General features: G+C 46.1%; 48 protein-coding genes and 6 tRNA genes (2 of these 54 cut by a window edge). 43 read left to right on the top strand and 11 right to left on the bottom strand.

Features of this window, described 5'->3' with window-relative positions; translation table 11 throughout:
* Positions 1-807: the 3' portion of a histidine--tRNA ligase gene (hisS, locus tag HNP82_RS07090; protein ID WP_183772871.1), read on the top strand. Its footprint begins 549 nt before the window's first position; the window shows 807 of its 1,356 coding nt (coding positions 550-1,356); the start codon falls outside the window, past its left edge; it ends in the stop codon at positions 805-807.
* A 109-nt stretch (positions 808-916) separates the two neighbouring features.
* Positions 917-1,363: a DUF6465 family protein gene (locus HNP82_RS07085; RefSeq protein WP_183772869.1), complete on the top strand. Its 447-nt coding sequence runs from the start codon at positions 917-919 to the stop codon at positions 1,361-1,363.
* Between the two features lie 112 nt (positions 1,364-1,475).
* Here the strand turns inward: HNP82_RS07085 and HNP82_RS07080 are convergent, their stop codons facing one another.
* A complete protein-coding gene (locus HNP82_RS07080; RefSeq protein WP_183772868.1) occupies positions 1,476-2,315 on the bottom strand; it encodes an AraC family transcriptional regulator in 840 nt (279 codons plus the stop codon).
* 284 nt (positions 2,316-2,599) lie between these two features.
* Here HNP82_RS07080 and galT point away from each other — a divergent pair, with 284 nt between their 5' ends.
* The 9 genes from galT (at position 2,600) to HNP82_RS07035 (ending at position 11,243) form a co-directional block, all read left to right on the top strand.
* Positions 2,600-4,120: a UDP-glucose--hexose-1-phosphate uridylyltransferase gene (gene galT / locus HNP82_RS07075; RefSeq protein WP_183772867.1), complete on the top strand. Its 1,521-nt coding sequence runs from the start codon at positions 2,600-2,602 to the stop codon at positions 4,118-4,120.
* Positions 4,121-4,145: 25 nt separating this feature from the next.
* Positions 4,146-5,309: a galactokinase gene (locus HNP82_RS07070; RefSeq protein WP_408609657.1), complete on the top strand. Its 1,164-nt coding sequence runs from the start codon at positions 4,146-4,148 to the stop codon at positions 5,307-5,309.
* Positions 5,306-5,845 carry a DUF5662 family protein gene (locus HNP82_RS07065; protein ID WP_183772865.1) on the top strand — a complete coding sequence of 180 codons (540 nt, stop codon included), beginning with the start codon at positions 5,306-5,308 and terminating at the stop codon, positions 5,843-5,845. Before HNP82_RS07070 ends, HNP82_RS07065 begins: the two co-directional genes overlap by 4 nt.
* Before the next feature lie 210 nt (positions 5,846-6,055).
* Positions 6,056-6,229 (top strand): hypothetical protein, encoded by a 174-nt coding sequence (locus tag HNP82_RS07060; protein ID WP_183772863.1) that lies wholly within the window; start codon positions 6,056-6,058, stop codon positions 6,227-6,229.
* Positions 6,230-6,481: 252 nt separating this feature from the next.
* The gene (locus HNP82_RS07055) at positions 6,482-6,784 is read left to right on the top strand and encodes a rhodanese-like domain-containing protein (RefSeq protein WP_183772862.1); all 303 of its coding nucleotides are present in this window, start codon (positions 6,482-6,484) and stop codon (positions 6,782-6,784) included.
* A 303-nt stretch (positions 6,785-7,087) separates the two neighbouring features.
* Positions 7,088-8,239 carry a THUMP domain-containing class I SAM-dependent RNA methyltransferase gene (locus tag HNP82_RS07050; protein ID WP_183772861.1) on the top strand — a complete coding sequence of 384 codons (1,152 nt, stop codon included), beginning with the start codon at positions 7,088-7,090 and terminating at the stop codon, positions 8,237-8,239.
* Between the two features lie 22 nt (positions 8,240-8,261).
* Positions 8,262-9,977: a lectin like domain-containing protein gene (locus tag HNP82_RS07045; RefSeq protein ID WP_183772860.1), complete on the top strand. Its 1,716-nt coding sequence runs from the start codon at positions 8,262-8,264 to the stop codon at positions 9,975-9,977.
* Positions 9,974-10,573 (top strand): XTP/dITP diphosphatase, encoded by a 600-nt coding sequence (locus HNP82_RS07040; RefSeq protein WP_183772859.1) that lies wholly within the window; start codon positions 9,974-9,976, stop codon positions 10,571-10,573. The genes HNP82_RS07045 and HNP82_RS07040 overlap by 4 nt, the downstream gene beginning before the upstream one ends.
* Positions 10,574-10,739: 166 nt before the next feature.
* A complete protein-coding gene (locus tag HNP82_RS07035) occupies positions 10,740-11,243 on the top strand; it encodes a metallophosphoesterase family protein (protein WP_183772857.1) in 504 nt (167 codons plus the stop codon).
* Positions 11,244-11,565: 322 nt separating this feature from the next.
* Here HNP82_RS07035 and HNP82_RS07030 read toward each other — a convergent pair whose 3' ends face one another.
* On the bottom strand, positions 11,566-12,063 hold the full coding sequence (locus HNP82_RS07030; protein WP_183772856.1) for a nitroreductase family protein: 498 nt from the start codon (positions 12,061-12,063) through the stop codon (positions 11,566-11,568).
* A 431-nt stretch (positions 12,064-12,494) separates the two neighbouring features.
* On the opposite strand from HNP82_RS07030, the gene HNP82_RS07025 reads away from it, so the two are divergent.
* Both HNP82_RS07025 and HNP82_RS07020 read left to right on the top strand, forming a co-directional pair.
* Positions 12,495-12,569: transfer RNA gene (locus HNP82_RS07025), tRNA-Pro, on the top strand.
* A 27-nt stretch (positions 12,570-12,596) separates the two neighbouring features.
* Positions 12,597-12,667: transfer RNA gene (locus HNP82_RS07020), tRNA-Gly, on the top strand.
* Positions 12,668-12,700: 33 nt separating this feature from the next.
* Here the strand turns inward: HNP82_RS07020 and HNP82_RS07015 are convergent.
* On the bottom strand, positions 12,701-12,907 hold the full coding sequence (locus tag HNP82_RS07015) for a helix-turn-helix domain-containing protein (protein ID WP_183772855.1): 207 nt from the start codon (positions 12,905-12,907) through the stop codon (positions 12,701-12,703).
* A gap of 320 nt (positions 12,908-13,227) precedes the next feature.
* Here HNP82_RS07015 and HNP82_RS07010 point away from each other — a divergent pair, with 320 nt between their 5' ends.
* The 3 genes from HNP82_RS07010 (at position 13,228) to HNP82_RS07000 (ending at position 15,959) form a co-directional block, all read left to right on the top strand.
* Positions 13,228-15,351 (top strand): DUF4214 domain-containing protein, encoded by a 2,124-nt coding sequence (locus HNP82_RS07010; protein ID WP_183772854.1) that lies wholly within the window; start codon positions 13,228-13,230, stop codon positions 15,349-15,351.
* A 437-nt stretch (positions 15,352-15,788) separates the two neighbouring features.
* Positions 15,789-15,862: transfer RNA gene (locus HNP82_RS07005), tRNA-Arg, on the top strand.
* A 23-nt stretch (positions 15,863-15,885) separates the two neighbouring features.
* A tRNA-His gene (locus HNP82_RS07000) sits at positions 15,886-15,959 on the top strand.
* 492 nt (positions 15,960-16,451) lie between these two features.
* Here the strand turns inward: HNP82_RS07000 and HNP82_RS06995 are convergent.
* A tRNA-Leu gene (locus HNP82_RS06995) sits at positions 16,452-16,531 on the bottom strand.
* A 41-nt stretch (positions 16,532-16,572) separates the two neighbouring features.
* Positions 16,573-16,645, bottom strand: a tRNA-Gln gene (locus HNP82_RS06990).
* Between the two features lie 145 nt (positions 16,646-16,790).
* Between HNP82_RS06990 and HNP82_RS06985 the strand changes: the two genes are divergently transcribed.
* The 13 genes from HNP82_RS06985 to tuf all read left to right on the top strand — a co-directional run bounded on the left by HNP82_RS06985 (position 16,791) and on the right by tuf (position 32,163).
* Complete coding sequence (locus tag HNP82_RS06985) at positions 16,791-17,111, top strand: DUF1540 domain-containing protein (RefSeq protein ID WP_183772853.1); 321 nt, start codon at positions 16,791-16,793, stop codon at positions 17,109-17,111.
* A gap of 409 nt (positions 17,112-17,520) precedes the next feature.
* Entirely contained in the window at positions 17,521-18,885 is a 1,365-nt protein-coding gene (locus HNP82_RS06980) for a citrate/2-methylcitrate synthase (protein WP_183772852.1), read from the top strand.
* Positions 18,886-18,891: 6 nt separating this feature from the next.
* Positions 18,892-19,359 (top strand): CYTH domain-containing protein, encoded by a 468-nt coding sequence (locus tag HNP82_RS06975; protein WP_183772850.1) that lies wholly within the window; start codon positions 18,892-18,894, stop codon positions 19,357-19,359.
* A gap of 104 nt (positions 19,360-19,463) precedes the next feature.
* Positions 19,464-19,697 carry an alpha/beta-type small acid-soluble spore protein gene (locus HNP82_RS06970; protein ID WP_183772849.1) on the top strand — a complete coding sequence of 78 codons (234 nt, stop codon included), beginning with the start codon at positions 19,464-19,466 and terminating at the stop codon, positions 19,695-19,697.
* 136 nt (positions 19,698-19,833) lie between these two features.
* Positions 19,834-21,759: an ABC-F family ATP-binding cassette domain-containing protein gene (locus tag HNP82_RS06965; RefSeq protein WP_183772848.1), complete on the top strand. Its 1,926-nt coding sequence runs from the start codon at positions 19,834-19,836 to the stop codon at positions 21,757-21,759.
* Positions 21,716-23,095 (top strand): CCA tRNA nucleotidyltransferase, encoded by a 1,380-nt coding sequence (locus tag HNP82_RS06960; protein ID WP_183772847.1) that lies wholly within the window; start codon positions 21,716-21,718, stop codon positions 23,093-23,095. The genes HNP82_RS06965 and HNP82_RS06960 overlap by 44 nt, the downstream gene beginning before the upstream one ends.
* Before the next feature lie 54 nt (positions 23,096-23,149).
* Positions 23,150-24,118 carry a Gfo/Idh/MocA family protein gene (locus tag HNP82_RS06955; protein WP_183772845.1) on the top strand — a complete coding sequence of 323 codons (969 nt, stop codon included), beginning with the start codon at positions 23,150-23,152 and terminating at the stop codon, positions 24,116-24,118.
* 24 nt (positions 24,119-24,142) lie between these two features.
* Entirely contained in the window at positions 24,143-25,288 is a 1,146-nt protein-coding gene (locus HNP82_RS06950; RefSeq protein ID WP_183772844.1) for a M20/M25/M40 family metallo-hydrolase, read from the top strand.
* 32 nt (positions 25,289-25,320) lie between these two features.
* The gene (locus HNP82_RS06945; RefSeq protein ID WP_183772843.1) at positions 25,321-27,369 is read left to right on the top strand and encodes a hypothetical protein; all 2,049 of its coding nucleotides are present in this window, start codon (positions 25,321-25,323) and stop codon (positions 27,367-27,369) included.
* Between the two features lie 201 nt (positions 27,370-27,570).
* On the top strand, positions 27,571-27,993 hold the full coding sequence (rpsL, locus tag HNP82_RS06940; protein ID WP_183772842.1) for a 30S ribosomal protein S12: 423 nt from the start codon (positions 27,571-27,573) through the stop codon (positions 27,991-27,993).
* Positions 27,994-28,159: 166 nt separating this feature from the next.
* Complete coding sequence (gene rpsG / locus HNP82_RS06935; protein ID WP_183772840.1) at positions 28,160-28,630, top strand: 30S ribosomal protein S7; 471 nt, start codon at positions 28,160-28,162, stop codon at positions 28,628-28,630.
* 41 nt (positions 28,631-28,671) lie between these two features.
* Positions 28,672-30,789 (top strand): elongation factor G, encoded by a 2,118-nt coding sequence (fusA, locus tag HNP82_RS06930; protein WP_183772839.1) that lies wholly within the window; start codon positions 28,672-28,674, stop codon positions 30,787-30,789.
* A 186-nt stretch (positions 30,790-30,975) separates the two neighbouring features.
* Positions 30,976-32,163 (top strand): elongation factor Tu, encoded by a 1,188-nt coding sequence (tuf, locus tag HNP82_RS06925; protein ID WP_183772837.1) that lies wholly within the window; start codon positions 30,976-30,978, stop codon positions 32,161-32,163.
* A gap of 255 nt (positions 32,164-32,418) precedes the next feature.
* On the opposite strand, the gene HNP82_RS06920 is transcribed toward tuf, so the two are convergent.
* Positions 32,419-34,794, bottom strand: coding sequence for a GH39 family glycosyl hydrolase (locus tag HNP82_RS06920; RefSeq protein WP_183772836.1), 2,376 nt, complete (start codon positions 34,792-34,794; stop codon positions 32,419-32,421).
* Positions 34,795-34,886: 92 nt separating this feature from the next.
* Positions 34,887-36,287, bottom strand: coding sequence for an aryl-sulfate sulfotransferase (locus HNP82_RS06915; RefSeq protein ID WP_183772835.1), 1,401 nt, complete (start codon positions 36,285-36,287; stop codon positions 34,887-34,889).
* Positions 36,288-36,641: 354 nt separating this feature from the next.
* On the opposite strand from HNP82_RS06915, the gene HNP82_RS06910 reads away from it, so the two are divergent.
* The gene (locus HNP82_RS06910) at positions 36,642-37,940 is read left to right on the top strand and encodes an ABC transporter substrate-binding protein (protein ID WP_183772834.1); all 1,299 of its coding nucleotides are present in this window, start codon (positions 36,642-36,644) and stop codon (positions 37,938-37,940) included.
* A 156-nt stretch (positions 37,941-38,096) separates the two neighbouring features.
* Complete coding sequence (locus HNP82_RS06905; RefSeq protein ID WP_183772832.1) at positions 38,097-39,059, top strand: flavodoxin domain-containing protein; 963 nt, start codon at positions 38,097-38,099, stop codon at positions 39,057-39,059.
* Between the two features lie 66 nt (positions 39,060-39,125).
* Here the strand turns inward: HNP82_RS06905 and HNP82_RS06900 are convergent, their stop codons facing one another.
* Complete coding sequence (locus tag HNP82_RS06900) at positions 39,126-39,332, bottom strand: hypothetical protein (RefSeq protein ID WP_183772831.1); 207 nt, start codon at positions 39,330-39,332, stop codon at positions 39,126-39,128.
* Between the two features lie 531 nt (positions 39,333-39,863).
* On the opposite strand from HNP82_RS06900, the gene HNP82_RS06895 reads away from it, so the two are divergent.
* From HNP82_RS06895 to HNP82_RS06875, 5 genes are all read left to right on the top strand, one after another.
* Positions 39,864-40,808 (top strand): 3-hydroxyacyl-CoA dehydrogenase family protein, encoded by a 945-nt coding sequence (locus tag HNP82_RS06895; RefSeq protein ID WP_183772830.1) that lies wholly within the window; start codon positions 39,864-39,866, stop codon positions 40,806-40,808.
* A gap of 86 nt (positions 40,809-40,894) precedes the next feature.
* Positions 40,895-42,073, top strand: a complete 1,179-nt coding sequence (locus tag HNP82_RS06890; RefSeq protein ID WP_183772829.1) for a thiolase family protein — start codon at positions 40,895-40,897, stop codon at positions 42,071-42,073.
* A 32-nt stretch (positions 42,074-42,105) separates the two neighbouring features.
* Positions 42,106-43,281, top strand: coding sequence for an iron-containing alcohol dehydrogenase (locus tag HNP82_RS06885; RefSeq protein ID WP_183772827.1), 1,176 nt, complete (start codon positions 42,106-42,108; stop codon positions 43,279-43,281).
* Between the two features lie 137 nt (positions 43,282-43,418).
* Entirely contained in the window at positions 43,419-44,708 is a 1,290-nt protein-coding gene (locus HNP82_RS06880; protein ID WP_183772825.1) for a DUF362 domain-containing protein, read from the top strand.
* 3 nt (positions 44,709-44,711) lie between these two features.
* Positions 44,712-44,978 carry a hypothetical protein gene (locus HNP82_RS06875; protein ID WP_183772824.1) on the top strand — a complete coding sequence of 89 codons (267 nt, stop codon included), beginning with the start codon at positions 44,712-44,714 and terminating at the stop codon, positions 44,976-44,978.
* A gap of 142 nt (positions 44,979-45,120) precedes the next feature.
* Here HNP82_RS06875 and HNP82_RS06870 read toward each other — a convergent pair whose 3' ends face one another.
* A complete protein-coding gene (locus tag HNP82_RS06870; RefSeq protein ID WP_183772822.1) occupies positions 45,121-46,653 on the bottom strand; it encodes a sigma-54 interaction domain-containing protein in 1,533 nt (510 codons plus the stop codon).
* Between the two features lie 547 nt (positions 46,654-47,200).
* On the opposite strand from HNP82_RS06870, the gene HNP82_RS06865 reads away from it, so the two are divergent.
* A complete protein-coding gene (locus HNP82_RS06865) occupies positions 47,201-48,019 on the top strand; it encodes a cyclase family protein (RefSeq protein WP_183772820.1) in 819 nt (272 codons plus the stop codon).
* Positions 48,020-48,208: 189 nt separating this feature from the next.
* Here the strand turns inward: HNP82_RS06865 and HNP82_RS06860 are convergent, their stop codons facing one another.
* The gene (locus tag HNP82_RS06860; protein ID WP_183772818.1) at positions 48,209-49,657 is read right to left on the bottom strand and encodes a 4-hydroxyphenylacetate 3-hydroxylase family protein; all 1,449 of its coding nucleotides are present in this window, start codon (positions 49,655-49,657) and stop codon (positions 48,209-48,211) included.
* A 380-nt stretch (positions 49,658-50,037) separates the two neighbouring features.
* Between HNP82_RS06860 and HNP82_RS06855 the strand changes: the two genes are divergently transcribed.
* The 6 genes from HNP82_RS06855 (at position 50,038) to HNP82_RS06830 (ending at position 56,562) form a co-directional block, all read left to right on the top strand.
* Complete coding sequence (locus tag HNP82_RS06855; RefSeq protein ID WP_183772816.1) at positions 50,038-50,340, top strand: NifU family protein; 303 nt, start codon at positions 50,038-50,040, stop codon at positions 50,338-50,340.
* Positions 50,333-51,142 carry a prolipoprotein diacylglyceryl transferase gene (locus tag HNP82_RS06850; RefSeq protein WP_183772813.1) on the top strand — a complete coding sequence of 270 codons (810 nt, stop codon included), beginning with the start codon at positions 50,333-50,335 and terminating at the stop codon, positions 51,140-51,142. The genes HNP82_RS06855 and HNP82_RS06850 overlap by 8 nt, the downstream gene beginning before the upstream one ends.
* Positions 51,143-51,491: 349 nt before the next feature.
* Positions 51,492-52,118: a PRD domain-containing protein gene (locus HNP82_RS06845; protein ID WP_183772811.1), complete on the top strand. Its 627-nt coding sequence runs from the start codon at positions 51,492-51,494 to the stop codon at positions 52,116-52,118.
* 67 nt (positions 52,119-52,185) lie between these two features.
* Positions 52,186-54,357, top strand: coding sequence for a PTS transporter subunit IIABC (locus HNP82_RS06840; RefSeq protein WP_183772804.1), 2,172 nt, complete (start codon positions 52,186-52,188; stop codon positions 54,355-54,357).
* A gap of 374 nt (positions 54,358-54,731) precedes the next feature.
* Positions 54,732-55,340 carry an NUDIX hydrolase gene (locus HNP82_RS06835; protein WP_183772802.1) on the top strand — a complete coding sequence of 203 codons (609 nt, stop codon included), beginning with the start codon at positions 54,732-54,734 and terminating at the stop codon, positions 55,338-55,340.
* Positions 55,341-55,362: 22 nt separating this feature from the next.
* Positions 55,363-56,562, top strand: a complete 1,200-nt coding sequence (locus tag HNP82_RS06830; protein WP_183772800.1) for a MalY/PatB family protein — start codon at positions 55,363-55,365, stop codon at positions 56,560-56,562.
* A 229-nt stretch (positions 56,563-56,791) separates the two neighbouring features.
* Here the strand turns inward: HNP82_RS06830 and HNP82_RS06825 are convergent, their stop codons facing one another.
* A protein-coding gene (locus tag HNP82_RS06825) for a GH39 family glycosyl hydrolase (RefSeq protein WP_183772798.1) crosses the window boundary here: on the bottom strand, positions 56,792-57,671 show its 3' end. It continues 1,511 nt past the right edge of the window; 880 of the gene's 2,391 nt are visible here — the last part of the coding sequence; its start codon lies beyond the right edge, outside the window; the stop codon is at positions 56,792-56,794.

Below are 57,671 nucleotides of genomic sequence, written 5' to 3'. Positions count from 1 at the left end.
ACAGATATTTTAAGAATTGTGGATAAGATTGAAAAGATCGGCAAAGACGCAGTGGCCGAGGAGCTTGCCCTTCTCGGTGCCACATCCCATCAGTGTGATCAGATCCTGGAATTTATCGGTATTTCGGGAAGTACCGAGGAAGTCATTGCCCGTCTTAGAAGCTATGGCGGGGCCAATACTATGTTTGATGCCGGGGTGGACGAGCTGGAAGCAGTCGTTAAAGGCATCGCCGCTTTTGGTGTTCCTGAGAAAAATTATAAAATTGACCTGTGTATTGCCAGAGGTCTGGATTATTACACAGGTACAGTTTATGAAACCACATTTAACAAACATCCGGAAATCGGTTCGATTTGTTCCGGCGGACGGTATGAGAATCTGGCGGAGTTTTACACAGATAAAAAGCTTCCGGGAGTAGGTATCTCTATCGGGCTGACACGTCTCTTTTATATTTTAAGTACCATGGATTACTTAAATGATAACAGCGTTTTCGGCGCGGATGTGCTTGTGATTCCTATGACCGGGGATTTGTCCTGTGCCATCCAGGTTTCCACTCGTTTAAGAAACAGCGGTATCCGCACCCAGATTTATTTTGAGCAGAAAAAGTTTAAACATAAAATCGGCTATGCTGATAAGCTGCGCATCCCCTATGCGGCATTTATCGGTGAGGATGAGATCGCTTCAGGAAAAGTCACTGTAAAGAACATGAAAACAGGAGAGCAGAGGACCGAGGCTTTAGACGTCTTGATTCCGGTTATTCAGGAAGAACTGAAACAAAATCAGGCACAGAAGATCATTTCAATTCTCTAAAGCAGGTCACGGCATTTGACAACTTCCGCTAAAGCTTATATAATAATAAACTTGTAACTGCGAATGGACTGAACAGTTACGAAAGCTCAGATAACAGGAGGTTGTTGGTGTGAAGAAGCGTTTGGCAAAAAAAATGAAAAAACGTCAGACTGAATGTGTGCAGACTCAACTGGACGCTGGTCAGATTGAGAAAGTATGTGTACAGAAAACAGAAAAAAGCGTGCAGGCTGTGAAAAAAAATGTACAGGTAACAAAAGAGCCGGTGATGGATGAGCAGTTGATGAATCAGGAGCCGGAAGCGGCGGCAGTGGATTCATTGCAGGATAAAGGACTGTCCACAGGTAAGTCCGGACAGAAGGTAAATATTTTCTGCCAGTTTTCCCAGCATCAGGTGGAACGCCAGGAGATTATTAACCGTATTAAAAATCAGTGGAAGTCACAGGGAAATATGCTTAAAGATTTGAAAGATCTTGTCATTTATCTCAAAGTTGAAGATAATAAAGCCTACTATGTGATCAATGAGACAGAACAGGGTTGGATAACAGCCTGGGAATAATAAAAAAGGCACTTTAATTTGCGAGCCATGAGCTGCCAAAATTAAAGTGCCTTTTATTTTTTGCAGCAGTTTCGCTAATCAGGAATGGTGCAGGTATAACTGTTGCTTTTTTCTATTCTTTTTTGGGACTTCTCCGGTACATACTCGGACTCTGACCGTAAATTTTGTGAAAGGCTTTTGAAAAGTACAGGCTGTTTTCAAAGCCTGTGGAGGCGGCAATGGTGCCAACCGGCAGGAATGTGGTTTTTAAAAGACGGCAGGCTAGGTTCATGCGGAAGTTGGTCAGGTATTCTTTTGGGGATTGACCGGTTTCCTGCAAAAACACACGGTAAAGCTGACTTCTGCTGATACCGGTGTAGTCTGCGATTTCTTCCACGGAAATTCCATAGGCATAGTGTCCGTGGATATATTCCACGGCTTTTTGAACATAGGTGCTTTCCGGATGCCCTTTAACAGGCGCGCTTTTTACAAGAAGGGCCAGTGCGGAATACAGTTTTCCTGTCATTTCCAGGGTATGGCTGAAATCGCCGCCACGGCATTCATAGATCTGTGTAAGTACAGACTGAAATTTAGGGCCGCAGGAAAGATTGTTTATGATCAGATGATCTTTGGAAAAACCGGCGGCCAGGAGGGCAGGCAGGGCGTCGCTGCCGTTAAAACCAACCCAGCAGTATTCCCAAGGATGGCGGCCATGGGCTTTGTAGGTAATGGGAACGCCGGGAAACGCCAGAAAAAGATCGCCGCTACTCAAAGAAAATGTGCTGTCATTGACTGTGTAGTAACCTCTTCCCGAAATAACATAGTGCATCAGATAGTGGTCGCGGATTCCGGGGCCCCACTGATAGTTAGGCGGACATTGCTGCCGTCCTGTGTTGTATACAGACAGGGCGGCCGAAGACCGGGACTGATTTTTATAGGAATCTTTAAATGTGACTGTTGCGTTTTTTTCCATAATTTACCTCTTTGTCGGGAATATCTCCCGGCCGTCAGAGCTGGGGCGCGATGATTTTTATGCAGCATCATTGCTCCCGACGCTCCCTGACGGATGCTCTGTCATCAATATAAAATATTTTGGGGAAATATGCAACAAAAAGACATATGAAGAATACATTTCTATATTGAATTGATACGGGAAAATGACTACACTGGATTTAATGAAAGCTTTCATAAAATAGCAGTTTGGCCGTCCATCTGCCAGGGGCGGTATGTTGTCAATGAAAGGAATGAATTTTAACAATGACTGTCAGCGAAAGAATATGTCAGCTTGTCAATTATGGTGTGGAGAAAAAGTTGATTGGTGAAAATGACCGGATATACACAACTAACCGGATCCTTGAAGTATTAAGGCTGGATGCGTATGAGTTGGAGGCAGGTTCGGGGGAGAAGCCTTTAATGGCTATAGCGCCGCTGGAAGAAGTTCTGGACGATCTTGTGGCGGATGCGGTGAGCAGAGGGGTTATCGAAGACCAGGGAATTACAGGCCATGATCTTTTTGATACAAAACTTATGGCTTGCCTTGTGCCACCCCCATCCCAGGTTATTGAAAAGTTCTGGAACTGCTATGAGCAAAGTCCTGAAAAGGCCACGGATTTTTATTATCAGTTTTCTCAGGATACAGATTATATCCGAAGGTACCGTATTAAAAAAGATTTGAAGTGGACAACGCATACACCTTATGGCGACCTGGATTTGACAATTAATCTCTCAAAACCGGAAAAAGATCCAAAGACCATCGCAGCAGCACTAAAAACATCGCCTTCCCGATATCCCAAATGTCTTTTGTGCCGTGAAAATGAAGGGTACGCCGGACGGCCAAACCATCCGGCCCGTGGAAATCACCGCCTCGTCCCTCTGAAACTCAACGGGGAGACGTGGTATATGCAGTATTCACCTTATGTCTATTATAATGAACACTGTATCGTTTTAAACGGCCGGCATACCCCTATGAAGATCAACAGGAGTACATTTGTCAAATTGTTTGATTTTATTAAAGTGTTTCCCCACTATTTTGTCGGGTCAAATGCGGATCTTCCCATCGTGGGCGGATCTATTCTCACCCATGACCATTTCCAGGGCGGACGTTACAAGTTTGCTATGGAGATGGCGCCTGTTGAGCGGCCAGTTGTTTTTGAAGGCTTTGAAGATATCCGGGCGGGCATTGTAAAATGGCCCATGTCAGTGGTTCGTCTTGCGGGCGGGGACTGTGAACGGCTCACAGATCTCGCAGATAGAATACTGAGCGCCTGGCGGGAATATACTGATGAAAGTGTCAATATTTACGCCCGAACTCATGGGCAGCCTCACAACACAATAACGCCCATCGCCCGCATGAGAGGCGGGGAGTTTGAGCTGGATCTGGTGCTTCGCAACAATATGACAACACCGGAGTATCCTGACGGCATTTATCATCCTCATCAGGAATATCATCATGTTAAAAAAGAAAATATTGGTCTCATTGAGGTGATGGGGCTGGCAGTTCTTCCCGCCCGGCTGAACGATGAGATAGCCCTTTTAAAGAAGTTCCTGCTGGAGGGCAAAGATGTAGCAGGGGAAGAAAAAATTGTCAAACATGCCCGGTGGGCGGCTCGGTTAAAAGAAAACTATCCTAAAATGGATGATGAAAATATTGACGGAATTTTGCAAAATGAAATTGGACAGATTTACGCGGCGATTTTGGAACAGTGCGGCGTATTCAAAAGAAACGACCGGGGACAACAGGCCTTTGATGCCTTTATTGAGACGGTCAATCAGGCATAGTAAGAGGGGGATTTTGATGTCAGAAATTATAGAAAAACTCAGACAGACATTTATAGAAACTATGGGTGGGGAAGGCGAATTTTATACTTTTTTTGCGCCGGGGCGTGTGAACCTTATTGGAGAACATACCGACTACAACGGCGGACATGTATTCCCCTGCGCCCTGACTGTGGGAACTTACGGAGCCGCGAGAAAAAGAACAGATAAGAAATTAAGATTTTATTCTTTGAATTTTCAGTCTATCGGGATGATTGAGAGCGATCTTTCAGAGCTGGTTTATAAAAAAGAAGATGACTGGGCAAATTATGTGAAAGGCGTGATCTGGGCTTTTAAGGAAGCGGGGATGGCTATAGACACCGGCATGGATTTTGTCTGTGTGGGAAACATTCCCAACAAGTCCGGTCTATCTTCGTCGGCGTCTCTGGAAATATTGACATGCAAAGTAATTGCTGATATATTTAAATTTGATGTTGACGGCGTACAGGCCGCGAAGCTGGGGCAGTACGGGGAAAATCATTTCGTGGGCGTAAACTGCGGTATTATGGATCAGTTTGCTATTGCCATGGGAAAAGCGGATCACGGGATTTTTCTGGATACGGCCACTTTAGAGTATAAATATGTACCTGTCCATCTTGCCGGCTACCGCATTGTTATTGGCAACACAAACAAAGTGCGCCGGCTGGAGGATTCAAAATATAATGAACGCCGCAGCCAGTGTGAGACAGCCCTTGCTGATATACGGAAAATATATCCGGTCCAGTCCTTTGGGGCACTTACAGTGGAGGCGTTTGACCGGCTTGCCCATGCTATAAAAGATCCGGTCAATGGGCGACGGGCCCGCCATGCGGTCAGCGAAAACCAGCGGACTATCCAGGCAGTAAAAGCACTGGAAAATAATGACCTGACCACCTTTGGACAGTTAATGAACGCTTCCCATGTGTCTTTGAGAGATGACTATGAAGTGACAGGCATTGAACTGGATACTCTTGTGGAGGCGGCATGGCAGCAGGAAGGCGTTGTTGGCGCCAGAATGACCGGCGCAGGATTTGGTGGATGCAGCGTGAGCATTGTCCGCCAGGACTGTGTGGACGCGTTTATTAAAAATGTAGGAGATATTTATAAAAAGCGTATTGGGTACGCCGCCCAATTTTATGTCGTAGAGATAGGAGACGGACCAAAGCAACTATGAATAAACTCATCGGGCATTTTAAAACAATTACATATCACAAATGGCTTGTCATGCAATACTGTTTCAGTGTAGGATTATACCGTCAGGGACTGCTCCATGATCTTTCCAAGTACAGCCCTTCGGAATTTTTACCGGGTGTGCGCTATTATCAGGGCGGAAAACGCAGCCCTAATGCGGCTCAGCGTGAACTTTTCGGATATTCATCCGCCTGGCTTCACCACAAAGGAAGAAATAAGCATCACTACGAATACTGGAATGATGTGGGAAAAGACAAGGTGATTGTAGGGGTAAAAATGCCACTGAATTATGTTATAGAGATGGTGATGGATCGCATTGCGGCGTCCAGAGTATATAAAGGTGAAAATTATACGGACAGCGCGCCGCTGGAATATTTTAATCTGACAAAGGATTATATATTGATCCATCCCCAGACGAAAGCACTTCTTGAAAAACTTTTGAAAATGTTGGCAAAGCGGGGACAGAGATATACTTTCAAGTATATAAGAAAAGTGTTGCTGCCTAAGGGAAAATACTGATCCGGGAAAATGAGTCCCAGTCTGACGGGCCACATTTTTCCAGAATAGATCTTTCTGACATGCTCATACTACTTCTATGAAAGTCACATCTGACTTTCAGGCTAATATGCCGCAGTATCCGGCACGGCATAAAGGCGAGAGCCGTATAGGATACATGCAAATTATGTGTCCCAGGCTTTTTATTGCCGGTTGTTAAAGGAGGAAGTTTTCATGTCAGAAAATCGTACAAAGAACAGCGCAACTAAAAACAGCGCAAAAAACACTGCTTCTAAGAACTGTGGAAAAAACAGCTCAAAGAACAATGCAAAAAACAGTGCCTATACAAATGCCCAGAATACTTTTAATGGGCAGGACACAGAAAGTTCCTATGAGGACTGCAGATAAAATGGAGTAACAGTTTGGCCATCTGGGACAGGAGAGCAAAACGGTTGCAAGATTAGAAATAAGCAGATGAAATGCCGCCCTTAAATGATATTGTGATCATTTGGGGGCGGTGTTTTTTTGTCATAGAAAACTGTCGCCGGCGGAGAATCCTAAGAAGTAAGATTCTTTTTTGATCGAAATGAATATCCTGTAATAAGAGCGATGCATAAAAATATGGTCATTTTGCTCTGAAATTTAAGTAAAGGTGGTTTTATGAGATTTGATACGATTTCCGCCAGGGATCTTTATAAATATATGGATCGGCTGCGATATACTTTAATTGATGTGCGCAGCGCTGATGAGTACAGACAGGGACACATTTCCGGAGCGGTGAATATCCCCTATGATACAATGACGATTCCTTTGTCCGGGATTGATCCGGGAAAAACCTGTGTACTGTACTGTGACAGGGGCGCTACGAGCCTTCTGGCCGCGCGAAAACTGTTTGATCATGGGTACAATGTCCTCAGTGTCATCGGAGGTCTGGCGGCCTATGACGGTCCTGTTGAAAGATAAGGCCGGCATGGACAGCTTCGATGGAATGGGGCGTTTGGCTGGCATAAGCGGATTTGCCGGACTGGGATAATTTACGGGGCAAAAGGCAATTGTGTCTTTTGCCCTGCTGCCGGATGAAGCGTTACGGAATTTTGAAATAGATCAGGAGAAAATCAGGACAATCGGCAGAATATGGCACATAATCTGTTTTTCGATGGTTGCCTGAAAATGAGAAAAAGTATATACTTATGAGTGATTAATTGTTCTGTAAAAATTTTGAAAGGAGCGGGACAGCCAGCAGTTCTGTTTTGTCCCAAAATACAAATGAATCAACAGTTTGAATTTGACGCCCCCTGCCATTTTGGCCTGGAGGCAGTGCTAAAGAGGGAAATACAGGATCTCGGCTATGATATCCTGCGGGTCAGCGATGGCCGGGTGACTTTTAAGGGGGATATAAGTGCGGTTTGCCGGGCAAATATTTTCCTGCGCACCACGGAGCGAATCATGCTGTCTGTCGGGCGGTTTAAAGCTTATAGCTTTGATCAGCTTTTTGAAAGCACAAAGGCGCTGCCGTGGGAGGAATTTCTCCCTGACGATGCCCGTTTTTGGGTGACTAAGGCCACAACAAAAAACTCAAAACTTTTCAGCAGCTCAGATATTCAGTCTATTGTGAAGAAAGCTATTGTGGAGCGCTTAAAAGAAAAATATAATATCCAGTGGTTTTCAGAAGACGGTGCCCCATATCCGATCCGGGTATTTATCCATAAAGACGAGGTGTCCATAACATTGGATACTACCGGGGAATCTCTCCATAAACGGGGATACCGCAGGCTGACCGCCAAAGCGCCGGTGTCTGAAACTCTGGCCGCTGCGCTGATCATGCTGACGCCGTGGAATAAAGACCGCATCTTAGTCGATCCATTTTGCGGCAGCGGTACATTTCCCATTGAGGCGGCTATGATCGGGGCCAATATTGCTCCGGGGATGAACCGGGAGTTTACAGCGGAAAAATGGAAAAATCTTATTCCGAAAAAAATGTGGTATGATGCTGTGACAGAGGCGTCAGATCTGATCCGGGATGATGTGGAGATGGATCTTCAGGGATATGATATTGACGGGGATGTGATCCGCATTGCCCGGACTAACGCTCAGGAGGCCGGTGTGGATCACCTGATCCATTTTCAGGCAAGACCGGTGAGCGCTCTGAGCCATCCGAAAAAATATGGCTTTGTTATTACAAATCCTCCTTATGGGGAGCGCCTGGAAGATCAGGAGACCCTTCCTGGTCTTTACAGAGAAATCGGGGAGGCGAGAAAGCGGCTGGATACATGGTCATTTTACATATTAACTTCCTATGTTGACGCACAGAAATATATGGGCCAGAAGGCTGAACGAAACCGTAAGATTTATAATGGGATGATCCAGGCGTATTTTTATCAGTTTTTGGGGCCTAAACCGCCAAAGACAAAGATTTAGAAAAGATAACAGGAGGCTTGGCGTGAAGGCTGTTAGACGGATTTTTGTTAGCGTACTTATTGTGATCGGCGGTATTGTCTTGTGTCTGTGCCGTCCGTGGGAAAGCGGCATGAAAGGGGCATCTGCCGCCCTGGAAGTCTTTTATAACGTAAAAAAAGCGGACGCGGTAAACAGCAGTGCGATCAACGTGCGCAAAGATGGGGAAGTGTTGGCAATTTCTACAAGGCAGCGCCCCTATATGACTCAGAGTATGACACTGACAGTTCCTGTGGATACTGTTCCTCTTTTATTTCATGGAACGGTGGAAGTGCAGGGGAGAGTTACTCTGCGCTTTTGCGCCAATGGCCACGAAGTGACAGCCTCCTTAGACCAATCCGGCTATGAGGTGGACGGCCAATATTATGAGGGTAAGGAACCGCTGATCCGCTACCATAACAGGCTGTATGTGTCGGCTAAGATGCTGGCGGAAGCTTTTGGTGGGACATTTTCCTGGGACAGCGACTCAAATACAGTGACTCTTGTCAGCGGCAGCACTCCGGATAATTTAATGACGCCTCTACCCGTGTCCTATGATATGAGAGTTCAGGGCCGATTGACGCCGGTACAGGATCAGGGAAATCTTGGAACCTGTTGGGCTTTTGCCGCCCTTGGGGCTTTGGAATCCTCCCTGATGCCGGCTCATCCATGGGTATTTTCCGCCGATCACATGAGCTTTATGTCCGGCTATAATATGAGCCAGCAGGACGGAGGAGATTTTAATATGGCCCTGGCCTATCTGACAGCCTGGAAAGGTCCTGTGCTGGAGGAAGATGATCCTTATGGTGATGGGTATTCGCCTGATTTTTTGGAGGCCAAAGTTCATCTTCAGGAAGCTGTCAATCTGCCCCAGAAGGATTATGAGGCCATTAAGACGGCCATTCTCAGATGGGGCGGCGTCCAAAGCTCTTTTTACTCGGATATGGAGTTTGCTACCAGCAATTCCAGCTATTATAACGCAAAAAACGCGTCTTATTACTATCCGGGAAAAAATATAGCCAACCACGATATTGTGATCGTAGGCTGGGATGATGAGTATCCACGGGAAAACTTTAACGTCTATCCGGACCAGGACGGCGCGTTTTTGTGCCGGAACAGTTGGGGAAGCCAGTTCGGCGATGGCGGATATTTTTATATTTCCTATGAGGACACCAATATAGCCATGACGAACCTTGTATATTCAAGAGTTGACAGTACGGATAACTATGATCAGATTTATCAGAGCGACCTTTTAGGATGGCTGGGGACTATGGGATATGGCGAGCCGGGGGCGTGGTTTTCCAACGTTTATACTGCATCGGGGGATGAGGCGTTGGCTGCTGCCGCTTTTTACACTACCGGGAGAGAAAATTATTATGATATTTTTGTCGTCAGGGATTTTACAGACAGCCAATCCTTTGATACAATGGAATATGTAAAAAGCGGCTATATTGAAAACAGCGGTTATTATACGGTGGATTTCCCAGTGGAGATCCCGCTGGAGGCCGGAAGCCGTTTTGCCGTTGTCGTTCATCTGACAACCAAAGACAGTCTCCGACCGGTGGCTATTGAATATGAGACCGGAGAGTGGACCAACAGTGTGGATATCAGTGACGGCGAGGGTTATTTAAGCTATGACGGGCGAACGTGGGAAAATATTGAGTCCACATATCAGTCCAACGCCTGTCTGAAAGCGTTTACCAACAGGAGAGAAAGTGAATGAAAAAGATAATTTTTGCAACTGGAAATGAGGGAAAGATGAAAGAGATCCGTATGATCCTGGAAGATCTTCCCGTACAGGTTTTGTCTTTAAAAGAAGCGGGGATTAACTCGGATATTGTGGAGGATGGAGAGACTTTCGAGGAAAACGCCCTGATCAAGGCCCGGACCATCCATGATCTTACGGGAGAGCTTGTACTGGCCGATGATTCGGGGCTTGAGGTGGATTATATGAATAAAGCTCCGGGGGTTTATTCTGCCCGATTCCTGGGAGAAGATACGTCCTACGCCGTGAAAAATCAATATATTATCGACCAGTTAAGAGAGGCAAAAGGCGGGGAGCGCAGTGCCAGGTTTGTATGTGTTATCGCAGCGGTTTTTCCTGATGGGACGGCAAAGACCTGTCAGGGCGTGATCGAGGGAGAGATCGGATATGAACCTGCAGGGGAAAACGGCTTTGGTTATGACCCTATATTCTATGTTCCGGAATACGGATGTTCTACAGCCCAGCTTCCGCCGGAAATCAAAAATAAGATCAGCCACCGGGGAAAGGCTCTTGAGGCTATGAAAAAGGTACTGGAAGAGTATCTTCAGGTTTAACGCCGCGGAAAATCCCGGCTCAATTCGTGGTGGCGGCGGGGAGAGTGTCGGATAGATCCGTTGCTGCAGACCGGTGTTTTGGTTCGCTCACATAAGTTTCTGTGTTATGTAAACAAAACAGGCCCTATTAAATGGGCGCAAAAGATAAAGAATGTCGAGGTTGATCATGAAAATATTAGTCATCAGTGATTCTCACGGAAAAAATGGCCGTATGGAGTTGGCAATTGAACAGGAGAGTCCTATGGATCTGATCATTCATCTGGGAGATCTGGAAGGCGGGGAAGATCTTCTGGAAGCAATCGCTCCCTGCCCTGTGGAAATCGTCTGCGGAAATAATGACTTTTTCGCCCCTTATCCCCGTGAGAAAGTTATTGAAGTGGGTGGTATCCGTATTTTTGTGTGCCATGGACATAATTATGGTGTTTCCTACGGAACACAGCGCTTGGCGGAAGCAGCCCGGCAGCAAAACTGCCAGGTCGCCATGTACGGCCACACCCACTGTCCGGATATTGAGGAATACGGCGATGTGACTGTTGTAAATCCAGGGAGCATTTCCTATCCGAGACAGAAAAACCGCCGTCCATCTTATATGATCATGAATATTGATGATCAGAAGAAACCGTCGTTTCTCATTTACTATATGACTGCCAATATGGGGAGTAAATATTGAATGTCCCAGAGACTATGGGGATTTATAAACCCTCCGGGGGATGCGCACGATTTTGGCAAGGAAAGATCTGTGCTTTGCGCAGCAAAAATCGGCGCAGAAAACGTCATACATAATAAAAATTATTATGACGTTTCCTATATAATGAGTTGCCCGACAAATGGGCAGGCGTCACTGGCGCCTAGCGCCCTAAAAACATTCGAAATCGCTCATTTTTCTCCGAAAAATGGCTCTTTCTCATGTTTTTGCGGGTCAAGTAGACATGCTTTTTCATACAAGTATGAAACGCATGTCTATTTGACCCTGGTATCATATAATTTGACGTCTATTCTATAAAATGAATGCGCCTTTCATCGTAACGGTTCTGTTGTGGGCGGCTTTCTGCCGGATAGCCCAGAGCGAAAACGGCAAAGGCTTCTACATCTTCCGGAAGATCCATAATTTGGTGAACAGTGTCCATGCGTTTCCGGTTTGGGGCAACGCCAAACCAGACTCCGCCCAGTCCCAGTGCATCGGTCTCCAGCCAGATATTTTCCTGGGCAATAGCCATGTCAATGGGAGCAAATTCTGGGGCTGTAAGGCCGTTTTTACGGTAAACCGATACGAGCAGAACCGGAGCGCCGGCCGCGCATGAGGAGTAGGGACTGATCTCAGACAAAGCCTGGATTTTATCCGGGTTGGTGACTACGTAAAATTCCCAGGGCTGCTGATTGCAGGCACTGGGAGCCTGCATGCCGGCCCGGAGAATCTGAAGAATTTTATTTTTTTCTACCATTTTATTTTCGTATTTGCGGACGCTGATCCTGTGAAAAATGCTGTTCATTGGTATCCTCCTTTTTGACTGCTTTTAGGTGGTCTTTTTTTTATTATATCTTTAAGGGGGGAAGAATTGCAAGGGCGTTTTATGCCTGCGGCCAGTGAGCCAAGCGGACGTGTTCGCGCGTCCATTTGGCGGGCAACTCAAATTATGTTACAGTTCAGCCTGCGCCTACGCTGCGCTGCGATGACCCGCTGACCCGTGGCTGACGTGGCTGACGCCGCTCCTTTGTTCATGATCCGGTGCCGGGCTCATCAGGAATGGGGCGGGCTGATTTTTATGCAAGCACGAATCATCCCGCCCATCCCTGATGGCTGAACTGTAACCAAGTTATAAAAAACAAATGAAAAAAATTGTAAAAAAAGTGTTGACATCCCGGTAAAGCTATGGTAAAGTATATCTTGCGTTCGGGAAAACCACTGAAACGCAGGCTTTTCCGGGGTGTGGCTCAGCTTGGCTAGAGCGCTTGATTTGGGATCAAGAGGTCGCAGGTTCAAATCCTGTCACCCCGACGTCCATAACAGAATATGGTATATTATGCGGGTGTAGTTCAATGGTAGAACACTAGCCTTCCAAGCTAGATACGTGGGTTCGATTCCCATCACCCGCTTTTTTAAAAGCTCTGATAACGTTCAGAGCTTTTTTATTTTCTGTCAGAAAGCCCCAGGATATAGTCTGACGAAACATGAAAAAAGCGGCAGATTTCAATTAGTATGTCCAGGGGAATTTGCCTTTTTCCGTTTTCATACTGAGAATAAGTGTTCTGGGCGATCTTTAAATAATTGGCCATATCTTTTTGTGTTAAATCGCTATCTTCTCTTAATGCCCTGATTCTTTCATAATATGTCATTGTCCTACTCCTGATAAACCGAGCGCCAGAAATGAGCAAAGGGGCAGCGCGTAGGCACGGCGCAGTGTTGGCGGCTGGACTGTTACAGTTGCTTTTATCCTGCTTCTGGCAGTCGGCAGTTATGTTTCTGAGATTATAGGTTCTATCATAGCAAGGTGTTTGTAGATTATTGACAAATATCTCGAATTGAGATATTATGAATGTGAAATATTGTAAAAAAGGATAACCATTCATCTATGCCTGTATTCTCGCGGGGGCTTGGACTTTTGGCTGTAGGTGAATTGTTATAAAAAAATTGATATGGGAAAGAAGGAGTGAAAATGAAAAAACTGAAAAAACTGAAGAAAATGAAGATGGGCCTGTGCCTTGTTCTGGCTTTGACTATGGTCTTTGGCGGAATGCAGGTGTGGGCGGGGGTTCCGGCTTCGGACAATGGCAATGGACAGGAGATTGAAAAGTCTTTGTCAGAGGAAAACGTAGAACTTGAGAATATGAATGTGAGCGCTGGCATGGTGGCTGTCGAATGGCATGGTTATGGGGCAGGATGGGCTTCTTCTATAGATGAAAAGCCGTATAAAATTGTGGCTATTAATGGAAAAGCTGTGGACAGACCGGAAGACCTCGTTGACAGAGAGTATCCGGTAGGAACTACGTTTACACTTAAAGCAGAAGACAGCCTGAGCAGCGACCTTGCTTTTTCAAGGTGGAGTGCCCTTGTTGCCGACCGCGATAATCCTGATTCATATGGTTCAATTTCAGTGAGGGATTGTTTGTCAAGCGAATATTCATCAGAAACAATCTTAACCATTACCGAGGAAATGGATGGAAAATATCTTATGGTTTCGCCGGAGTATCGCTATCCGGAAGCCGTGGGAAAAGTTTGTATCGCGCCTGCCTATACTACTGAAATCCTGGATCAAACCGGTGATATTTATGTTGATAATGAACATAAGGTCTTATATCCTATTGAGGGAGGGTATGCCAGTGATTATTTCTACGGGGCAGGCAGCCAGATAACATTTCAGGTAAAAGATCCTGAACCAGGAGCATCCTACGGATGGTTTCTTTATAATGGCCTGTTTTCTCCAATGGCGGCAGGACTTTATAAGTATTTTCCGGGAGAACATGACTCTACATTTACTCTGGAAGTTACACAGGAGATGATTAATACTAATACTGTAGAGCTGGCTGTTTATGCTGTGAAGCTTAGTAAAAACAGTACCTGCGGTGTTTATGTTCAGGAAAATATGAAAATCCTGTCTGCCGATGGCGCTCCGGTGGAAATAACTGAGAAAGGCAGCCTTTCATTCGGCAATTTTGCGCCGGGGACAGTGCTGGAGATTGAAAGTGAAGAAGGAACAGATTCATGGTTCCACGGTTCATTAATTTCATTTGCTCCAGAGACTGAATCTGATTTTTATAATTCTCAGTACCCTTATGGCTTGAATTTTAATGGAGATGTGTGGTATTTCCCAGACAAAGGACAGCTCACGGTTCTTTCGGACAATAAAATTCAGTATGTAGTTCCGGACCGGGAGAATGTAGTGATATCTACACAAGAATTTCCGGATAGGCTCCAATTTATAGATATAGATAAACTGGAAGCAGAAGCTGTCAAACCACCAGAAACTACAGACCCGGAACCGGAAACAACCCCACCGGAAACAACGCCGCCGGAAACAACCGTTCCCGACGCCACACCGGAGCGGGTGGAGCAGGTTCAGAACTTTGTTCAGCAGCTCTATGTGAACATTCTCCAGCGTTCTGCCGATCAGACCGGGCTGAATGAGTGGGCCGACGTTCTGCTTTCCGGCAAAGAGAGCGGCGCGAAAGTAGCTCAGGGCTTTGTGGACAGCGATGAATTTAAGGCAAGAAATTTAAGCGATGAGGAATACATAAAAGTATTGTACCGTGCCTTTTTAGGCCGTGAGGCGGATCAGGGAGGATTAAATGCATGGCTTGGCGTTCTGGACAGCGGTCTGTCCCGGATGCATGTGTTTAAAGGCTTTGCGGAATCCAATGAGTTTACGGCGATCTGCCAGAACTACGGCATTATCCGGGGAAACGCAGTGCTGACGGCGCCGATGGATCAGAATGAGGGCGTGACAAAGTTTGTGGCCCGCTGCTACAATCTCTGCCTTGGACGCAAGGCAGATACCGACGGCATTAACGCATGGTGCAATCAGATCCTTACGGGAGCAAACACAGCCAAACAGGCAGCTTACGGCTTCGTGTTCTCTGATGAGTTTAAGGGTAAAAATCTGTCCGATGAGGAATACGTGAGAACGCTGTACAGAGTGTTTATGGACAGAGAGGCTGACGGCGCGGGGCTTGATGCATGGCTGAACGTCCTTGCCGAAGGTCAGAGCAGAGAACATGTATTTAACGGCTTTGCTGATTCACCGGAATTTCGCGAGATCTGTGCGGGATATGGGATTTCATGATAAAGGTATATGACGGACAGTTCGGCGAGGATCAAGAATATCCAATACTCCGCTCTTTTGTGGCAGCATATTGGGGTAAATCAGCCTCATAGCCGAAGATCAGACGAGGGTTTGGCCATCCATCCATGGAAGGCCAAACTCTTATAAAATTTGTGATAGTTTGTCAGTGATGTACCTGATGGTCAAGATGCTGTAAAATTTCGGCAATATTATAATGAATCTGTTTGACAGCGGGGGTTTTTCAATTTATAATAAATTTATGGAAAAGTCCGGAGCAAAACGAAGTCAGATCGGGAATAACAAAAATTTTACAAACATTTAAAAAAATTCAAAAAAACCTGTATTTTTTTGTTGACAAAGGTATTTGTTCTGTGCTATGATACATCTTGTGCTGAGGCGGTATGATTTCTGCCCGGCGAAGTTGATGAAGCGTGGATGAGTCTGTAGCTCAGCTGGATAGAGCAACGGCCTTCTAAGCCGTGGGTCGGGGGTTCGAATCCCTTCAGGCTCGTTTATCAATTTAATATTGATATGGTGGGTATGGCGCAGTTGGTTAGCGCGCCAGATTGTGGCTCTGGAGGCCCAGGGTTCGAGTCCCTGTATCCACCCTGGAAGGCATCTTTGATGAGAAGATGCCTTTTTTTATATATAAAATGTTGAACAGTACACATTCCTTGTGGGTGGTATGGCCGCTCCTGTGTTGCGCACTGGGCGGTTTATAATGTGAGATTGAAAATTTCTTCATGATGGCATAGAATATACTTGACAAGAGGGCTGTTGGTCAGAGTATACTTGACCAAAGGCGAATAAGAGTTACAAAGAGCAGCGTCTTACTTTACCAGAGCGAGGGCGCTGCTTTTTGCACTTATCAATAATCAAAACAACAAGAGTTATGATTGCGCAAAGCATAATTACAAATTGGATCAGAGCCCAATATGTACCCATAAGAGCCAGTCCTATTTTACAGAGAAAAGATCTATGGAATACATATCGCCGAGAAAAAATGAAGCCTGGTATGTGGAAAAATGTAAAAGACAGTGTGAGAAATGGCAGAAAAAAGGCTGAAATCCCAGGATTTTCCTTGCTTTCAGCCTTAAAAATGCGGATGACAGGAATCGAACCTGCACACCGAAGTACCAGATCCTAAGTCTGGCGCGTCTGCCAGTTCCGCCACATCCGCATAAACACATATAAAATGCAGGGTAAAAATTACCCTGCCGACTGGGCTAGCTGGATTCGAACCAGCGTAATGCAGGAGTCAAAGTCCTGTGCCTTACCGCTTGGCGATAGCCCAATAAAATAAGTCTGTGAAACGATAATAATAATAGCAAAATGCGTGGACTTTGTCAACCGTTTTTAAAAGGCTGTTTTTTGCACGGGAGCAGTTATAAATTTCTTACGAACTGGACATCCTGTAAAGGTAAAGGAGGAATGAAATTATGGCAACTTTATCATGCGATGCAAAAAACTGTATGCACAACGACGCGCCTTACTGCTGTATTTCACATATTTGTGTAGGCGGCACAAAGGCAATGACGGAAGCGGAAACATGCTGCGACAATTTCAAGGAAAAAGGTAGTATGGCAATGAACAGCGCCTGCGGACAGAGCCGTCCCAATCCTATGGTGGATATTGAGTGCAAAGCCTGTCACTGTGTCTACAATGAAAACTATCATTGCCGGGCGGAGGCTGTAAATATCTGCGGCCCCAGCGCCAGTGTATGTGATGAGACACGCTGCGCCACATTTCAGGCAAAATAATTGGAAAAATAAAGGAGTTCCGGGAAAGCGGCCCGGAACTTCTTTATTTTCGCGGTCGGTGAAGGGACAAAGTCTTCGCAAGTAAACTTGCTCCGCTTTTTCTTCCTCAGCCGCATGGCTGAATAGTTACAAAAAATATAGTTAAGTAGTTGACAATTTTACAAAACTTAATTTATAATGAGAAAATAGAAAGTTTAACAGATCTATAAAAGACTTTGGATTTTTCATCATTTCAATAAGAATCTTTTTTCAAACAGAAGATTTTACCCGAAAAGATGTGTCAGAAGAAACTGTTTCGGGGTAGAATAATAATTAATATCCCGAATCTATACCTATAAACAAATGTTGAAGTTTGTCTATGATGTCATAGATGGAAACTTTAACGCTATTTTCAGAAAGGCGGTGGCTTATGGCAAACGTAGACATCAATGAGATTACCCCGGAAATTATAGAATATGCCGGAATGTGTAGCAAGAGCGGAGCGATCAACCCGGAACTTTATGGGAAGTATGATGTAAAACGGGGGTTAAGAGACATTAACGGTAAAGGTGTTGTCGCTGGCTTGACTCATATTTCGGATATTATTTCTTCAAAAGAGGTTGATGGCAAGTCTGTACCCTGCGATGGTGAATTGTATTTCAGAGGCATTAATATCAATGATATTGTTCACGGATTTATCAGTGAGAAACGGTTCGGTTTTGAAGAAGTGGCGTATCTGCTTTTGTTTGGCGATCTTCCAAATAGTCAGGAATTGAAAGATTTCAGAGATTTACTGGCTTCTTACCGGACATTGCCCACAAACTTTGTTCGTGATGTCATTATGAAAGCGCCCAGCAATGACATGATGAATACTCTGGCCCGAAGCGTTCTGACGCTGTACGCCTATGACGAACAGCCGGACGATACGTCTATTCCCAATGTACTTCGTCAGTGTTTAATGCTCATCAGCGTATTTCCTATGCTTTCCGTATATGGATATCAGGCGTATAATCATTACATCTGTGGGGACAGTTTTTATATACATAATCCGGATCCGGAACTGTCTACTGCTGAAAATATCCTGCGTATGCTTCGCCCTAATATGAGTTATACTCAGATGGAGGCCATGGTTCTTGACCTTGCCCTGGTTCTCCATATGGATCACGGCGGTGGTAATAACTCTACATTTACGACCCATGTGGTGTCCTCATCGGGAACCGATACTTACTCCACCATCGCGGCGGCGCTGGGATCTTTAAAAGGACCCAAACATGGCGGTGCCAATATTAAAGTGGTTGAGATGTTCCAGGATATGAAGGCACATTTAAACGATCCTAAAGATGAGGATGAAGTGCGCACTTATCTGAAAAAGCTCCTTCACAAAGAGGCTTTTGATAAGAAGGGTCTGATTTATGGTATGGGACATGCGGTCTACTCCATTTCTGACCCACGTGCTACTATTTTTAAAGCATTCGTGCAGAAGCTGGCATTTGAGAAGCACAGAGAAGCTGATTTTGAATTGTACTCCATGATCGAACGCCTGGCTCCGGAAGTGATTGCCGAGGAACGGCGGATTTACAAAGGCGTCAGTGCCAATGTGGATTTTTACAGCGGTTTTGTGTACAGTATGCTTGATCTCCCCACAAAATTGTTTACACCGATGTTTGCCACGGCCCGTATTGTGGGTTGGAGCGCTCACCGTCTGGAAGAGCTGATCAATTCCGATAAGATCATCCGTCCCGCATACAAGGCTGTACAGGAACATCTGCCTTATGTGCCTTTAAAAGACAGGTAAATCTTTATGGAAATTGAGAGAAAGTTTTTAGTGAACCGGCTGCCGGAAAATCTGGAAAGCTATCCATGTCTCCACATTGAACAGGGATATTTATGTACAGAGCCTGTGGTGCGTATTCGCCGTCAGGATGACAGCTATTATCTCACTTATAAATCCGGCGGGCTTATGGCCAGGGAGGAATATAATCTTTTTCTGACAGCAAAGGCCTATGAACATCTCCGAAAAAAAACTGACGGAAATCTGATTACAAAGAAAAGATACTGCATCCCCTGGGAAAAGTGGACAGTGGAGCTGGACATTTTTGAGGGATGTTTTCAGGGGCTTGTAATCGCTGAGGTGGAATTTTCCTCTGTGGAGGAGGCCAATAGTTTTGTTCCGCTGCCCTGGTTTGGCGAGGATGTGACATGGTCTTCCAAATATCACAACAGCGTCATGAGCCAGGCAGACCCTGACGTTTACAGACGGGAATCCTGACCTGGCCGATTTTTCCAACATATATTTATGAAGATTGCAGATAATACCATTACAGACATGAACATGTCTGATAAATTTCATAATATATATGGAGGAAAAAGACGATGTCTAACACAAGTGGAACAGGTTCCAACGGAAGTCGTATGGAAGTACCTGAAGCGAAAGAAGCAATGAACAGATTTAAAATGGAGATTGCCAATGAACTTGGTGTGAATTTAAAACAGGGTTACAATGGCGATCTGACAAGCGCTCAGACTGGATCTATCGGCGGCGAAATGGTGCGCCGGATGATCAAAAAACAGGAAGAGCAGATGTCTGGTCAGAATCCGGGAATGTAACGGATTAGAAAATTTTAAGAGCAGGCGGCGTTGTGCCGCCTGCTTTTTCTGTATAAAGAAAAACTTTCAATTGAGGGTGGGAAGTGGTATACTGATTAAAATAATACCTGGATAGAAGAGAAAAAGAGGAGATCCTATGCTATATCAGATCAATGACGTCACTGTGATGGTGGGCGGCGCAAAGATTTTGGATCATATTCATTTTGAGATCCACGGCACAGAAAAAATCGCTGTTGTCGGCCGCAACGGCGCGGGAAAGACCACGCTTCTAAAGCTGATCTGCGGGGATTTGACACCGGACCGGGATGACCGGCGGCAGCATCCGGGGATCATAGCGGCCAGAGCGCTGACAACAGGGATACTGCGGCAGGATGTATTTAAAGACAAGAGCTTGGTGTTAGAGGAGTATCTCCACAGCCTATTTGGCAGGGAGAATAGTTTTTTGCCGGAAATGTATGCCTTTGAGCGTGATTTTGACCGGATGTTTACCCGCCTTGGATTTTCCACTGAGGATAAGAATAAAAAGCTGGAAGAGTTTTCCGGAGGGGAGCAGACGAAGATCGGACTGATCTTTTTATTCCTGCAAAAGCCCGATATTCTCCTTTTAGACGAACCGACCAACCATCTGGATATGGGGTCTCTCAGATGGCTGGAGGAACAGATCAGAAATTACGAAAAAGCGGTGGTGATGGTGAGCCATGACCGTTTTTTTCTGGATCAGACCGCTCAGGTAACTTACGAATTAACCAGGGGACAATTTGTCCGGTATGTGGGAAATTACACAGAATACAGGAAGCAGAAACGAAAAAATATTGAGATACAAAACAAAGCCTATGAGCGCTGGCAGACAGAAGTGAACCGGCAAAATGAGCTGATCCGGCGTTTTAAAAATAAACCTAAAAAGGCGGCCTTCGCCCGGTCCAGAAAGAAAATGGTGGAGCGCATGGAGAAAGTGTCCAGGCCGGAGCCGGAGGAGAGCCACATATTTACGGGAGAAATCCTGCCCTTAAACCGGGGAAGCAAATGGGTTTTTCAATGTGAACATTTGAAAATAGGCTATGACCGCCCTCTGCTGGAACTGACCTGGAGACTGCGCAGGGGACAGAAAGTGGGAATCGTCGGGCCTAACGGGGCGGGAAAGACCACATTTTTAAAAACGGTTGTGGGAAAGATTTTGCCCATGGAAGGAAAATGTGATATCGGCAATGAGATTTCTATAGGATATTTTGATCAGCACAGCGCCAATATTTCCTCGGAAAAAACGGTGGCCGGTCATTTTCATGATCTTTTTCCGGCGCTGACTCAAAAAGAAGTTTATCAGACTTTAGGCGCCTTTTTGCTGGGCGGGGAGCGGGCGTCAGCGCGGGTGAAGGATCTTTCCGGCGGGGAGCGGGCCCGGCTGGTTCTGTGTGAGATCCTTCAGAGCCGCCCTAATTTCCTTGTCCTTGACGAACCTACAAATCACATGGATATCCCGGCAAAAGAGACATTGGAGTCGGCATTTTCGGCCTATAAAGGAACGATCCTGTTTGTGTCCCACGATCGGTATTTTATCAGCCAGGTAGCCGATGCCCTCCTTATTTTTGAGGATGGGGAGGCCTCCTTTTATCCCTTTAGCTATGAGCATTATGCCCGGCGAAAGTATGAGGATTCCGGGGACGGACAGACGTTAAGGGCCCGTATGGATGCTCAGGAGGCGGCCATGATCCAGGAGTTTCGTGATGTGCCAAAGGCAGAGCGCCACATGGAAACGGTAAATACTGAGGAGGCTTATATGGATTGGCAGCTTAGGCTGGCCAGAGAACAGATGGAGCAGTGCCGGGCAAAAACGCAGCAGCTTTGGAGACAGCTTGAGATACAATCTGTGGAACAGTGGAAAATATTTGGCTCTGGTGGAAGCTGGGAGCAGGCGGGGGATGAAAAAGAAGCCTATGAGGAGGCTTTGCTAAAATGGCAGGAAGCCTGTGAACAGTGGTATGAGATTTACTGTCAATATGAGGATTGCCGGGAGGAACTGTATGGAAAAGATTCAGATACCACAGAAAGTGGAATATATTATTAAAGAGCTGGAAGATCATGGGTATGAGGCATACGCTGTGGGCGGCTGTGTCAGGGACAGTATTCTTGGACGGGTTCCCGGCGACTGGGACATCACTACATCTGCCACGCCCCAGCAGGTCAAGGCAGTGTTTGAGCGAACGATAGATACAGGGATCGCCCACGGAACAGTGACGGTTATGCTGGATAAAGAAGGCTTTGAGGTGACGACCTACCGGGTGGACGGAGAGTATGAGGACAGCCGCCATCCAAAACAGGTGTCTTTTACGTCAAGTCTTGAGGAAGATCTTGCCCGGCGGGATTTTACTATAAACGCTATGGCCTATAATCCCAGAAAAGGGGTTGTTGACCTGTACAATGGAGAGGCGGATCTGAGAAAGAAATGTATCCGCTGCGTGGGTGATCCCAGGCAGCGCTTTGATGAGGACGCTCTGAGGATGATGCGTGCGGTGCGCTTTGCCGCCCAGTTAGGCTTTCATATTGACGAACTCACAGCACAGGCTGTCCGGGAGCAGGCCGGACAACTGAAAAATATCAGTGCTGAGCGGATCGCGGCGGAACTTGTGAAACTTCTCGTTTCCCCCTGGCCGGAAAAGATCCATCTGGCCTGGAGTCTTGGCATTACCGGGGTGATCCTTCCGGAATATGACCAGATTGTTGGCGTGGAACAAAATACCCCCAATCATATTTATACTGTGGATGTCCACACCTGTAAAGCACTGAAAAATATCGAACCGGATCCGGGGCTTCGTCTGACTATGCTTTTTCACGATTTTGGCAAGCCCTTGGTGAAAAAAACGGTGGATGGGAGAGATATTTTTTACCGGCATCCGGAAGTTAGCGCGTCGATGGCTAAGACTATTATGAAGCGGCTGAAAATGGATAATAAGACGACAGACCGAGTGGTCCGCCTGGTCAAATGGCACGGATTAAAATACGACGCCACGCCAGTTCATGTGCGCAGGGCGCTAAACCGTGTGGGGGCAGATCTTTATGATGATTTTATCAAAGTACAGCGGGCAGATATTATGGCCAAAAATCCTGCTGTGATCGGGGAAAAACTGGCTCTTTTGGAGAAAAAGGAAAAAATATATCATCAGGTCATCGAGAGCGGCCAATGCTACTGCGTAAAAATGCTGGCTGTGGGAGGACAGGATCTTATCGCGGCGGGAGTACCTAAAGGTCCGCTGCTGGGAGCGGTCCTTGACCGGCTTACGGAGCGGGTGATCGACTGCCCGGAGAAAAATACAAAAGATCAACTGATCCCTTTGGCTTTAAAAGAAAAAGACAGCCCGGATATTTTTGAAAAGAAGAAAGACTTTTTCTGGGATGGAAAATGAGCGGCGATCCGGCTCCATGGCTGAAACGTTGAGAAAATGATAAGGAGGCTTACTATGACTATTGGCACCATTGGCACAGGACAGATTGTGGAGAAAATTTTGACGAGTATTGGAAAGACCAGACATCTTAAATGCTCGGCAGTCTATTCCCGCGCAAAAGAGAAAGGCCAGGCGCTGGCCAAACGTTTTGGGATTCCCGCAGTTTACACAGATATGGAGGCATTTTTAAATGCTCCGGATATTGACATTATTTATATCGCTTCACCCAATAGTCTCCATTACAGCCAGGCAAAGATGGCTCTGGAACATGGGAAGCACGTGATTGTGGAAAAACCCATGACCCCATATTATGGCCAGACAAAAGAATTATTTGATCTGGCTCTTGAAAAAGGATTGCTTTGTTTTGAAGCGTCCACTATCGGCCATGCCCCCAACTTTGCCATTATGAAGGAACACTTAGAAGAGATTGGGCGTACGCGCCTTGTGCTGTGCAGCTACAGTCAGTATTCTTCCAGGTATGATCTTCTTAGAAAAGATGAAGTGACTAATATGTTTGATCCGGCGTTTTGCGGCGGAGCCCTCATGGATATTAATTATTACAATATATATACCGTTACCGCCCTTTTTGGCCGTCCGGGCCAGGTTGTTTATTATCCCAACCGGTATAAAAACGGCATTGATACTTCGGGGATCCTTATGATGATTTATCCGGATTTTGTCTGCCAGTGTACAGGCGCCAAAGATACATGGGGCGCCAACGGCGTGCAGATCCAGGGGGAAGATGGTTATATTTTCGTGGCTGGGAGTACCAATGAGAGCGGTCCTGTAAAAGTGGTTACAAAGGTTTCGGAAAAGATATACGACGTCCAGCCCGATGGAAATCAATGGTATTACGAATTTCAGAGCCTGGACCGGCTCTTTTATGATGGCGATATGGAGCGGTGCAAAGCACTGATGCAGGCAACGCTGGATACCGCCTGGGTGCTGGAGGAGGGACGCAAAAGCGCCGCCATGGATTTTTGATAATGGAGAAGGGGGATGTTTTTTATGGACAACATTTTGTCAGAGCAAGCTTTGGATTATATTCACAGCCACGTAGAAAAAAATATTAATCTTTTATCAGAGCTTGGCCGGATTCCGGCGCCGTCCCACCAGGAGGACAAAAGGGCGGCATTTGTAAAATCCTGGCTGGAGGCTCAGGGGGCCAAAGGCGTTTATATTGATGAGGCAAAAAATGTGATCTATCCTGTAGGCTGTGATGATCATGAGGATATTGTGGTGATCATGGCTCACATGGATATTGTTTTTCCTGATCTTGAGCCTCTTTGTCTGGAGATTCGGGATGGAAAAATGTACGCTCCCGGCATCGGCGATGATACCGCAAATCTTGTACAGCTTTTAATGACTGTAAAATACATTATTGAAAATAAAAAGAAACCGGAGACGGGAATTTTATTTGTGGCCAATGCCTGTGAGGAAGGTCTTGGAAATCTTAAAGGCAGCAAAGCGATTATAGATACCTGGGGCAGCCGGGTGAAGGAGTTTATATCTTTTGACGGCTATACCGGCGGAGTGACCAACGACGCAGTTGGCTCCCACAGGTACCAGGTGACTGTTAAAACCGAGGGCGGACATTCTTTCGGAAATTTTGGAAACAGCAATGCCATTGTGTCTCTCGCCTCCATTATCGGAACATTGTATGAGAAAAAAGTGCCCACAGCGGCAAAGACAACTTATAATGTAGGGACTATTTCCGGCGGGACTACTGTGAACTCTATTGCCCAGGAGGCATCCATGCTCTATGAGTTTCGGTCAGAGTCCAGAGACTGTCTGAAAGAGATGGAACAATTTTTTGATTCTGTCATTGAGATGTACCGCCATATGGGGATGGATCTTGATGTAAAAGTGATGGGAATCCGTCCCTGCGCGGGAGATGTGAATAGGGAAAAGCTGGAAGCGCTGACTCAAAGAAGCTGCTACATTACAGAACTGATCACAGGTCAGCCTTGTGATGTGGGGGCAAATTCCACAGATTCCAACATTCCTCTGTCTATGGGGATACCGGCCAATACTCTTGGAACAATCCGGGGAGGGCGCGCCCACACAAGAGAAGAATGGGTGGATCTGTCCAGTGTCGAGGAAGGATTTAAAATTGCCATGGCTGTGGTTCTTCATTATTTTAAAGAAGCGTGATACAGCCGGTACCATGGGGTGGTGGATGTTGATTGAAATGTGGTAAAAGTTTTTGGCTGCCATGGTTTTTGTGTTTTCTTACAGTCTCTGTTTTGTGCGTTGGTTGTCGTGCCCAAAGCGCTCCGGGAGTGGGGGAAATTTCGGATGGGATTTCTTTTGAGGAAACTTTCGGCGGGCCGGCAGAATCGGAGACTATGACAGTGCTTCCGGCGCCGGGAGGAACCATTATGGGCGTGTATGCCTGGAATGAAGATCTTCTTATTTATTATTATGCGGACGGGTACTATATGCTTTGCCGGGTGGACAGCGCCACTGGGGAGACGTTGGGCCAGACCGAACCGTCTTTTGTCCGGGAGCTTCAGATTGAATTTTGCCAGGACAATGTAACCCTTCTTTCCGAATTTGCCGGACATGAAGGACAAAATGAAATTAAGATACAGGACGGAATTTTTAACAGTGAGCCGGAAGCGGAGACCCGGCCGTCCCTTCTTCGGATTTTTGATTTGGAATCCGGAAAGTTTTTGTGGATGGATGAAAATTTTAACATCGTCTCGGAATATTTTGTAGACGGGGATTATGTCTCAGCGCCCAGAATGGATTTGAATAATAAATATCTGTATTATGTAAACTATAGCGGGCAGATTCTGCAAAAAGACCGGGAAACTGGCGAAGAAAAAAGAATTGATCCTGGAGCTGATTTCTATGAACCGCCTTATATTGAAGGAATTTATAATAATGGGACATTGCTGGCGGTGACCGGAACGATTCTTGAAAAAACAGACAACGGACTGGATAATTTCCGCAGCGTGAAAAATTATGTGGATCTGTCCGGGGGCAATATTTATGAGAGCAGTTCGTTTTCTCCGGTGACTGGAAGCGGGAGTATGTACTATACAACACTGTATGGGATGCTGGATCAGGCGGTTTTCGGTGATTTTTCCCAGCCGGATATGACCTGGCAGTTTCTCTTTGATGATTACGAGGAGTATGATCATGTCTTTGCCTGGCCCCAGGAGCGCCGTCTGTGTACATCGTATACCGAAGAAACTTCTGATGGCAAAGCAAGGGAAGTGTTGTCTCTGTATGATATGGACAGCGGAAGGAAGGTGGCCTGCTGGCCGGTGGATATTGAGGATGATGAGGCGGTGAACGCAGTCTGGCCGGTCTTTGCAGACTATCGGGCGGATACAGGTCAGGTTGTCTTTTATCTTAGCAGCAGGCCCGATGAAATTTATGTATGGAATACTTTAAATGAGGATACAATCTGTGGAGAAGGAAAAAGCTACCGTGTTCCGTATATCCCGGCGGATACTTATGAACCTCAGCTTTTTGCACAGCTTGAAGATTATGCCGCTGGGCTGGAACAGCGTTTTGGCGTGGAAATTCTTCTTGGAGATGAGTGCCCGGTACAGTTGTCCGGATATCAGGCGGAAATTTCAAATTCTGTGCCTAAAATTTACCGGAGCCTGAAATTTATGGAGGAATGCCTTTCAAAATACCCGGATGGATTTTTTGAACAGCTCCAGGATGGATGCGGTGGAAAATTGGAGTTTTATCTGGTAAAAAGGCTGATTCCTGACGGGGATGACAGCTTGTCATCTACTGTTGGGCTTTATGGGGGAAGAAACGGGCAGTATATTGCAATTTCCATAGATTCGCCAGGGCGTTTGCAGACCCTGATCTACCATGAGATCAGCCATGCCATAGATTATATGATTTCCGGGGATGGTGATCAAAACTATACCTCTGCTTTGTGGAATCTGATGAATCCGCCTGGTTTTTCTTATGCCTGGGGATACCGTGAGAATGCCATGGATACGTCCTGGGACTACATTTTTAACGGACCGGGAAGCCCCAAGGAAGCCTGGTTTGTGGATATTTATTCCAAGAGCTTTCCCACAGAAGACCGGGCAAGGATCATGGAGTACGCTATGGGGATGTATCCCGGCTGCGCCTACTTTGAGTCTTCTCACATCCTCCAAAAGCTTACCGTTATGAGCGAGACCATACGGCGGAGTTTTGACACGGAGGGATGGCCGGAAACACTGTGGTGGGAGCGGCCGCTCAACTGCAGTGAATAGACGGTCTGATTCTTATGCAGGCATAAGTCATCCCGCCCTATTCTCGATGGCTGAACTTATTCAAAAATCTGATTGACAAGTGAAAAAAAAGTTGCTATACTCAATGAGTGTGCGCAAGCGGTGAAGCTGTTTTGCGCACATATTACCGAAGATAGTTATTTTCGGCAGCCACTTTTACTTATATTTCAGGAGGTGAAAATAATGCCAACATTTAACCAGTTAGTAAGAAAGGGAAGACAGACTGTAGAAAAGAAATCCACAGCGCCGGCTCTTCAGAAGGGCTACAACTCTCTGCACAAGAAGACAACAGATATGTCCTCTCCACAGAAACGCGGTGTGTGTACTGCAGTTAAGACAGCTACTCCTAAGAAACCTAACTCAGCTCTTAGAAAGATCGCCAGAGTTCGTCTCTCCAACGGTATTGAAGTAACAAGCTACATTCCGGGCGAGGGCCACAACTTACAGGAGCATAGCGTTGTTCTGATCCGCGGCGGCCGTGTTAAGGACTTACCAGGTACAAGATATCATATCATCCGTGGTACACTTGATACAGCAGGCGTTGCAAAGAGACGTCAGGCACGTTCCAAATATGGCGCTAAGAGACCAAAGGACGCTAAGAAGTAATTGTTTTCAATCTGTACTATTTGCGACGAATGTAGCATTATTTTACCATAGTAACGGATGGTTGCTGGTTTAATATAAGAGAGCAATTCGAGCGCGAACACATTACAGGCGTTTAGGCCATGTGAGTACCGATGATCTAATCTATATTATTAAGGAGGGAAGTAACGTGCCAAGAAAAGGACATATCCAGAAAAGAGACGTACTGGCCGATCCGATCTACAACAGCAAGATCGTAACAAAGCTTATCAATAACGTTATGTTAGACGGTAAGAAAGGTATTGCCCAGAAGATCGTTTACGGCGCGTTTGACAGAGTCGCTGCCAAGACTGGCAAAGAAGCTCTGGAAGTATTTGAGGAAGCTATGAACAACGTTATGCCTGTACTTGAAGTAAAGGCAAGACGTATCGGTGGTGCCACATATCAGGTACCTATCGAGGTAAGAGCTGACAGAAGACAGGCCCTGGGCCTTCGCTGGCTGACATTGTTCGCACGTAAGCGCGGTGAGAAGACAATGGAAGAAAGACTGGCCAACGAGATTATGGATGCTGCTAATAACGCAGGCTCCGCTGTTAAGAGAAAAGAAGACATGCACAAAATGGCAGAGGCCAACAAAGCATTTGCTCATTACAGATGGTAATTTGCCACTGGCTTCGTAACTAATTTAAGGAGGAATTATCCTTGGCTGGAAGAGAATATCCATTAGAGAGAACCAGGAATATTGGTATCATGGCTCATATTGATGCTGGTAAGACCACATTGACAGAGCGTATCCTCTATTACACTGGTATTAACTATAAGATTGGTGATACTCACGAAGGTACTGCAACCATGGACTGGATGGAACAGGAGCAGGAGAGAGGTATCACGATCACTTCAGCTGCTACCACATGCCATTGGACACCTCAGGAATTTCACAAACCAAAGCCAGGCGCTCAGGAATACCGTATCAATATCATTGATACCCCTGGACACGTTGACTTTACGGTAGAGGTTGAACGTTCATTGCGTGTGCTTGACGGTGCTGTCGGCGTATTCTGTGCGAAGGGCGGTGTAGAACCACAGTCCGAAAACGTATGGCGTCAGGCAGATACTTATAATGTACCTCGTATGGCATTCATCAACAAGATGGATATTATGGGTGCAAATTTCTACGGTGCTGTAGAACAGATTAAGACACGTCTGGGCAAGAATGCGATTCCTGTGCAGCTGCCAATTGGCAAAGAAGATGACTTCAAGGGAATCATCGACCTGTTTGAAATGAAAGCCTACATCTACAATGATGAAAAGGGCGATGACATTTCCATCGTTGATGTTCCTGATGATATGAAAGACGACGCTGAGTTATACAGAACAGACATGATCGAAAAGATCTGTGAACTGGATGACGACCTTATGATGCAGTATCTGGAAGGCGAGGAACCTACAACAGAGCAGCTCAAGGCAGCGTTAAGAAAAGGTACATGTGAGTGTACAGCCGTTCCTGTATGCTGTGGTTCCGCATACAGAAACAAAGGTGTTCAGAAACTTCTGGACGCTATCATTGAATATATGCCTGCTCCTACAGACATTCCTTCAATCAAAGGTGTAGATATGGAAGGCAATGAGATCGAGAGACATTCTTCTGATGAAGAACCGTTCTCCGCTCTTGTATTCAAGATCATGACCGACCCGTTCGTAGGAAAACTGGCATTCTTCCGTGTATATTCCGGTACAATGAATTCCGGTTCCTATGTATATAACTCTACAAAAGATAAAAAAGAGCGTGTTGGACGTATTCTTCAGATGCATGCCAACAAACGTTCTGAGCTGGACAAAGTTTACTCCGGTGATATCGCCGCTGCTGTTGGTTTCAAAGTTTCCACAACCGGTGATACGATCTGTGATGAACAGCATCCGGTAATCCTTGAGTCCATGGAATTCCCGGAACCGGTTATCGAGCTGGCGATCGAGCCTAAGACAAAAGCCGGACAGGGCAAGATGGGTGAAGCTCTCGCGAAACTTGCAGAGGAAGACCCAACATTCCGCGCTCATACAGATTCTGAAACAGGACAGACCATCATCGCCGGTATGGGTGAGCTTCATCTGGAGATCATCGTTGACCGTCTTCTGCGTGAGTTTAAGGTAGAAGCTAATGTCGGCGCTCCTCAGGTTGCTTACAAAGAGACATTCACAAAGACTGTGGAAGTGGACAGCAAGTACGCAAAACAGTCCGGTGGACGTGGACAGTATGGTCACTGTAAAGTTCGTTTTGAGCCTATGGACCCCAATGGCGAAGAAACATTCAAGTTTGATTCCGAAGTTGTGGGCGGAGCTATTCCTAAGGAATATATCCCGGCTGTCGGCGAAGGTATCGAGGAAGCTGCAAAAGCTGGTATTATCGGCGGTTTCCCAGTACTTGGTGTTCATGCTACTGTATATGATGGTTCCTACCACGAAGTTGACTCTTCCGAAATGGCATTCCATATCGCCGGTTCTCTGGCATTCAAAGATGCTATGAACAAGGCTGGCGCAATCTTACTTGAGCCGATCATGAAGGTTGAAGTGACAATGCCGGAAGAATATATGGGTGATGTTATCGGTGATATCAACTCCCGTCGTGGACGTATTGAAGGTATGGATGATATCGGCGGCGGCAAGATGGTTAAGGCTTTCGTCCCGCTGGCTGAGATGTTCGGTTATTCTACAGACCTGCGTTCCAGAACACAGGGCCGTGGTAACTACTCCATGTTCTTTGAAAAATACGAGCCAGTTCCAAAATCTGTACAGGAAAAGGTTATTGCCGCAAAAGCAAAATAATCAAAATCGGGCTTGAATATCCGGCCCAAATGCAATATAATTAGTTTTAGCTAGGCGGATAGAGAAGGGCTGAATCATTATTTTTTGTGATGGGGTGGCCTGTATCCGCGGTGATGCCGCATTGCGGTATGTCAGTTTATTATGCCCTTGCCTTTAGGGGTAATTATATTAAGGAGGACTATCAAAATGGCAAAAGCTAAGTTTGACAGAAGCAAACCACATTGTAATATTGGTACCATCGGTCACGTTGACCATGGCAAAACAACTTTAACTGCTGCTATCACAAAAGTATTAGCAGAGAGAGTTCCTGGTAACGAAAAAGTAGACTTTGAAAATATCGACAAAGCTCCGGAAGAGAGAGAGCGTGGTATCACAATTTCTACAGCTCACGTTGAGTACCAGACAGCAAAACGTCACTATGCACATGTTGACTGCCCAGGCCATGCTGACTATGTAAAGAACATGATCACTGGTGCTGCTCAGATGGACGGCGCTATCCTTGTTGTTGCTGCTACTGATGGTGTTATGGCTCAGACAAAAGAGCATATCCTTCTGTCCCGTCAGGTAGGTGTACCTTATATCGTAGTATTCTTAAACAAATGCGATATGGTAGATGACGAAGAACTTCTTGAGTTAGTAGAAATGGAAGTAACAGAAGTTCTTGAAGAGTATGAATTCACAGACTGCCCGATCATCAAAGGTTCCGCTCTTAAAGCTCTTGAAGATCCTTCAAGCGAATGGGGCGACAAGATCATGGAACTCATGGATACAGTTGATGCGTACATTCCTGATCCGCAGCGTGACACAGATAAGCCTTTCCTTATGCCTGTAGAGGACGTATTCTCCATCACAGGCCGTGGTACAGTTGCTACAGGTAGAGTAGAGCGTGGTACACTTCACCTTTCCGAAGAAGTTGAGATCGTAGGTGTTAAAGAGGAAACACGTAAAGTTGTTGTAACTGGTATCGAGATGTTCCGTAAACTCCTTGATGAAGCTCAGGCTGGTGATAACATCGGTTGCCTTCTTCGTGGTGTTCAGAGAAACGAAATCGAAAGAGGACAGGTTCTTGCTAAACCAGGCAGCGTACATCCTCACAGAAAATTCACAGCTCAGGTTTACGTATTAACAAAAGACGAGGGTGGCCGTCATACACCTTTCTTCAACAAATACAGACCTCAGTTCTATTTCAGAACAACAGATATCACAGGCGAAATTCAGCTTCCTGAAGGCACAGAGATGTGCATGCCTGGCGATAACGTAGAAATGACCATCGAACTGATCCATCCGATCGCTATGGAGCAGGGTCTTACATTCGCTATCCGTGAAGGTGGCCGTACAGTAGGTTCCGGCCGTGTTGCCACAATCATCGAATAATGTGAAATAGCAAAGCCATGCATTTTCATGGTAAAAAAGCTCGGACAAGCTGAAAGCTTGTCCGAGCTTTTTTTAACATGAAAATATAGGGCGCAGCCCGCATCAGGACGAAGCTTTGCTTCGTCCTGATGGCATGGCTATGTAAAATTATATAAAAGCATACGGCGCCAGTCGCAGCTGGATGAGCAAAGCGAAGTCTGGCTGGCATGGCGTTAAGCTGTGAGAACATGACAAAAAAGCTCGGACAAACTTGTATCATAAAATAGGATAGACCACATAAACACATATTTCCAAAGGAGCAAGCCGGGCGGTCAGGCGGGTTCCCCTGTCCACATGAATATATTCCACGGAAATATCCATACCTGCATTTCTGTCAAGATAATCTAACTCAATGGGAAGCATATCGTCATGTATGCCAAGGCGGATAAATTCATCCAGGACACTGCCGTGTTTTGGTCCTAAAATAAACTTTTGTATGCGGTAACTGCCTTCCGGCCATTGAGAAAAATCAAAGGAAAACTCGATAATGTTTCCGCTCTGAAGTTTTTCATAAATCTGGTAAACCGGGTACTGTTCCTGGCTGTTCAGGCAGTGGGCTGCCGTGTAATGGACATAGTTGTACATAAGTATCTGGCATGTATTTTCGTCCATGGAAGTAATAAAAGCGTTCTTGTGATGGTAAAAGATCCGGTCTGGCGTTTTGGACAACATGAATAGGGCAAAATATGAAGGTTTTTTGATGCCGTGGAAAGTAATAATACCATTTCCTCCGGAAAAATAAGGATTATCGCTGTTATTTTTATAAATAATATCTGAGAAAGCCGAGTAAGCGATATTCGCCACATCTCTGTAAAGTTCTATATATGTTTTAAACAAAAAAGGAGCCATAAAAGCGGAGTCATTTGTCCATGGGCAGGGAGCGGTTTCATTTTGAAGGTAGGTTACATAAATGGGCAGCGGTTCCAAAAAATAATTGGCGTAAATCTTTCGGAATTTCCGGATGTAGTTTAAGAAGAAATCCGGATCTGTGGACAAAATCAGATGATGGCGGCCTGCGTCCTTTGGCGGTTCATAGGGATAAAGGTGGAGGGAAATATAGTTAAGGTTCATATGCCGGCGGGACAATTCTTCAACCATAGATTCAACAAAATCCCAGGGAAGCATAGGAGAACCGAAAAAACAGCCGAAAGAAGCATGAGGGATCAGGCGGTGTATAAGATTTTCCAGCTTTTCACAAAAAAGAGCATATTCTCCCGGAGAAAAAGCCGCCATACCCGGTTCCTGAAAGGGCATACTGTATTCAAAACGCCATTGGGACAATACCTGCTGACCATAACGTTTAATATAGTATTTCAGAAAACTTTCAATAAGTCCCATGTCCGGCGGGCAGCCAGCGTATTGGGGATCGTGGGTCATACAGGCAAAATCTATATGGGGCAGGAGATGTAGCCGGGAGAAAAAGTCAAAAATACTGTCAAGCTCTGAAAAAGGATAGGCAGATTCTGGAGCATTCACTGTTGCGGCGTAATCTTTGAATATGCCCTGGATGCGGCCATAGGTGAAAGGAATTTTTACCAGGAGTTCACTTAATTGCTCCTGAAATTTTGTCTGTCCGCAGTGAAGACCAAAGCCCAGATTGATCATATCATGCCATTTGGTATCCAGATTTTCGTATTTTTCCGATTGCATTAAAATATTAACGGTCTCTCCAGCCACAGATATTTCTGAAAAAATAGAGCTTTCAGGGGAAAATAAAGGGACGGGCAGAGGCAGAACCGAAGAATACTGAACTTCTTCCGCCTGAGAGACTTCTTTTTTGCCGGAGATTTCCTGGGGAGGATTGGCCGGAAAATATCGTTTCCGATATTGGTTTGGCGTCATTTGCAGTTCACTTTTAAAACATTTATTAAATGAGGAAACATTTGGAAATCCGTTATTTAAAGCCACATTCGTCACAGATGTTTTTGTGGATTCCAGATCTTTTTTGGCATGTTCCAGACGTATAGAGGTCAGATATTCATGAAAACCCTTATGAAAATGAGCCTTAATGTACCTTGACAAATATGCTCCGGAAAGATGCATATACTCTGCCATCTCATTGAGAGTGACCGGGCGCTCATAGTTATTTTCAAGATAAAATGTAATCTGGTCAGAGCGATGTGGGAGCTGATCCCTGGAAACACTGATGGGCAAAATATCTGAGAGAAGTACAGCCAGATTAAAGCTCAGAGATTGAAGAATCAGGTCACGGTTTTTGGGTGAACCGAACCAGACGGAAGCTATCTGGGTTAAGATTTGTCTGAATACTTCCCTGTGGCGTTCAATGTTTTTTGAAAGTTCAACATGAAGGCCTTCCCATCCGGGGACATGTTCGTAAAAAAATGACATATCAAAGGCAATCCAAATGAGCCGTGAGCTGACGCTGCCAGAGAGCAGCACTGATCCCGGCTGAATGGAAGGGAGAAAGAAGAAAAAGTCTCCGGACTGGCCGTAGATTGACCTTTCATTGATGACAAAGGAACAGGAACCTTCCAGTACGTATAAAATCCGGATACCTTTAGAAAATAGAACATTTTCGTTGTTTGACGAAAGAATCTGCACATTTTTTACGGGTAAATCGCTGCAGGTCATGGACGCTTCAACTCCTTTTTCATGAAAAATCCCCGATGTAATCTTTTATCAAGTTTAGCACAGGATGAAAAAGATTACAATCGGGGAATGTTTTAACTGATTTTTACTGGTTTTGTCCGGGACAGGGCGGGAGATCCGGGAACCCGGAAATTGCTGTTGGCTAAAGGTGTAATGGGCGGCAGATCTTTGGGTGGTTCCAGTTGGGGAATCCACGGGTAAGGGATTCGGTAGGAGCGGTAGAGCATATTCATATACGGCGGCTGAAAAGCAGAACCGTTGCCCTTTCCGTTAAAGACAGGATTGGTAAACTCCCATACAAGCTCGAAATCTCTTGTTACTTCAAATATCCGGCCGTCAACACCTTCGGTGATCAGTGTATTTCCGTTGGGGAGGCGCTGGGCGCTGCTGACAAGCTTACTATAAAAGCGAAATCCTTCCAGCGGGCCGAAATATCCGGCCTGGGCGGCGCTGTATTCCCACTCAACTTTTAGGGTTACAGGGTTAATTTCAAGGATGCGGGAATAATCCCGGTGGATCGCTTTATTTCCGGTGGGATTGTATGGAGTGGGAACCCCATAGCCGGCAGCGCCGCCGTTGTCAAATAAAAGGATATTGCCCTGGCCGGGAAACCCTTTGGGGATCATGTGGACGTGATGCTGACCAATGATCCATCCTATCGCTTTCAACGTCTCATTTTCAGAAAAATCAGGACCGAGCCGCCACACAACGCGGCCGGTTTCGTGAGAGATAATGCACATAACGCAGCCTTCACGGCTGCCAAAGAGAATATTTTCCGGACGGAAACGTTCATCCCCCTGGTCGTACCATGGATTTTCTCCAAGCCATGATACACAGTTAATATGAAGCCAGTCGCCGCAGCCCGATCGGGGCTCATAGTTTGGCCATTTCCGGATTGTCTCCCGCTGTACCGGCGAAAATCCAAATTCATCAATATGCTCAGAGGCTGACCAGCGCCATAAAATATGACCGTCTTCATCCACTTCGATGATGGTATCGTCAAGGAGCATTTTATCTGAAATCTTTGGATTTTCCACATTTTCATGGCACAGGATCAATGTTTTTCCCCGCTTTTCAAACACTTCCCCATCCTTTAGAGGACAGTAATCGTTGGGGGTACCTTCTCTTTGGAAATCATGGTGCTGACGAAGGGCTGGAACGGGTTTTTGGCCATTTGCAGTCCAGGTCGTAAAAGCATCATATTTCCAGACAATATTTCCGTCCCAGTCAATTTCAATTAAATCGGCCATGTCCTGTAAATGATTGGGGATTTCGGCGGATGATCCCATAATATGGCCATTTGGCAGCATTTTCAGGGGAAATCCAGTAATATTCTCAAACCTGCGGAACTCGTTGCCGTGCATATCAATAATAACAGCGCCGCCCCCTGGGCAGGCGTAAAGTGTATATCCATTGTAACATTTTTCTGGTTTGTACAGGCAAACCCCAGTTGGATAGTAAGATACATTTCCCATAAGCAGTTCTCCTCTGATCAAAATATTTTTCTAAGATGATGTATTTATTATAGGTGTTGGCGGTGACAGAATATAGCTTTTTATTAAACATAACCCAATGTTTATTTTGATATTTTTAGCGCTCCCCAGGTGAAAATAAAAAAAGGTCAATTTTCTGATGATAAATATTTGACATATTTTGAGGAAGATGTCCTTCCAATCTCAAAAGTCTGTTTTTTATGGTTTTTTGAGTAATAATATTAAAAGATTTGTTTTTGCTTTATCCCTATAATGATCACATGATTTAAAGCAGAGAAAATTCCAGAAGGGTTTTCTGCGAGGACAAAAATGTCCGAAAAAAAGGAGGAGATATTTATGAAGTTTTTTAGTCATGTAGGATTTAAGGGGAAAACAACGGCAGCCTTTTTAGCCCTTTCTTTGGGAATGATATCTTTAAGCGGCTGCGGAGGATCCGGCCAGCCGGCGGACACATCCAAAACTGCGTCAGCATCCCAGGAGGCAACGGAGGGGAGCGCCGCAGCGGAAAACAGCGCCGGTCAGGCAGCATCCGGAACAGAGGAAGATATCGCGCAGATTGTTGTGGCCTACCCGACTAACGGAACCATACCGCAAGACCTGGAGATGGTGCAGGACGCCATTAATGAGATTACAATTCCGGAGATCAACACTGAGGTGGAACTTTTTACGGTGGAAGTGGGAAGTTACACCCAGCAGATGAATCTCATGCTGTCCAGCGGCGAGAAGTTGGACTGTATGCTTACATTTCCCGGCGGGTCCGCCAGCTATTCAGGTGTGACGACCCAGGGCGTGTTTATTCCTTTAGATGATCTTCTGGAAGAGTATGGCCAGCAGCTTACGGAGACTGTGGGATCAGATATCTTACAGGCCACAACTTACCAGGGAAGTATTTGCGGCATCCCGGCTTACTATGATGTGGCGGAAAGTGTGATCTGGTATATGAGGGAAGACCTTCTGGAAAAATACGGGTTGACAGAGCAGGCTCAGTCGGTGAAATCTTTTGATGATATGGAGGCTGTTCTCACAGTGATCGCTGAAAATGAATCCAATATTTCCCCTATTGCCAATGCTTATATTGGCGGCGCAATACTGACCACAAGCGATTACTACTTTTTAAACGGCTTTGACGATCCAGTGCAGTTTGACCGCCTAGGAGACAATACCCTTCAGTTTGCAAATATGATGTACACAGACGAGCGGATCGTCAATCTGTTAAATTACGGCGTGGAAGACGTCCATTATGTTGACAACGGCGATGGGACCATCAGTTTCCCGGAAGGCGTGACCCAGGAAAACTCCGGATATTATACATTTACCTACTGGTTTTACGGCAACGGTTTTATCCGCAAAGTCTGGGAGGGCAATGATCCTGATCTCCTTGCCGAGCGGGAGCAGGTGCTGAAAGATACGCCTAAATCCCAGAGCCTCGCTTTTTCCTTTGACCAGACAGACTACTCTATGGAAATGCCCCAGATTAATAATGTCATTGAGCAGTATCGTCCGGGAATTGAAAGCGGATCGGTTGATCCTGAGACAGAAATTCCAAGATTTCTGGAAGCTTTATCCGCCGCCGGAGGCGACAAATATCTTGCCGCTTACCAGGAACAGTTAGACGCCTATTACGCGGAAAATTAATCGGAAAAGCGAGAAAAGGCATTCCTTTAGAATCTTTGTTTGTCAACGCTTTGTAAATAGAGTATACTTGCAGTATGTAACAGTTTTGTCCACGCATCCCAGATGGCTGAACGGTTACTGCAGTATATCCATAAAAATAAATGGAGGTTGACAAAGATGAAAGCACTGATCGTTTATTATTCCCAGACAGGCAATACCCAGAAAGCGGCAAGAAAGATCCGGGACGGTCTGAAGGCCGCCGGATGGGAGGTGTATGTATCCCTGCTGAAAAACACAAAGGCAGAAGATCTGGAGGACTATGATCTTGTGGGAATCGGCTCGCCGGTGTGGTATGAGATGACGCCCAATATGCGTCTGTTTGTGGAAAGCCTTCCGGATCAGAAAGGCAAGCCGGCCTTTTGTTTCTGTACCCATGGAACTATGCCCGATCTCTATTTCCCGTTAGCTGTTCCCAGGCTTATGCAGAAGGGCTTTACAGTTCTTGGATGGGACAAATGGTACGGCAACTGTTCTATTCAGATATTCCCGGAACCCTACTATACAGCGGGACATCCTGATGAGAAAGACTTAGAAGATGCCTTTGCTTTCGGAAAGAAAATGGGAGAGATGGGGGCCGCTTATTGCCGGGGCGAGAACGTAGAGCTGCCAAAGTCGCCCATGCCAAATATGATGCCCATGCACGCCAACGCGGCTATTGATCATCTGGGGGGATTTCACAATGTCCACGGAAAGCTGGTGAGAGATCCGGAGAAATGTCTTTATCCGAAATGTCACATTTGTATAGACCATTGTACCATGGGTTACAACGACTATTCCTGTGATCCCCCAAAATATGGCAGCGAGGGAAATTGCTGTGATGACAGACACGGATGCACTTACTGTGAAATGCTCTGTCCTACAGGCGCAATTCACCCGGAAATCCCCTATGAACAGGCGGCACCGGCAGGGCAGGATCACGGTTCAGAGCTGTTCTGTATGGTTCTTGAAAAAGCGGAAAAAGAAGGAAAGTTCAGAAGACTTATCCCATTTGATAAGGTAGGGACAAAGACGCCGTTTTATTCTGTACATAATACGCATCCCCGGCTGAAACCCTTATCGACAAAAGCAGATAATGAATAAGAAAATCAAGCTGCGGCCCGGAGACTTTTATCGGGGCAAAGCAGTGTCAGGCAGCGCTTCGGTTCATCAGTGACCGAAGCGCTGCTTTATTGTTTTCAGTCCCCGCTGCTGTTCATTGCCGCTTGTGTCGATTTCTGTCAATATCACCGCGAGGGCGGTTCGTTTGCCGGGACAGATATTTTTTAAAGTGAGATCAAATTGGACAATGCGGCCTTGGGATTCCAGGTACACATCTCCCAGATCCAGTTTGAGAGAATCCTGGCAGCCTTCCATGGAAAAGTCAATAGGGACAGGGCAGGGCTCTGGATGGACAATAATGCCGCACTGGACAAAAACTTCAGGTTCCGGAAATGTGACGGCATTATTTTCATCGAAATATCCGGAGCGGCGGCGAGGGCCAGTGTGACTCTCAAAACGCCGCTGCAGTCCATCTGTGTCATATTGATCTTAAGGAAAGAAACTTTCCACTATATCCTATGTCGCATTTTGTCGGCGGATGTATGTCTAAAATAAAATATTCGTATAAACCCTCCGGAAGATGTATACGATTTATGCAAGGAAATCCCGCCTGCTTTGCAGGCTTTACCTCTGCTGCCGCAGCTATGATTGCTCATTTGGTGGAGGTTCCTGCTTTAAATCGACTGTGAATAGTAACGCTATAATGAAAATTATTATGACGTTTACTATAAAAACATAAAAAATTGGCATAGGATTTGCGTAAAAATATGGGCAGCAGAGTTCATTGACATGCCTTTACCGGCTGTCGGTGAGAGGATAAGATAATCATCAAAGGAGTGAAGGATTATGAGTTCAAAGAAAAATGTTTCCGTGCTTGGCGCCGGAAAAATGGGCCTGGGTATTGCCCAGTTGTTCGCAACAAAAGGATATAATGTAAAGGTGATCTATGTTTATGATGATAAGACCCGCTATGACGCAAGAGCCGTTGTGGAAGACAATCTGAGAGTGCTGGCGGCCAATGATGCTCTGGATGAGGCCCAGATCCCTGAAATTCTGGGACGTATCGGTTTTGTAGATACTATCGAAGAAGTTGCGGATTTCGCTGATATTGTATTTGAATGTATTGTTGAAAAACTGGAAGTAAAACAGGAATACTTTGCGAAAATGGACAGCATTTTCCCGGTAAGCACTATCCTTGCCAGCAATACATCCGCTCTGTCTATTACAGAGATCACTGAAAAATCAGTACATAAAGAGAGAATCATTGGAACACATTACTGGAATCCAGCGTACCTGATCCCGCTGGTTGAAGTTATCCGCACAAAATATGTTTCTGATGAGACAGTTCAGGCAACCTATGATCTTCTCAAAGAAGCCGGAAAACGTCCGGTTATCGTTAAGAAAGATGTTCCGGGATTCCTGGCCAACCGTATGCAGCACGCTCTTTTCCGCGAGGCTCTGTCCATTATTGAAAATGACATCGCTGATCCGCAGGATGTGGATGACGCTATTAAATATGGTTTCGGTATGCGTCTTGGCATCTGCGCTCCGGTGGAAGTTATGGATATGGGCGGTCTGGATCTGACCTATAATATTCATAAATATCTGTTCCCGCACCTGGAAAATTCCACAGAGCCTTCAAAACTGCTCACCGACAACATTGCCAAAGGAAATCTTGGATTTAAGACATTAAAAGGTCTTGAAGAATATACAGCGGAAGATGTGAAGAGAGCCAACGAAGAGCTGACCGAAGGCCTGATCAAAGTGGCAAGAGCCCTGGGCCGTCTGTAAAAAGATATGCCGCGCCGGACGCGGAGCAATCCGCGTCTTATGCCCATTTGTCGGGCAATATCATTAAAATACAGGAGGAATTTACTGTGAGAAATGTAGTCATTGTAGCAGGCTGCCGTACACCCATCGGAACTATGGGCGGCCAGTTTAAAACATTAACAGCTCTGGATCTCTCCATTCCCGTTATGCAGAATTTGATCCAGCGTTCCGGTGTTGACCCAGTCATGATCGACGATGTGATCTGGGGATGCAATTATCAGAGAACTTATAAAGAAAATAACCTGGCAAGAGTAGCCGCGGTTAAGGCCGGACTTCCGGTGACTGTTCCGGGTATTACTATTCACAGAAACTGCACATCTTCTATGTCAGCTATCCAGATGGGCTACTATCAGATCAAGGCAGGGGAGGCCGACTGCATTATGGCTGGCGGCGCCGACAGCATGAGTACAGCTCCACATATGGTATTTGATGCCAGATATGGAAAACGGTACGGCCATATGGAACTGCGAGACTCTATGTGGGATTCCCTCACAAACCTGGGCGTAGGCCCGGCTATGGGTATTACTGCTGAAAATGTGGCGGATAAATACGGCATTACCCGTGAAGATATGGATAAATACGCTCTCCTTTCTCAGCAGAGAGCTGTAGCTGCCATTGACGCCGGAAAGTTTGAGGAGGAGATTATCCCTGTGACTGTTTCCTCAAGAAAAGGGGATACAGTATATACCGTAGATGAGTATCCGAGAAGGGATTCTTCTCTGGAAAAATTGGCAAAACTCCGCCCGTCCTTTAAGGAAGACGGAAAAGTGACTGCTGGCAACGCTTCCGGTATGAACGACGCATCTTCCGGTGTGCTGATTATGGAAGAAGAAAAGGCCAAGAGCCTTGGACTTCCCATTCTGGCAAGGATTGTCAGCACAGCGACCACCGGCGTGGAACCTGAGTTAATGGGCATCGGCCCCATCAGTGCCACACAGAAAGCATTGAAAAAAGCTAATATGACTGTCAGCGACGTTGGATTATTTGAGATCAATGAGGCTTTCGCGGCACAGTGTATTGCCTGCCAGAGAGAACTGGGCATTCCGTTAGACCGGTTAAATGTCAACGGCGGCGGTATTTCCCTGGGACATCCTGTAGGCGCTACCGGCTCCAGGATCGTGATCACATTAATGTATGAGATGAAGCGGCGCAATGAACGTTACGGAATCGCAACGCTCTGCGCAGGCGGCGGCATGGGAACCGCGATAATCATCGAAAATGTATAAACGGCGACGGGGCTTTCATAGGAGAAGTATATATGAAAGACTTTGAATTTTCTCTGCCGACAAAAATTATTTTTGGGAAAAACGCTCAGGATAAGATCGGCTCTATGTCAGCAGGTGTTGGGCGGCGGGCCCTTATTGTGTATGGAAGCGGGCGGATTATAAAAAACGGCCTTTTGAATGAGCTTCAGGGCCATTTGAAGGATGCCGGCGTGGATTCCCGCCCTTTCGGCGGCGTCTGCGAAAATCCTTTGCTGTCCTGGGTGCTGGAAGGGGTTGCTCAGGCGAAAGACTTTAATGCCGATATGGTTATTGCTGTGGGCGGAGGCAGCGTCATCGACGCAGCCAAGGCTGTGTGCCTGGGATACTGTTACGATGGTGATCTCTGGGATATTTATTCTGGAAAGGTGACTGCCGGGAAAGCGCTGCCCCTGGGGGTGGTGCTGACCAACAGCGCCACCGCCAGCGAGGCAAACGGTGTTTCTGTGTTGCGAAAAGACAACACAGGAAAGAAAGCTGCGCTCACCTGTCCCCTTATACGCCCGGCGTTTGCCCTGATGAATCCGGAGCTGACCTACAGCGTGCCGCCAAAGCAGACGGCTATCGGGGCATTAGATATCTTTTCCCATGCCTTTGAGCGGTATTTTCACAGGGAACAGCGGGGAACACTGAGAAATCTTATGTGCGAGAGCGTGATGAAGACAGTGATCATTGAACTCCCCAAAGCTTTGAAAGCGCCTGAAGATTATGATGCCCGCAGTCAGCTTATGTGGGCCGGTACAGTGGCTCACAGTGATATCCTTGGCAAAGAAGGGGTGTATGCCTGCCACGCCATGTCTCATATTTTGACGGCCCAGTACAATATGCCCCACGGCATGGCTTTGTCCATTCTGATGCCGGCATGGTGTAAATATGTCATGGTGGATCATCCGGAGGATATGGCCGATTTCGCCGTCAATGTCTGGGGGGTGGATCGTAACTGCGATAGCGTAGTCAATATGGCCCAGGAGGGTATTTCAAGATTTCAGCAGTTTGTATGTAACTGCGGACTGCCTGTGACTCTCAGGGAGGCGGGGATTGGCGATGCGGATAGCAGCGCCCTGACGGCTCTTTTATTTGATGGCAGCGGTAAGGACGCTTATATTGGCGAAAATTACGAAAAAATGTATCGACGGGATGTTCAGGCAATGTTTGACCTGGCAATCGGTTGATTTTTTGGCACGGATATTGCTATAATAGTATTGTAAGCGTTGAAAATTTTTGACGCTATATCGTGCTTTTTTACAAAAGGCCAAATATCCAGACGCCGTTTTACGGAGAAATAAACCCCACAAAAGGAGGAAAAAATATGGCTAAGAAATCTTTAGTTGCCCTTGCCAAGGGCACAGATATTCAGGCAAATGTCACAAAAGTATTTGACCTGATGGGCGGTGTACAGAATGTGATCAGAAAAGGCAGCACCGTTGTTTTAAAACCTAACGCGGGTCATGCTGAGCCGCCTGAAACATCTGTATGTACCAATCCGGAAGTTGTACGCGCGGTGATCCGTGAAGTAAAGAAAGCTGAGCCTAAGCGCATTATCGTTGCCGAGGCAGCCGCCATCGGATGCGATACAATGGAATGCTTCAAAGTCAGCGGTATTGAAGCTGTTGCCAACGAGGAAGGCGTTGAACTCAAAGATATTAAGAGAGACAAGGATCTGGTAAATATTGCCGTTCGCGGATACCGCTCCAATATAGACCATGTGCTTTTACCTAAGTTTTTACTTGAAGCAGATCACCTGATCAACTTGCCGATCTTAAAAGCTCACGCCAGCATGGTATTTTCCGGCGCCCTTAAAAATATCAAGGGTGTTGTTCAGGATAAAGTACATATGCAGATGCATCAGCAGAACCTGACTATGGCTATGATGGATGTATGGTCCGCATGCCGTGCCGATATTAATATTATGGACGCTATGCATGCTGCCAGCGGTTACAGCCCGCATATGCCGGTGCCAATTGACACAAACATGATCTTAGGCTCCAAAGACCCTGTAGCTATCGACCGTGTAGCCTGCGAAGTTACCGGTATTGATACAACATGTGTGGACTATTTTAAAGTTGCCGCTGAGACTGGCCTTGGAAATTATGATATGGATCAGATCGAAGTTGTCGGCAATACTATTGAAGAATGCTACAAGAAAATGTGGATTCCATATATCGGCGACATGAGTACACGCTGGCCGGAATATGACGTTCGCTGCGAAGGCGCATGTTCAAGCTGCCAGGCTCTGTTAGCCATCAACATGGAAGAACTGAAAGCTGTTGATGAGTATGATAAGAATGCCGGAATGACAGTAGTTATCGGTGGAAAGAATGAGATTCCAAAAGATATTCCTGATGAGAAGATCGTACTTCACGGAAACTGTACACGTAAATACCTGAAAGATCATCCAAACGCATACTGGATTCTTGGATGCCCTCCAAACGAGCCGGCTCTGTACTTGACCATCCAGCGCAAGGAAGTTATCAACGGTATGGGCGATCAGGAAGAGGAGATCATCCGCCCATGTATGGCAAGAGATGCTGCCGTATGGCGTGATTATGTATTTAAAGCTGCCGAGAAATACTACGAAGAACATCCGGATGAGAAATAAGCTATGGATGATGGATATGTACGTGTAGAAGCGGATGAGAAGTTTAAAAAACTTCTTCAGACAATTTTTACCGATGAGTTTATGCAAAAATATACCAACTTCGATAATTTTGAAGGCTTTCAGTATTCCAGTGCTGTGATCACTAACTGGAACGCGGACACGATGGTCTACGCCCGTCTGCTGATGGATAATTTTGTAAAAGAAAGCACTCAGTTTCAGACATGGGACGAGATGGTCATGAAAGCTTCTGATGAGAAGTTCGGCAAATAATTGTTACTGTGAGCAGTAACAGGGAAACCCAGGAAAGAAAGCGAATGCTTTCTTTCCTGGGTTTTTTGTGTGACCGGCGGGACGATGCGTGCTATTGGAAAGTATCGCCAACCAAAGCAAAGCCGGCAAAGACGTACTCTTTTTAGTCATGGTGATTTTGATGAGGATAGTCAATATTGTACTGACGGATCTTCCTTGAAATGGTGGAAGCATTGATCCCCAGCTTTTGCCCGGCATCTCTGAGAGAGCGGGAGTTTTTCAGTGTCTTCTCCAACAGCTCTTTTTCAAAGGCGGCCACGGCACTGGTAAAATCCATGTCCGGGCTGATATTATTTTCTGCAGATTCCTTGGGATAGGAAATATTGAGCAGGCCGGTGAGGATGCTGTCATCTACCTGGCCAGTTCCGGCGCTGCACAGCACCAGATATTCCATAATATTTTCAAGCTCGCGGATATTACCGGGCCATTCATATTTCTTCATATAGTCCATCTGTTTAGCGGTGAGATGAAAAGGACAATCATATTTTGCGATGAACTTGTTAATAAAGAAATTGCACAGTTCCTCCAGATCTACAATGCGCTCCCGCAGGGGCGGCACATAGATAGGGATAACGTTCAGCCGATAATATAAATCCTGGCGGAAAGTCCCTTCTTTGATCTTTTCTTTCAGATTTGAATTGGTCAGCGCCAGAAAACGGATATCCAGCTTGACAGGGGCTGTTCCCCCGATGCGTGTAATCTCCTGATTTTGGATGGCACGAAGAAGTTTGACCTGGAGATCCATAGGCATATCCCCGATCTCGTCCAGAAGGAGGGTTCCGTGGTTGGCCAGCTCAAAAAGGCCGGGCTTTCCCTTGGCGCTGGCGCCGGAAAATGCGCCCTTCTCGTAACCGAAAAGCTCTGATTCCAGAAGATTGGCGGGAATGGAGGCGCAGTTGATCTTAATAAAGGGCTTTTTGTTCCGCTTGCTGTTTTTGAAAATTTCATCGGCAATGACTTCCTTGCCTACACCGGATTCTCCGGTAATAAGTACAGTGGCGTCGGAGGGGGCAATATGGTTGATAATCGTCCATATATTGGCAAGGCTTGTATGCTTGCCGATCATATCACCGGACAAAGATTCATTGGAATTTTTGTCGATGGGCTTGGAGGCCAGGGCGTGTATTTCTTTGATAAAGGTCTGAAAATCATCTTTCAATGCCTTCAAAGAGACGATGGTTCTGCTGATGGCGACAACCTGGCGCAGATTTCCCTGGTCATCAAAAATAGGTGTACCTACAACGTAACCGGTTTGGGGCGGTGACGTCTTGTAGGTTGTTGATAGGCGGAAGGCGCTTTTCCCCGTTTTGATCACATCGGCCACGGCGCCGCCGGTATAAAGCTTATTTCGTCCGGTGAGCTGTGAAATATTATGCCCAAGAACTTCTTCTGGTTCAATGCCGGTATTTTTTGTGTAAGCCGGGTTGACATAAAGTACATTTCCCTTGGCGTCAGTAATGAAAATGCTGTCATCTACGCCGTCGACCACTTCTTTGAAGTCAATATCTTTTTGAAGGAAGTAAGACAATTCTTTGTCGATAGTCTCCAGCTTTCCACTGACTTTTTCATCTTTTGACAATGTTATCGCTTCTTTGAGCAGATTGCGTATATTACAGATAGCCAAATACTGATTCATAAAAACATCCCCTGTTCACACAGAATCAGACTGTGTTGTTGTCAATCATCAACGGTTGTCTGCATATGGCAACAGACCCCGATTAAATTAAAGTATACCAGTGAATTTATTTAAAGTAAATAACATAAACGAAAACATTGTTGTATTACATGACAGTTTAGCCTGCCGTTCCAAAAGGCCTGCGCAGACGCAGGCCTGTAGCTTACGCCGCTGCTTAGACATACTTTGGACTTCCTTTTATCAGGGATGACACTGGTATTGTATAAAATGCTGCAAATTGGCAACAAAATCATAAAAAACTGTGCATTTTTGCAACACAATAGCGGTATGGCTTCACAGTTTTTCACAAATTTCTGGGACTTTTTAAAATAAACGTGTATGAGCTGTTTTGCGGCGTGCCCCGGTGACTGGGGCGTATAAGATTTGATGCAGCGGAATATTTTTTTGGCACGAAATTTGCTTTATATATTAAATGAAGAAAAAATCAGAGACTTTGCAGGGGTATGCGAAGTATTTGAGCAAAATGATTTACAGGAGGAATATTATTATGGGAAAAACAGTATTAGTTGACTTATCTCATCCATTTGGCAGAGGAAATCCATTATGGCCATCCAACGGCGATTTCCATATTGACAGAGTACAGCATATGCCTATGCATTATAGACTGCTCCAGACATTCAATGATTTCCATATGCACAACAGTACACATGCGGATTCTCCTTCTCATGTTATTCCTGAAGCTCCGTATACACATGAGCTTCCTCTGGAAAACTACTGCGGTGAAGCTGTCTGCCTTGACATTCCTAAAAAACACTGGGAACTGATCACTGTTGAAGATATTGAAAACGCCGCTAAGAAAGTAGAAGGCGGAATCAAAGAAGGCGACTGGGTTCTTATCTGCACAGGTATGAACAAACGCTGGGGCGAGAATGATGATTATTTCGCATACAGCCCTGGTATGTCCATCGAAGGCGCTCACTGGATGGTTGACCACAAAGTTAAAGGTGTAGGTTTCGACCTTCAGGCTCTTGACCATATTCTCTATACATATGCCGCAGAACATGGCCCTGGCCCATATGTTCCAAGAATTGTAGAGCAGTATATTAAAGAGTTCGGTCATTCTCCGCTGGAAGACTTCCCAGAGTGGGAGCCGGTTCATACAATCCTTCTCGGAAACAACGTTATGGGTATTGAAAACCTTGGCGGTGACATTGAGAAAGTTAAAGGCCAGAGATTCTGGTTCTGCGCATTCCCACTTCGCTGGTACATGGGCGATGGTACAATCGTTCGTGCCGTTGCTTTCATCGACGAAGATAAGATCAATAAAGATGTTCCTGACCGTGTTTATAAATACGGCGTATATTAATGTAACAATCCCCCCCCCAATGCCTGCATTGGGGGGATTTAGGAACAAAAAAGCAGTACTGTTTTTGCAACGGTACTGCTTTTTTTGCCACAGGACACCCAGTTTCCGGTGACATAAAAGACAGCCAGCCGTCGGAACCGAAGAAAATGTTCCGACGGCTGGCTGTATTAAACGACTCTTCTATTTTGATTATTTAATATGGGCCAGAGCTTTTGCCATCTCTTTCTTAGCGTTAAGATCGCTCTGACGGGAGATCATAATACGCTGAGCCTGGGGTGAGCCTGCACCATGCATGGATTCTGTGCGGTAGCCTACGGCAGCGGTTCCAAGGGTCAGGTTTTCGATGAGGCGAAGGATCTTTAAGCGGTCTTCTGTAGATACAGAAGAAGAACCTCTGAAATACTTCTCAACAACAGGTCCAAGGACAGGATCTCTCAGATCTTTTTCTGACGGAGCTGTAACCATAAGGCCGCCGGCAATATCCTCGGCCAGACGGGCGATTTCATATGGGAAACGGGTAATGTTCTGTTTACAGACATTGGCCAGAAGCAGGTTGATCAGGTAGTTTCCGGAGACTGTTGCTTCGCCTTCAGCGGAGCATGCGATACCGCAACAGTAAAGGGTCTCGTTAAGATGGATCATTTCAATGAGTTTATCTTTAATGTGGGACGCCTTTGGAACACCGTTGTACTCTGCGGCAAGAGCTGCAGCACCGATGAGAACGTCGCCGACGCCAACTTTGCAGCCGCCGTAGGACTGACGGTGATAACCGGCAAAACGCTCAACAAGCATTCCGGCGAACTCATACTCGCCGTTTAAGAAGATACGGTCGTTGGGAACAAACACATCGTCAAATACAATGAGGGCTTCAACACCGCCAAATTCAGGATTGCCCACGTCCATGGAGGAGCCTTCCAGCTTTCTTGTATCACAGGACTGACGGCCGATGATCATGTAAATGCCTTCAGTATCAGAAGGTACGGCGAAAGCTACGGCGTAGTCTTTGTCCGCTTCGCCCATGGAGCATGTAGGCATAACGAGAACTTCATGGGAGTTGATGATACCTGTCTGATGGGCTTTTGCGCCGCGGACAACAATACCGTCGGGACGGCGTTCCACAACGTGAAGGTACATATCCGGATCATCCTGGGCATGAGGCGCTTTGGAACGGTCGCCTTTAGGATCGGTCATAGCGCCGTCGGTAACAAGGTCGTTGGTCTGGCAGTATTCAACGAATTTCAGGAAATTTTCATGGTAATGGGTGCCATGGGCCTGATCGCATTCATAGGATGTGCTGTAAACTGCGTTAAAACCATCCATGCCTACACAGCGCTGGAAGCAAGCCGCTGTTTTCTGACCACAAAGCCGCTGCATTTTTACCTTTTTGCAGAGGTCATCGGTACTCTGATGGATATGGGTAAAACGGTTGATCTTTTCACCGGTGATATGGGATGTAGCGGTCATAAGATCTTCATATTCCGGCATCTGAGCCAGATCGTAGGTCATACGCACGGAATTTAAGGATGGACGCAAAATGGGATGGTCCACCGGATTTTCAATTTTTTCTCCGAACATATAAATCTGCATATTCATTTTTCGGATACTTTCAACATATTGTTCGCCTGTCATTAAAGGCATGTCCATCATCCTTTCTTCAGTGGGATTGCCAGCGCCGATTTTTGCTGCGCAAAGCGCCGATTGTTCCTTGCAAAAATCGTGCGCATCCCCCGGAGGGTTTATAGTAACGACAAATCCATTTATCGTTTACTATAATATACAGCAAAAAGCGTGCCAGAATAATTACGAATCAATAATAAAATGAGCAAAGAAGGGCTGACATTTAATCTAAAATAGAGTATACTGTTACTGTTCACGGTAGCCGGAAACATTTGCTGTTTCCGGCGTAAGAAAGTGATTCAGGTATACTAAACACAGTTGCCTCGGTAAGCCGGAACATGGCGAGGTCTTTTCCGACCTACCTGTCCGTCAGAGGCCATTAACAGGAAAGGATGGTTTGTATGGATAATCATGAGACGCTTCAGTCCATAGAGGCTGTTATTGAAAAAAATGTCCGTCCCCAGCTCCAGGCCCACGGCGGCGACGTGGAAGTGATTTCCTATGATGAGGACGGTGTGTGCCGGATACGTCTTTTAGGCCATTGCAGCGGATGTCCTTCTGCGTTTATTACTACTGAGGAGATCATCCGGGCGGAAGTAATCAGAGAACTGCCCCAGGTGAAAGATGTGGTTCTTGTCCAGGAGACAAGCCAGGAACTGCTGGATTTCGCCCGATCACTCATGAAGGGAGGAAGACATGTATAACGATTTATTTACTATAGGAAATTTTACGGTTCACGGCTATGGGCTGATGATCGGTATCGGTATTATCGCAGCCTACCTTATGACCGAGCATCTGGCCAAGAAAAAGGGCCTAAGCCCGGACCCGGTATTTTCCCTCCTTGTTTTTGGTATTATCGGCGGTCTTGTGGGGGCAAAGCTTTTATATTATATTACAGTGATCGACCAGATCATTCTCGATCCGTCTATTCTTTTAAATATCGGTGACGGATTTGTGGTGTACGGAGGCATTATCGCCGGTATTTTGGCCGGATATTTAACCTGCCGCGTGAAAAAGATCAGTTTCTGGGATTATCTGGACTGCGCGACGCCTTCCATTGCCCTGGCCCAGGGATTTGGCCGGATCGGCTGCTTTCTGGCAGGCTGCTGCTATGGTATGGAGACTGATAGCTGGTGCGCGGTGACATTTACCAACTCCCAATTCGCGCCAAACGGGGTGCCTCTGGTGCCTACACAGATCATTTCGAGCGTTTTTGATTTTGCCCATTTTGCCCTTCTCTATGTGATTACACGAAAGAGCAAAAAGCCCGGTTTCACCAGCGCGCTCTATCTGATCATTTACGGCGTGGGACGGTTTGTCATTGAATTTTTCAGGGGCGACCTGATCCGGGGAAGTGTGGGAAATCTGTCAACATCCCAGTTTATCTCCATTTTTGTGGTTCTTTTCGGTGTATTATTGATGATTAAAAAGGTTCATGACAGTAAGAAAGATGAAATGGTACAGCAAAGTGCGCAGAAAGTTGAAGAAAATTCAGAAAAAGATTGACAGATTTACTAAATAGCCCTATAATGTAAACAAGTGAATAGAACAATCCGTATAGATCTGAAAGATTGTTACTGGTAAAGCAGGCAAGACTGGAGATGTAGGAAATATGAGACAGACAGCATAGACTGCCTCTTATTTACGTACAGCCCCGGTCTTTTTTGTTGGGAAAATTATAAAGATAAAATGTATTTGAGGTGTTTTTAGGGCGCTAGACGCCAGTAGTGTCTAGCGCCGGCTGTAGCGGAGCAAAGACGCGGAGTACGAAGTGCGGAGCAATCCGTGTCTCATGCCTATTTGTCGGACAACTCATATATTTTTTACTATAACCCTCCGGGAGGGACGCGGGATTATGGAAGCGTATAAGATTTTGAGAATTATTAATAATAATGTAGTCTTTTCCGTCAATGAGCGGGGGGATGAGATCATTCTGCGGGGCAAGGGCATCGGTTTTCAGAAAAAGGCCGGAATGACTGTCGCGGCCGGAGATGTAGAGGGAATCTATGTTCTGGAGAAGCCTCAGACAAAAAACAAACTCTATGACCTTCTGGAGGATATGCCTCCGGAGTATATAGAAGTCAGTGCAAGGATTATTGATCATGCGAGGAAGGTGTTGGGGAAGACGCTGGATGAAAATATTTATGTAACCTTGACTGATCACATCCATTTCGCGGCGGAGCGGAAGTTGAAAGGCATTGAATATGTAAATCCTCTGTTGTGGGAGATCCGAGCCTATTATGCCCAGGAGTATCAGGTGGGGCTGTGGGCTCTGGAGGAGATTCACAAATGCCTCGGTCTGGAATTAAAGGAAGATGAGGCGGGATTTCATGAGATGATCAGGGAGCGCTACGCTTTTGACTATGCCTGCGCCCGGAAGATACGCATGTATATATTGGAAAAGTACCATAAAGACGTGGGGACCGAGGAGATGACCTTTCTCACAGTCCATCTGCGCCGGGTGTCTTCTGACGAACTGTGATTTTGAAACTGCCTTTCCGGATGAGGCCGGAGGGTTGTTATAAAAAAATAAGAGAGAGGATGATACTATGAAAGACAAGATTTTTGGCGTTCTCCAGCGGATTGGGAGAAGCTTTATGCTTCCCATTGCCGTCCTTCCTGTGGCCGGACTGCTTTTGGGCCTTGGAAGTTCTTTTACCAACGCTACCATGATTGAGACCTATAACCTGGGCGCGATCCTGGGTGAGGGGACGATCCTTCACGGCCTGCTGACGATTATGAGCCGTGTAGGCAGCGCTATTTTTGACAATCTACCCCTGATTTTCGCTGTGGGCGTGGCCATTGGTATGGCGAAAAAAGAGAAGGAAGTCGCGGCGCTTTCTTCTATGATCGCTTTTTTTGTTATGCATACGGCAATTAATGCCATGCTTCAGCTTTCCGGGCAGGTGGACGCCGCCGGTGTTGTGGCCGAGGATGTACTGGAGGGAACGATTGCCAGTATGTGCGGTATCCCAACGCTCCAGATGGGTGTGTTCGGCGGTGTTATTGTTGGCATTGGAGTTGCGGCTCTTCATAACCGTTTTTATAAGATACAGATGCCCAATGCCCTGTCATTTTTCGGTGGCTCACGGTTTGTGCCGATTATCTCTACAATAGTGTACCTGTTTGTCGGTATTGCCATGTATTTTGTATGGCCTCTTGTACAGGACGGGATTTATGCCCTGGGCGGCCTGGTCACAGGAACCGGCTATATTGGAACACTGATTTTTGGTCTGATTAAGAGGGCATTGATTCCTTTCGGCCTTCATCATGTATTTTATATGCCTTTCTGGCAGACGGCCGTTGGCGGAACAATGGAAGTGGCCGGGCAGCTTGTCCAGGGCGGACAAAACATTTTCTTTGCCCAGCTTGCTGATCCTACAGTGACCCATTTCAGTGCCGATGCCACCCGGTATTTCTCCGGAGAATTTATCTTTATGATTTTCGGTCTGCCCGGCGCAGCCCTGGCCATGTACCGAACAGCCAAGCCTGAGAAGCGTAAACAGGCGGGAGGTCTTCTTCTCTCAGCGGCCCTGGCCAGTATGTTTACCGGTATTACAGAGCCTATTGAGTTTTCCTTTCTTTTCGTAGCCCCCATGCTTTTCGGTGTCCAGGTTATCCTGGCCGGTTCCTGTTATATGGTGGCCCATATACTCAATATTGCTGTTGGTCTGACATTCTCCGGCGGTTTTATTGATCTGCTGCTCTTTGGTATTTTGCAGGGCAACGCAAAGACAAGCTGGATTTTGATTATTCCCTGCGGTATTATATATTTTCTTCTGTATTATTTCATTTTTACCTTCCTTATTAAGAAATTCAATCTTAAAACGCCGGGACGTGAAGATGATGACACAGAGACAAAGCTGTACACAAAGGCAGACTATAAAGCGAAAAAGTCCGGCGGCGAACAGGAAGGAACTTTGGCAGCCTTTGATGAAAAGAGCGCGGCCATTACCCTGGGCCTTGGAGGCAAAGATAATATCAGCGATGTGGATTGCTGCGCAACCCGCCTGCGTATTACCGTAAAAGATTCCGAAAAAGTCCGGGATGATATTTTAAAGAGTACCGGTTCCAGAGGGATTGTTAAAAAGGGACAGGGCGTCCAGGTGATTTACGGGCCCCAGGTTGCAGTGATCAAATCCAATCTGGAAGACTTCCTTGACAGCCCGGCAAGCGATCAGGTGAGTGAAGACAGCCTTTTCGGCGCTCAAAGCCCAGAACCCGCGCAAAGCCCAGGGGAAGAATCAAAAGAGATCTCTGATGAGAAGGCAGCGTTGATCCTTACAGCGCCTTTAAAGGGAACCGCTATGGCCCTGGAGGATGTGGGCGACGGCGTTTTCTCTGAAAAAATGCTGGGGGATGGCATGGCCATCGAGCCGGATGAAGGGAAGCTTTATGCTCCTGCAGACGGACAGATTACTATGGTCTTTGACACGAAACATGCCATTGGCATGACTGCGGAAGGCGGTGTCGAACTGCTGCTCCATATGGGCATTGATACAGTTCAGCTTAACGGCCAGTATTTTGATGTAAAGGTGAAAGATGGCGATAAGGTGAAACAGGGAGATCTTCTGGCGGTATTTGATATGGAGGCCATCAAAGGGGCCGGATACCGCATGGTGACGCCGGTGATCATCACAAACACCGACGATTACAGTGAGATTAAGCTGCTTGCCGAGGGCGCGGTGACAAAGGATGACCCTGTACTGTCTGTAAAGTGAAGTACCCCGCAGCAATCTGACGGGGCATGGAAATAGTTAGCACTGCTAAATGGACGCGCGAGTGCGTACGCTTGGCTTACTGCCTGCGGGAATAAAGTAATCTTAACAACAGAATTTTTACAGAGCCTGCAAAATTCTTTTGAATAAGCGGGCTCTGTCTTTTTTGGAAAATTTCGATGGATCTTGTCAGGATAAAGGCTGACAAGAAGATAGTCCATCCTGAATAGTTACAATTTTCACATAAAAATGGGAAAAGAGTCCGGGAAAGTTCGTTACAATTTCGTGGAAATCATTAAGAAATTGTGATAAAATTATAAAGGTAAAAGGATGGCACAGTTTTGTTGCTTAGGTTACAGAAATGGAGTGATAAATCTATGGAAATGTTAGATGTGGTAGATGAAGAGGGGAATCCTACTGGGATGGTGGTGGAACGTGAAATTGCTCATCGGGAAGGTATACGTCACAGGACATCTCATGTATGGATCATGCGTTGGGGGGAAAGTGGTCCTGAGATACTTTTACAAAAACGCAGCGCTTCCAAAGATTCCAATCCGGGATGCTACGACATTTCCAGTGCAGGGCACATTCTGGCTGGCTCCGGCTGGGTATCATCCGCATTGCGGGAATTAAAAGAAGAACTGGGGATTGACGCTTCAGCAGATGAACTGCATTACTGCGGAAAAAGGACGATGTATACAGAGTCTATGTTCCACGGAAGAAAGTTTATTGATAATCAGGTAAGCAGTGTCTTTTATATGATCCGGGACGTGGCTTTGGAGGATCTGAAACTTCACAAAGGCGAGGTAGATGAGGTGCGGTGGATGACTTTGGATGAATGTAAAGCTATGGTTCGGGAAAATACAATGGATCACTGCATTTTTATGGAGGAACTTGAGATGCTTCCTCAAAGCCCTGAAGAAGCTCTCCAGGAGGCAGAGGACAACATGGGCGCGATGAGTGGTCAGGCAGTCCTATATACTTAAAAACGAAAGGTTACGTTGACAAATGAAATATGATTTTACAACAGTGATGGATCGCAGAGGCCATGACGCCATTGCCGTAGATGTGATCCCCTATAAAAATGCGAAAGTCAAAGAGGGATTTGATGCGATTCCCATGTGGGTGGCGGACATGAATTTTCCGACGCTGCCCACCATTATTGACGCTTTGACGGAGCGGATTGGACATCATCATTTTGGCTATTTTAAAGCCAGTGACGCTTATTTTGACAGTATTATCCAATGGCACAGGGATCGTTATGGGGTGGACGGACTGACAAGTGAGGCCATTGGATTTGAAAATGGCGTGTTGGGATGTGTGGCTTCCGCAGTGCAGGCGTTTACATCGCCGGGGGAGGCTATTCTTCTTCATTCCCCCACTTATATCGGATTTACGGGAACTTTAAATAATAACGGCCGCAAGATCGTTCTCAGTGACCTTGTGAGGGATGAGGACGGAGTGTGGCGCATGGATTATGAGGATATGGAGAGAAAGATCCGGGAGAACCATATCCACTGTGCTATTTTTTGTTCTCCACACAATCCGGCAGGGCGTGTCTGGGAGCGGAAAGAGATTGAGACAGCCATGGAGCTGTACAAAAAGTATGAGTGTGTCGTTATTTCTGATGAGATCTGGGCGGATATTATCCTTCCGGGTCACAGGCATATCCCCACACAGAGCGTTTCTCAGGACGCTAAAAACCGCACGATCGCAGTGTACGCGCCAAGTAAAACCTTCAACCTGGCCGGTCTGGTAGGTTCTTACCATGTGATTTACGATCCTCTTTTGAGGGATCGGGTGGCTAAAGTTTCCGAGATGAGCCATTACAATATGGGAAATGTGTTGTCTATGCACGCTCTTATTGGTGCCTACAAACCCGAAGGGCGTCAGTGGGTGGATGAGCTATGTCAGGTTCTCGGCAAGAATGCCGACTATGCCTATGGTTTTATAAAGTCTCACTTTAAAGGTGTGAGTCTGGCAAAGCCGCAGGGAACTTATATGCTTTATCTGGATTGCCGCCAGTGGTGTGAGGATCATGGCAAGACACTGGATGAGCTTTTGCTGGCCGGCGTGTCTGTGGGCGTGATCTGGCAGGATGGCCGGCCCTTTAACCGGCCTTACAGTATCCGTATGAATCTTGCTTTGCCATACTCCAGAGTTGTGGAAGCTTTTGACCGGCTGGACCGGTATGTTTTTAATGCCTAGTCAAATACCCCGAAGCTATAAAAGAAAGAGGGAAATACCCCTGTCTCGTTCTGAAAAGAACAGGCAGGGGTATTTTATATTTAAAAGTATGTCCTGCGGTTTCATAGAGGGGACTGACGTGGAGATCAAGATGAATATGGGAAATATAGGTGTGGAGACATACGCCGAAGATCATCTGACCATTGCCTGCGACAGTGTTTATTAGATTTTATCTTTCTTTTTTGCAAGATCAGTTGGCAGGGAAAATACTGATCATTTTAATGATATGGGGTTCCAGCATATAGTGAAACAGGGTGTCTGAAGATACAGTGAGAACCCGATACGAGAAATCTACGTCTGTATGTTCCTTCAAGTGGGCGATTATATGAGGAAGGAGAGGAACGTCCACGCCGCATTGAAGCCACTTGTCCAAAATGCTGCCATGGTCTTTCGTCAGGGCATAGTCAACAATAAAATATTTTCCCGCTTTTAAATGTCCAAGACGGAGATGATACTCTGCCAGCCGGTCATTGGTGTAAATATGTTCAAAATTGTCAGCAGTAATCTGATAATCATAGTGGGCGCAGAAATAGTTGTTGGGATGTTTATAATTCCAAAGCAGGAGACGGAAACTGTGATCTTTATGATGAGTGATCACATAGCCGGGACCTTTGGCATAAAGCTCTTGACCAAGGTTATGGAGGAACATTAGAGCGAAAAACGCGGGTTTCCGAATACCGTCAGGACTTAATATGCCGTTGCCGCCGCACAGCAGCCGGGAGATACCAAGACGCAGATAATGGAGATCAGAGACAACAGGCAGGGCGATGCCCTGGCACAAATCGCAGAGATCTAACATGTTTTGGAGAATATAGCAGGCGCTAAAACGGGAATCTGAAAAATATCTTTTGATCATAAAAGTAAAGCCAAGCTCAATAACATACACCGGCAGATCTTTCTGGTAAAATTTTTTCAGGGCGGTCTGAAGCTCTATCAAATGTCTCCTGTGGATGGTCGGGTCTGTGGAATATTTATGCCGGGAGGGAAGGGGCTTTAACGGTGTTCTTTCCATAGCGTAGGCATTGACGGTAATAAAGTCCGGGGAGATGCCTTCCTGCCGCCAGCAGTTG

The organism is Catenibacillus scindens, assembly GCF_014202115.1.
Classification (GTDB): domain Bacteria; phylum Bacillota; class Clostridia; order Lachnospirales; family Lachnospiraceae; genus Catenibacillus; species Catenibacillus scindens.
This window is presented reverse-complemented; position numbering and strand designations above follow the sequence as displayed.

What these genes read in the sequence shown, in the direction of transcription:
- HNP82_RS06850 (WP_183772813.1), top strand. Translation starts at nt 50,333, where the DNA reads ATGTATAACGATTTATTTACTATAGGAAATTTTACGGTTCACGGCTAT.
- HNP82_RS06910 (WP_183772834.1), top strand. Translation starts at nt 36,642, where the DNA reads ATGAAGTTTTTTAGTCATGTAGGATTTAAGGGGAAAACAACGGCAGCC.
- HNP82_RS07010 (WP_183772854.1), top strand. Translation starts at nt 13,228, where the DNA reads ATGAAAAAACTGAAAAAACTGAAGAAAATGAAGATGGGCCTGTGCCTT.
- HNP82_RS06870 (WP_183772822.1), bottom strand. Translation starts at nt 46,653, where the DNA reads ATGAATCAGTATTTGGCTATCTGTAATATACGCAATCTGCTCAAAGAA.
- HNP82_RS06965 (WP_183772848.1), top strand. Translation starts at nt 19,834, where the DNA reads ATGCTATATCAGATCAATGACGTCACTGTGATGGTGGGCGGCGCAAAG.
- HNP82_RS07030 (WP_183772856.1), bottom strand. Translation starts at nt 12,063, where the DNA reads ATGAACAGCATTTTTCACAGGATCAGCGTCCGCAAATACGAAAATAAA.
- HNP82_RS06970 (WP_183772849.1), top strand. Translation starts at nt 19,464, where the DNA reads ATGTCTAACACAAGTGGAACAGGTTCCAACGGAAGTCGTATGGAAGTA.
- HNP82_RS06900 (WP_183772831.1), bottom strand. Translation starts at nt 39,332, where the DNA reads ATGGAAGGCTGCCAGGATTCTCTCAAACTGGATCTGGGAGATGTGTAC.
- HNP82_RS07040 (WP_183772859.1), top strand. Translation starts at nt 9,974, where the DNA reads ATGAAAAAGATAATTTTTGCAACTGGAAATGAGGGAAAGATGAAAGAG.
- tuf (WP_183772837.1), top strand. Translation starts at nt 30,976, where the DNA reads ATGGCAAAAGCTAAGTTTGACAGAAGCAAACCACATTGTAATATTGGT.
- HNP82_RS06905 (WP_183772832.1), top strand. Translation starts at nt 38,097, where the DNA reads ATGAAAGCACTGATCGTTTATTATTCCCAGACAGGCAATACCCAGAAA.
- HNP82_RS06980 (WP_183772852.1), top strand. Translation starts at nt 17,521, where the DNA reads ATGGCAAACGTAGACATCAATGAGATTACCCCGGAAATTATAGAATAT.
- HNP82_RS06920 (WP_183772836.1), bottom strand. Translation starts at nt 34,794, where the DNA reads ATGACCTGCAGCGATTTACCCGTAAAAAATGTGCAGATTCTTTCGTCA.
- HNP82_RS07055 (WP_183772862.1), top strand. Translation starts at nt 6,482, where the DNA reads ATGAGATTTGATACGATTTCCGCCAGGGATCTTTATAAATATATGGAT.
- HNP82_RS07080 (WP_183772868.1), bottom strand. Translation starts at nt 2,315, where the DNA reads ATGGAAAAAAACGCAACAGTCACATTTAAAGATTCCTATAAAAATCAG.
- galT (WP_183772867.1), top strand. Translation starts at nt 2,600, where the DNA reads ATGACTGTCAGCGAAAGAATATGTCAGCTTGTCAATTATGGTGTGGAG.
- HNP82_RS06915 (WP_183772835.1), bottom strand. Translation starts at nt 36,287, where the DNA reads ATGGGAAATGTATCTTACTATCCAACTGGGGTTTGCCTGTACAAACCA.
- HNP82_RS06845 (WP_183772811.1), top strand. Translation starts at nt 51,492, where the DNA reads ATGGAAGCGTATAAGATTTTGAGAATTATTAATAATAATGTAGTCTTT.
- HNP82_RS07050 (WP_183772861.1), top strand. Translation starts at nt 7,088, where the DNA reads ATGAATCAACAGTTTGAATTTGACGCCCCCTGCCATTTTGGCCTGGAG.
- HNP82_RS06880 (WP_183772825.1), top strand. Translation starts at nt 43,419, where the DNA reads ATGGCTAAGAAATCTTTAGTTGCCCTTGCCAAGGGCACAGATATTCAG.
- HNP82_RS06895 (WP_183772830.1), top strand. Translation starts at nt 39,864, where the DNA reads ATGAGTTCAAAGAAAAATGTTTCCGTGCTTGGCGCCGGAAAAATGGGC.
- HNP82_RS06975 (WP_183772850.1), top strand. Translation starts at nt 18,892, where the DNA reads ATGGAAATTGAGAGAAAGTTTTTAGTGAACCGGCTGCCGGAAAATCTG.
- HNP82_RS06885 (WP_183772827.1), top strand. Translation starts at nt 42,106, where the DNA reads ATGAAAGACTTTGAATTTTCTCTGCCGACAAAAATTATTTTTGGGAAA.
- HNP82_RS07015 (WP_183772855.1), bottom strand. Translation starts at nt 12,907, where the DNA reads ATGACATATTATGAAAGAATCAGGGCATTAAGAGAAGATAGCGATTTA.
- HNP82_RS07035 (WP_183772857.1), top strand. Translation starts at nt 10,740, where the DNA reads ATGAAAATATTAGTCATCAGTGATTCTCACGGAAAAAATGGCCGTATG.
- HNP82_RS06950 (WP_183772844.1), top strand. Translation starts at nt 24,143, where the DNA reads ATGGACAACATTTTGTCAGAGCAAGCTTTGGATTATATTCACAGCCAC.
- HNP82_RS06830 (WP_183772800.1), top strand. Translation starts at nt 55,363, where the DNA reads ATGAAATATGATTTTACAACAGTGATGGATCGCAGAGGCCATGACGCC.
- rpsL (WP_183772842.1), top strand. Translation starts at nt 27,571, where the DNA reads ATGCCAACATTTAACCAGTTAGTAAGAAAGGGAAGACAGACTGTAGAA.
- HNP82_RS06955 (WP_183772845.1), top strand. Translation starts at nt 23,150, where the DNA reads ATGACTATTGGCACCATTGGCACAGGACAGATTGTGGAGAAAATTTTG.
- HNP82_RS06855 (WP_183772816.1), top strand. Translation starts at nt 50,038, where the DNA reads ATGGATAATCATGAGACGCTTCAGTCCATAGAGGCTGTTATTGAAAAA.
- HNP82_RS06865 (WP_183772820.1), top strand. Translation starts at nt 47,201, where the DNA reads ATGGGAAAAACAGTATTAGTTGACTTATCTCATCCATTTGGCAGAGGA.
- HNP82_RS06875 (WP_183772824.1), top strand. Translation starts at nt 44,712, where the DNA reads ATGGATGATGGATATGTACGTGTAGAAGCGGATGAGAAGTTTAAAAAA.
- HNP82_RS07065 (WP_183772865.1), top strand. Translation starts at nt 5,306, where the DNA reads ATGAATAAACTCATCGGGCATTTTAAAACAATTACATATCACAAATGG.
- HNP82_RS07060 (WP_183772863.1), top strand. Translation starts at nt 6,056, where the DNA reads ATGTCAGAAAATCGTACAAAGAACAGCGCAACTAAAAACAGCGCAAAA.
- HNP82_RS06985 (WP_183772853.1), top strand. Translation starts at nt 16,791, where the DNA reads ATGGCAACTTTATCATGCGATGCAAAAAACTGTATGCACAACGACGCG.
- HNP82_RS06860 (WP_183772818.1), bottom strand. Translation starts at nt 49,657, where the DNA reads ATGCCTTTAATGACAGGCGAACAATATGTTGAAAGTATCCGAAAAATG.
- HNP82_RS06840 (WP_183772804.1), top strand. Translation starts at nt 52,186, where the DNA reads ATGAAAGACAAGATTTTTGGCGTTCTCCAGCGGATTGGGAGAAGCTTT.
- HNP82_RS06960 (WP_183772847.1), top strand. Translation starts at nt 21,716, where the DNA reads ATGGAAAAGATTCAGATACCACAGAAAGTGGAATATATTATTAAAGAG.
- HNP82_RS06835 (WP_183772802.1), top strand. Translation starts at nt 54,732, where the DNA reads ATGGAAATGTTAGATGTGGTAGATGAAGAGGGGAATCCTACTGGGATG.